The sequence below is a fragment of the Microvirga sp. GN3 genome (genome assembly GCF_055792825.1).
Genome location: NZ_JBVVAK010000066.1, coordinates 1 through 46,105, shown reverse-complemented (window position 1 = coordinate 46,105; position 46,105 = coordinate 1). Strand labels below are relative to the sequence as shown.

Here is a 46,105-nt window from a genome sequence, read left to right as displayed (position 1 = left end):
TCATTGGGGTTCCTTCAGCTGGGGTGCAGTCGAGCAACTCCACCATAGCCGGTCCGCCCAATGACCACCTCATCCCAACACCCGGCGCGTCAGCAAATTTCCACCACTAGCGCGGACTCTACCGACGCCGCGGCTTGGGTTCTGACGCTGACGCCGCAACAGGCGCGTCGCAAGGCCGGCATGGCATCCAAACACTTCTGGCTCAGAATCCTGTTGCAGAACTTTTGGCGACCTACTTAGCACTTTCTGGGTTCCTTGACACACTAGGCCCGCTCCAGCCCCACTCAGCAGACCCTGCTGGGTGGGGTCCATACAACTGCTCTTGGTCCGAAAGGACCAGTCAGGCCGCGAGCGCGATCCAACCGCGCCCAGCTCTGCAGCAGCCTCGAAGCCATTCTCATCCCGTAAGGAGCACTCACCCATGACCATCTTCGATCAGCGGAAGGCCGCTTTCGAGAAAAAGTTCGCGCACGATCAGGAACTCCTGTTCAAGGCCGTTGCTCGCCGCAATAAGCTGCTGGGGCTCTGGGCTGCTCAGAGACTCGGCAAGTCAGGGGCAGAGGCCGATGCCTATGCCGACACGGTCGTGTTTGCAGATCTTGAGGAGGCGGGAGACGGCGACGTGTTCCGCAAAATAACAGCCGACTTCCATGCCGCGGGCATCGCGGCTGACGAGGCGGAGATACATCGTCAACTCGAAGCGTTGATGCCGCGTGCCATCAACGAGATCAAAGCGGGCAGCTAACGCGTCCAACTACTGCCTTCTTATGTGACCCGGTGCTCAGCCGCCATCGCAGAGAGGCGCATCGCAATTACTGGCTTCGTTGCCGGAATTGAACCCAGGCCAGGCGCGAGCCGGGCACCTTCCCACCTGTTTCAATGGCTCCTGCGCCGTCCGTGGCGGGGTTTCCTGCGGTGGCCGAGCCACATCCCGTGAGCGCACTTGCCAATCTCACGGGATAAACAGCTTACACGATCCAACAGATCATAGGTTCGCGCCGGTCTGCCGTTGCCGCCATGGACGATTGGCCTCAAGTGGGCGGCTCCGAAGTGGCTCCAATGTCTTCCCGAGCGGAGAGTTGACATCGTCGGTCTCCGTATCGCTGTTCGTGAAAGCCAGGTGCATTGATCACCGGCCATAGGGTCAATGATCGATCGCGAGCTCTTTCAGCAGAACACGCGAGCACGGGCGGCGGCCGAGGCTTGTGCCAGCTTGGCAACAGTCCCGGCAAAGCCGAAGATCATGGTCCAGACGGGATCACCGGATGAGCATCCCCTGGCAGTGCCGATGAAAGAGCCCGCGTGGGTGAACAGCCGAAGCTGCCTCCTAAGCGATCGACCTTATTTACCAGCCTGTGACTGGACCCTTGACATGAATGGAGCCTCAGGATCCATCGAGGCCCAATGCGCCTCCACACGGCTCACCGTTCCAAAACGTACTGACCCGGTGCGGGATCGAGAACCGGATACCCATTCTCGGGTGCTCCCACGGAAGGCGGCGTGATTGGGGCACCCGACCGGTCCCCCAGCCATGTGACCCACGCCGGCCACCATGATCCCTCCTGTCGCGCTGCCCGCTTAAGCCATGCGTCGGGATCCAGATACGGTTCCAGCGCGGCCTGGGTTCGGATCCGGAAGCTGCGACCAGGTCGCCCCGGTTCCGAGACGATGCCAGCATTGTGCCCGCCGGTCGTGAGCAGGAAGGTCACGTCGGTGTCGGTGAGACGATGGACCTTAAATGCCGAACGCCACGGCGCGACATGATCACGCTCCGTGCCAACCGCAAAGATCGGCGTTCTGATGTCGGTGAGTGCAACGGGTCGCCCGTCGACCCTGTAGCGCCCCTCAGCAAGATCATTGTTCAGGAACAGCTGGCGCAGATACTCCGAGTGCATGCGATACGGCAGGCGTGTCGCATCAGCGTTCCACGCCATGAGATCGATCATCGCTGAGCGCTCGCCCATCAGATACTCGCGAACGATCCGCGACCAGATGAGGTCGTTCGAGCGCAGAAGCTGGAAAGCGCCAGCCATCTGCTTGGCGTCGAGATAGCCTCGAGCCCACATCATGTCCTCGAGGAAGTGGACCTGGCTCTCGTTCATGAACAAGGTCAGTTCGCCGGCCTCGGTGAAGTCCTGTTGCGCGGCGAAGAGAGTGACGGTCTTCAACCGACTGTCACCATCGCGGGCCATTGCAGCCGCCGCAATCGACAGAAGCGTACCCCCGAGGCAGTAGCCAACAGAATGGATCTTTCGTGCAGGGGCAATGCTCTGGACCGCGTTGAGCGCTGCCATGATGCCAAGCTGGCGATAGTCGTCCATGTCCAGATCACGATCATCGGCGTCTGGATTTTTCCAGGAGATCATGAACACGGTAAAACCCTGCTCGGTCAGGTAGCGCACAAGCGAATTCGCCGGAGAGAGGTCGAGAATGTAGTATTTCATGATCCAGGCCGGGACGATCAGGATCGGCTCGGGTCGCACCTGTTCGGTCGTGGGTGCGTACTGGATCAACTCGATCAACCGATTGCGATAGACGACACTGCCCGGTGTGACCGCGACATCGCGCCCGACCCGGAACGCCTCGGTACCCGCGGGTGGCTTGCCACGCGCCATACGTTCCCAGTCTTCGAGGAAGTTTCTGAACCCTCGGACGAGGTTTGCACCGCCCGTTTCGACCGTCCGCTGCAGCACGACAGGATTCGTGGCAAGGAAGTTCGAGGGTGATAACATGTCCAGGATCTGTCGGGAGGCGAACTCCACTACATTCTCATGCTGCTTTGTCACACCACCGATCCTGGTCGTGGCGTTATGCCACCACTGCTGCTGCAGCAGAAAGCCCTGGTAGACAAGATTGTACGGCCAGAGCTGCCATGCCGCGTCGGCGAAACGTTTGTCCTGAGGCAAGGGTTCGATGCACGGCTCGCACCCATCACGCTGCGTCGCAGTCTTCAAGGTGTAGCCGGCCATTCGTGCCCACTTGCTCGCAGCCTTGCTGACGAGATGCGCCTGCTTGCCCGGTGAGAAGGCGAGATGAGCCGCCCAATCAAAATACGCAGTGGCTAGCGCGGCCGGGGATAAGCCTCTATTCAGGTGCGCAATTGCGGCATGGACCACACGGTCAAGGCACTCGGTCGACAGTTGGATTCCGGCTGCCGGTACATCCCTCTGGACAGGGCGCAGGCGCGGGCCGTCGCGCCGGTCGCTATACAAATCGACGGTTGGGACACCATGCTGAGGTGGAGGAATGTGCGCAACATTGGGGAGCAGGTTCGAGGGCATATGGATCTCCAAGTTTAAATGAACCGGCGGAGGATGCTGGAGCCTGAGGCTGATCGCATCCATACCAGAGATATGAGCGGACCCCATTTGATCGAGATAAGGTGCCAATGCACCAAGCTAGTGCGACAGCAATACCGGTTGGGAAAAACCCGACTCAAATACAGAACGGGTTGCACTGCCGAACAGGAATTCACGCTCGCGCGCGTGAGCAAATCCACCCATCACCAGCAGGTCGGCATTGGCGCGTGAAGCCCCGTTGAGCAGCACCCGCCCGACCTCAGCGGCGCCCCCGCGGACCTCCTCGTAGCGCGCGTTAATGCCGCGTCGCTCCAAATAACGGCAAAGCTGGCAACCCGACTGCTCAGGGTCAGTCGACTTGTCGTCGACGACGGTCACGACCACAACATCGCGCGCCACGGACAGAAGGGGCATGGAAGCATGCAACGCCCGCACCGCCGACGCAGTGGCATCCCAGGCCACAACAGCCACATTGAGATCAAACGCGGCGGCCTCTGGCGGAATCAGAATAACTGGTCTCCCGGTACTGAAAAGAACCGCTTCGACGAGTGACTTGCGGGGGTAGTGCAAGGGTCCGTAAACACTGACAGCAACGAGATCGCGAAGGCGCGCGTGGTTTGCCAAACGTGTACCGGCTGACGCGGGATTGCCCTCGTCCGTCAGCGCGTCGCACGACACGCCTGCTTGGCGGGCCGACTCGCAGAGCAAGATGGCCGCACGCTCGAAGTGCTTTGCTTTCGTGATCGGTTCTTCAGACTCCCGCTCGCCCTGCATCGTATCCGGTGGGGAGATAGCGGCTGCGGAGCATGGCTCGACGTCCGAAATGAAGCCGGTGACATGGGCGCCTTGAGAAGCCGCCAGACTAATTGCATAACTTGCGCCGTGTTCCAATCGGCCGATGGCACGAGGTGCCACATGAACCAGCACGTCCTTCATCGGATTTCCTTTCGAGGATGTGACAAGGCGTTGACCTCCGTCAACCCTGGGGATTAAGCCTGTTCAGGCCATGGGCAGCACTCCGCCGGAGAGGTGATCGTTAATCGCCCAGACCCCCGGCGTGTTCTCCGCTGCGACATGAATTGCTCTCCGCTCCTCCTCCGAGCAAACCCGCCCCCAGAGGTTCACCACGCCTTGGTGCACCGTGATATCGATGTGCCCCCTCGTCCGGCCCATTGTCCTGAGGCGGGCGATCAACTCGTCGCGGATCGTGCGATCCCCCGGTAGTTTCGTCGGCGGAACTGCGTCTCCAACGGTTGCCAGCGCCTGTACCAGGTTGGCTCGACTGACAATGCCGACGATCTGGCCGCCGCGAACGACCGGCAATCGTTTAATGTGGTTCTTCTCGAGTAACGTCGCCGCTTCGCTCAACCCCATTTCTTCCGTCGCCGAAATGGGCTCAGGCGTCATGACGTCCTTGGCCTTTCGGCCGTGCGCCTTAACGTACTCGGACGCCGCCACGTTTGGCTCGAGGAAGGTATCGAGCCACCGTGGCTGCCCTTGTTCCGTGCCGATCTCAACGCGCCTCATGAGATCGCCTTCGCTGACAATGCCAACGAGGTGCCCGGCGGCATTGATAACCGGCACGGCACTGATGCGGTTTTTAACCAGCGTTTCTGCAATCTCGTGGACCGACGTCTCTGGCAGGACCGAGATCACATGCGGTGTCATGACGTCAGAAACCTTCATCATTCGCTCCTTCAATCTGCCGCGCCCGAGCGCTCGCTGATTTTTCCAAACCAAGCGCAGCGAACACGCGACGGTTCTGCGAGCTAAGCAGCTAATTCCGACAATCGCGCCAAGAGCCAGAGGCAGAGGATCCGCGGCTCGTCCGCGGTCTAGGTACGTCGCAGTCAAGTTCCTCGTATTGAGGAGACGGCGTGCCGAACCTGACGCTGAAGAGCAAACGCCACAACGCCCCCAGCGGGCTGCCATTGAAAGATACCAATCTATGTCTCCCATTCGCAATGGGAGCCCCATTGATCCAGACGACATCCGGCACCGACAGGCAGGACGTCTTCGCCGTGGAATTGTGAGAGATTGGTCATGACCCCGAATCGTGGGAGCGCGGTGTGCCTTCCACGATCCGAGGCTCAGTGGCCTGCGACGAAGCGGCCTGCCCGACAGATCGGGATATGATGAAAGGTAATCATGATAGTATTAACATACGTCCGTTCAAACTACATTCAAGGGTGTCGGATGCTACAAAAGGTCCGCTTATACATTCCTGCGACGGCACCACATAAGATTTATTTCGGCAAAGTGGCCACTGCTCCTTGAAGAACAGCTTCCGTTTACTGGAGAAAGGAAATGGAGCAGCAACATTCATGGTGTGAGAAGGAGAGGTTAGGATCGCAGATCGCCAATGGGTGTCGGCCGCCTTTAATGGAACCTTTGGAGCCGAATTCTGAAGAGCAGATAAGCACTCCTTGTCCGTCGCCCACTTTGAACAACCACTGGATCTCGTGGCCTCCGAATTCCGGTCATGTCTATTGCAGCAGTGAGTTTCAAAGAGCGGGTCGTAAGACCGAGCCCCGTCCTGATCCGGAGCCCTTCTGACGAATGCGCATGAAGCCCCGTCCAGACACCTCCTCTTGGCACCGCCTCGGAAAGTCCGTCCTCGGTTTGGAGTGCCGTCGAACAGCGGGATAATTCCTCATATGCTCTGGAGATCAAACGACGGATTACTTTGGGAGATAAGGCAAAAGCACGCACGAGAGATCAGGCATCTAAAACAACGGCAAGTAAAACACTATATGGGGTAAGACAAAAGAGACGTATATTGTCGGCCGTTTTCTTGAGTTAAGGAGTGCCATCATGGCTAGCCACGTGCTTATCTCGATCTTGCTGATCGCCGGATGCTTCCTCGTCTACAAGATTGGCACTCGGGAGGAGCAGTAAAATGCAGTGGCGCATCGACATGATGACGAGCATGAGGTTCGAATGATTCCGTCTGCTCTGGATCAATCATCAGCGCAATCAACCGCGGGCCGGGGTTCTGCTTGCCGCATCGATCGCCATGTCCTTCATCATCGTGAATGGCTGGTCATGGTGACAGACGAGCTGGATGTTCTGCCCCGGCCGTCGATGTTGAAGAACCCAGATCCAGCGCTGGCGGCGCACGGGGCAATAGTGCCCGCGGCGTCGTAATGCACCGTGTTGTTGGTTGGCGTCATCATCTTGTCTGCTGGCGCAGTCTCGAGATGCAGCAGAGTGGTCGCTCCTGTGACGCTGCACGGGCAACACGATGCAGGGCCGGAGATGATCGTGTCTGTAGCCGCCGCATGCACCGAGAGGGCTCAGATGAGTGATGCTCTTCCCGAGACTATGGCCTGGTCATTTAGCTGACAAACGATTTTGATTGACAGTTGAATGCAATTTTTATGTTGTATCCGTTATGGACATCGAGCTCGCGCGGACCTTCCTGGAGATCGTTTCGACCGGCAGCTTCGTTCAAGCTTCGGAGCGGCTGAATGTCGCCCAGACGACAGTGAGCGCGCGGATCCGTAACTTGGAGCAGCAGCTTGGGCGGCAGCTCTTCGTTCGCCATAAAGGCGGAGCTTCGCTAACCCCGGCTGGCGAACAGTTCCTGCGCCACGCTCCGATGTTCGTCCAGTTGTGGCAGCGGACGCTTCAGCAGGTCGCGGTACCGCCCGGCCGCCGGGCTGTGCTGACCGTCGGTAGCGAGGTGAGCCTCTGGCAACCGCTGCTGCTCGAGTGGGTCGAATGGATGCGCCACTCGCTTCCTGATATTAGCCTTCGCGTTCACGTTGACGTGCCGCAGGATCTGATCAAGCAGGTCGCATCCGGGCTTGTTGATGTTGCAATCATGTATGCCCCCCAACATCTGCCGGGTCTTAAGATCCACCTCCTTATGGAAGAGAAGCTCGTGCTTGTGACAACAAACCCCCACGCACGCTTTCCGGACGGAGCGGATTATGTGTACATGGATTGGGGGCCGGATTTTGTGCTTCATCACGGCATGACTTTTCCCGATCTCGTGCCTGACCTTTTTATGGATCTCGGGCCACTCGCGCTTAGCTATGTTCTTTCGGCTGGCGGGTCCGGTTACTTCAGGATGAGCGCGGTCCAGCCCCATATCGCGTCCGGACGGCTCCATCTGATCCCCGACATGCCCCAATTTTCCTATCCCATCTACGCGGTGCAGTCCGCCAATGTGGATGAGACTGTCGTGGGCCCTGCGTTGGCCGGACTGCATATTGTGGCAAGTGCGAAGGGCGAATAGTCCGAATTTGCTTGTTGGCCTCAGAAGGCTCGATCTGGCCTGGAACCGGTCTGCGGGATCACAGGAGACGATGGCCTCGTGGTTGGTCTGACTGCCGTCAATCACGATCCGGTCAGAGCGACCATGCCGTCTCCGCGCCCGCATGAGGAAGCGCTTGGCGGCAGCCAATTTGCGCCTGTCGCTGAACCAGAACGCGACAATATCTCCGTTGTTGTCGATGGCACGGACAGTACGTCCACGGGCCGTGAACCCTGATAGGGATACCGTCTGAGCGGTCAAGTTTGATGGGCAACTGAGGGAGTTGCGGGAACCGTCGTCCATGCGGATCGTCAGACGGGCCTTCGTGAACACGCGCGGGGACTTCAGTTTTTCGAGAACGTCCGCGTCGAGGCCGCGGTGCCGGGCTGCGTCGTCGAGGCGTGTCAGGGCCTGGCCCAGCATGGGACTGCATGCAATTGATCTCACTCCTGTGGGTTGATGCGGTTCGCGCAGATTGCCGCTGGGCGCCTTCATGGCGGCTTCCGCTCGGGAGCGCATTGTCCTCGCAGATGCAGCGTCAATCACGACAGGCGCGGCACGGATCACTCCCCGTCACTCAGCTTTTGCTCCCCCTTCCGGGTGCCTCCTCGGGCGTCCGAAAGCTTGCATTCGCGGGCAACAGGGCTATCTTATCAGTGTCATGATCACGCTCGTGAAAAATCTTCGCCTTCTGGCGCACGCGGGCTGCCTGAAAGCAGGCAAGTAAGCCCCAGGAGTCGGCTCGACCCGCGGTGGTCGCCAGCGCTCCGGGGCATGAATTCTCTCTCCCTCAACGTTCGTACCATCGCATGCGCCATCAGGCGCGTGTCGGCCCGTCATGCCTGCTCACCCTGCGGGAATGCGCGCCTATGCATCCGGCAGGATGACTGTTCCTGAGGAGGTTTTCATGAACGCGCACCACATTCTCCCCCCGATCACCCTCGCGGCCAACGACTACAATCGCCTGCTGTTCACGGTGATGATGCAGCAGGTGCAGGGCCGCCGGACAACCGATTTCCTGCTTGCGGAACTGCGCCGCGCCGAGGTTTGCCATCCGGCAAACCTTCCGAAGGATGTCGTCTCCACGAACTGCCGCGTGATCTACCGCGTCGATGACGACCCCAAAACACACGCGCACCTGCTTGTTCATCCCGACGACCTGATCTGGTCCGGCGCCGAGGTCTCGGTTGCGACGCCGCTCGGCACAGCCCTTCTCGGCCTGAGGATCGGCGACCGCATGTCCTTCCAGGAAACCGATGGAACCGTCCATGAGGTGGTCGTCGAGGGCATCGGGCTCCGGTTCCTGGACGGCGGGTCGACCGTGATGCGCATTCGCAGCACCCCGGTCCGGGAGCATCGCGGCGATCATGCCGCCGATCAGCAATCAGAGTCTGACCCGATCCGCTCTTGAAGCACATGGAGGACACCATGATCAAGCAAGAGAGCCTTCCGCCCGTAACGATTTCGGCGAACGATTACGATCGCCTGGCCTGGGTGGCGACGGTCGGCTCGCAAAGCCCGTACGATCATCCCGCCGCGGCGATGCTCGCCAACGAGTTGATACGGGCCACGGTCCTGACGCCACGGGCCATTCCACCATCCGTGGCCACGATGCACTCGCGGCTGGAATTCCGCGACGATATCAGCTGGGAGGTCCGGTGCGCCACGCTCGTCTACCCCAGCGAGACTGATGGCGCGGCGGAGCGGATCTCCGTGTTGTCGCCGGATGGTGCCGCGCTGATCGGCCTCAGCGCGGGGCAGTCGATCACATGGCGGACACCAACGGGATGGCGCAGCCTGACACTGCTGCGCGTCCTCTATCAGCCACATGGACGATTCGTTGAACCGTGAAGGGAAAGATTATGAAGCACGTTCAGACACAGGCGCCGCCGAAGCCGCGCGTCACGCGCAACTCCAGACAAACGACCGCTGGATGGGAGTAGATCGTCCAGCGCAGATGTCGCGCGAGGAGATCCGCAGGATTGTGATTGAGATGATCGGATGACGACGCGTTGCCGTCATCCGCGGGATGGAGCAATCCTTCAGGAGGACCCGGTGAAAAGGTCGGTCGGGGCAGAGCTGCCCAACATGAGCATGATCGGAGCCCAGCGGGAGCCTGTGCCCTGTCGCCTCGGCCCGGAGCCGGTGACGGAATGCCTGATACGTTGGCTGGCCTGGGGACTCCTGCTCCTCGGAACAATGGCTGGCCTTTGGGAACACTGGTCCCACTGATCGGACGCAAAGCTCCGGCGAAGGTGGATCGTAACCATCGGCGCATCATCGCCAACCGCCAACATCAGCTGCATGGGATTAACCGCTGCCGCTGTTGTCAGATCTCCCGGATGTTGGTGGCGCCGGCGCCGTGACCTTCGCATGGCTACGCTGCGTTCGCCACCAGGCGCGGATGGCGGCTCGAAGATCGCGCCAGTTGAGAAAGAGCGGCCAGCGCAGGCGGGGCTCGTCACCGCGGCCGCGATACAGGCCCACGACCTTCGGTAGGCCCGCTCCATCGATCTCGATCTGGTCCGCCAGCTTGCGCCGGATGAATGCACCGACGCTCAGATCCATGTCTGCGGCAGGAGCAGGGGCGCGCCAATCCGGAAGGTGACAAGGCTGGTGATCGCCGCGATCACGATGAGCCCTGCCCCGATCCAGATTGCGAGAAACATCGCATCGAACATCAGGAGCTGGACCTCGCTATCAGCGTCAGGGGAACCCGCCCTCAGGCCAGGCCGCTTCGGCAAAAAGACGGCTCATCAGGTGTCCTCCGCAGGCGCAGAATGGCCTCAAGGACAGCATCCGTGCTCGGGGATGTGGCGACCGCCACCTGACGAAAACCCGCCGGCCGCCGCCACCTGGCGGCTGATCGCGACGGCCACCATGCGGGCGCAGGCATCCACGATGCCGGACGCGATGACCAGACTGCAGAAGATCGCCGCCGTTCGCGCGGACAGAAACACGGCCCCATCAACGCGGTTCCAGGACAGTTCGTGCAGAGTTCGCGCACTCAACCGGTCCACCGTGCAGGCGCGGTAGACAGTCACCCGATCGACCGAGAACCCGGCTGGGGCAAGGCCGGCGGCCAAGTCGAGTGCGATGTCGTGACCACTGAGGTGGAGCAGCCGCCCGGCGCGCGGATCGACCTGCCGGCGAACATGGGCGATGAGGCTCACCGCCGTTCCTCCCGCGGCTTGCACGTTCGAGAAGCCGGCGGCTTGCAGCGCCGCCGCCGTGGCCGGCCCGACCGCGAAGACGGGCAGGTCACGGCGAACCCCCGGGATCTGGAGCAGCTCGCGCGAGGCATTGGCAGAGGTGAGCAGAACCGCCTGCGGCTTGGCCAGCACGTTCGGATCCCAGCGGACCGGAACAATCCTCAGAAGCGGCTCGGCCAGCCACTCGACGCCCTTGGACTTGAGAACGGTTCCGAGCTCCTCGGACTGCGCCTGCGGACGCGTGATCAGGACCCATCGGATCACCTTCGGCACTGGCATCCCGAGCCCCTATTGCATTGGAACCGGCCCGAAGGCGCCGACAACCCTCGGGCCGACGGCCTCGACCTCGACGCACGCGCCGGGCGGGCCGTCTGCGCCGAGCAACGGCATCCGGTCGCCGACGCGCAGCCCGAGAAGGGACAGACCGAGCGGCGTCAGAATGGACACCTCGGCGGGCGGCCAGACGCGGTCGTCCGGGTGGATCAGGGCCCGCTTTTCCAACGGGCCGTTATCGCTGAGCCGATAGGTGACAAACGTGCCCAGCGTGACGATGCCATCCGGGAGTTCGTCCGGCTCGCGCACCGCGGCCCGGCGCAATTCCTGCAGCAGGGGCACCGCGAGCGGATGGGCTTGCGCCGCGAGGTCTTGAGCCGTGCGCATCAGGCGCTGATGGTCATGGGGCGTCACCGTAATGGGTGGCAGATGGGCGGTCATGGCAATCCTCCGTGTTCAGAAAGTCGGCCATCGTGGGCAAGAGGCCGTCTTACGGGATTGGCGGGCTGCCCACGGGCAATGATGGGCACCCAACCGGCAGGATCGCCGTTGCCGCGATCTCGACGACGGCGGCCGGATCAACCAAGCCGGTGACCTCCACCAACGCCATGGCCGGATAGTGGCTCCCCATGATCTCCCGGTACACCACGCCGAGTTCCCGGCGCATGGCCCGGTAGTGATCGATGTCGAGCACGTACCACGTCATCTGCACGATGTGCTCAGGCCTCCCACCCGCCTCGCCGAGGACCGTGCGCACGTTCCGCAGCGCTTGGCGGACTTGGGGAATGAACCCGACGGACGTCACCCTGCCCGCATTGTCGGTGGCGATCTGTCCGCTGATGCAGACAAAGCTGCCGGTGCCGGCCATCGCGTGCGAATAGCCGCGCGGGCTCGGCCATTTCGGCGGGTTGATGCTCCGGAGCGGGGCCGCCAAAGGCGGCGGAACGATGGACATGGTGTCCTCCTGTCGGGCTCCGTGGCGCACAAACGCGGACGCCACGGAGCCATGATGATCCCGTTGCAGCCTGGTGGTGTCCCCGGGGCAGCGCCTGATCGGCCGCCCGCGGGGCTTAGGTTCCTGTTTTCAGGAACCCCACAGGCGTCGGATCCTCGCGCAGCGCGGTCGGCGCGAACGAGGGGGCAAGGGTGAACGCCGCCCGATGCACCGCGGGCGTGTAGTAGCGGGTCCTGCCGTGCAGCGAGGCGAACCGCTGCCGCAGGACCTTGCACGGCGGGCGCAGCGCATCGCGGGTCCCGCCCGCCGCAACGAGCGCGAGCATGCCGCCGGCATAAGTCGGAACCGGCGCAAGGAATGGCCTCACCCCGGCGAAGGATGCGGAGAGGCGCCCGCACACCATCTCCAGCTCCCGGGGCTGGAAGAACGACGCTCCACTCTGGACCGTGATCATCCCTCCGGGGCGAAGGCGGCTTCGGCAGGCCCTGTAGAAGGCCGGCGTGAAGAGTGGCTCCCCTGGTCCCATCGGGTCCGTCGAGTCGATGATGATGACATCGAACTTCTCCCTCGTCTGCCCGATGTATTGCGTGCCATCCATGACTAGGATGTTCGCTCGCGGGTCGACGAAGGCGCCGTCCGAAACGCCGGGGAGGTAACGCCGCGACAGGTCGATCACCTCGCCGTCGAGTTCGACCAGCGTGGCGCGCTCGACCGGATGCTTCAGCACCTCCTTCAGGGTGCCGCCGTCGCCGCCGCCGATGATGAGCACGTGCCGCGCGGAACCATGCGCCATCAACGGCACATGGGCGATCATCTCGTGGTAGATGTGGTTGTCACGCTCGGTCAGTTGAACAATGCCATCGAGCACCAGCACCTTGCCGAAGACCGCGTTCTCGAAGATCATCACCTCCTGGAAGCCGGTCCCGCCCTGGTGCAGGACGGAGCTGATTGAGAGCACCTGCTTATGATGCTCGTAGAGCTTCTCCTGAAACCACCTCATAGGATCACTCCCCGTTTGTGCTCGGCCAGCGTCACCAGCCCTGGCAGGAATGCGCCCTTCAGAACCTCGATGGCCTTGTGCGGTTGCGCGGCGCCGCACATGAAGATGTCGACCGCCGCATAGGAAATCTCAGGCCAGGTGTGGATGGAGATGTGGCTCTCAGCCAGGACCGCCACGCCGGAGATGCCGCCGTTCGGCGAGAAGTGATGGAGGTCGATGTTGAGCAGCGTTGCGCCGGCACGGGCGGCGGCGTCCCGCAGCGCCTGCTCGACCACCGGCAGATCGTCCAGGTTCAACGCATGCCAGAGATCGACGATCAGATGGACGCCGGCGAATAGCATGCCGTCGCGCTTGACGAAGTGGTCGAGGCGGCTGTCGTCAACGCATGCGTTGGCGGCGGGCACAATGGACAGTCTTGTCGTCCGGTCAGCATGATGCACAGGGCTCTCGAAGCCATGCGCCGGCGGGCGCACGCCAGCCTTTGCGATCACGCTGAGGCGGTTGGTTTCGGCCATTCATTTCTCCGTTGGCAGCCATTCTGCCGGTTGCAGCAAAAAGGAGGGCCACGCGGCTGACCAGGGCCGCGTGGCGTCTTATTCGTATGGTGTGCACGAGGCATACGCGCTTACGCGGGCTGGCGCTCCGCGGCAGCTGGCTCGCGCACCTGCAGCACCGTCAGCCGCTTCGACTCCCCGGTGCGCGTGATCCAATCAATCGACTTGCCGACAGAAAGTCCGATCAGGGCGGTGCCGATGGGCGTGAGCACCGAGATACGCCCCTTTGAGATGTCGGCCTCCTGCGGATAGACGAGGGTCACCGTCTGCACCCGCCCCGTCATATCGTCGCGGAAATCGACCTCGCAGCCCATGCAGACGGTGTCGACGGGATGGCGGCCCTTGGCAAGCACATGCGCCCGGTCGATCTCCTCCGAAAGTTCAGCTGCCACATCGGGCATCGTGTTCGCAGCCGCGTTGGCGAGCGCCGATAGCTTGTCGTAGTCGGCGGTGGTCAGGATGATACGGGGCTTGGCGCCGCCCGTGGTTCTCTTCGTCATCTCTGGTCTCCTGTTCTGTTGTGGACGCCTGCACTGGTCATGCGGCGCTTGGTCCGGGATCGTCGTCATCGCCCTGCGGCGGATCGGGGAGCCTCTCCGGCGCGGGTCGGCGCCGCGGCGTCAGCCGGGCCACCTTTCCGCCCGGCAGCTCCTCTCCGTGCAGGTCGGGCTTGGATGGCGGTTCATTGGGGGACTGGTGCATGACACGGCCTCCTTTGCGCCGGATGGGAGTTGGTGCTGAGGTTGGTCGAAGCGTCCGCGCAAGGAACCCGGGCGCAATGGACCCTAGCTCCGGATATGACTCTCCCGCCGGCAGACCGGGCCCTGCGCCTGCCGCCAGGAATCGGTTGTGCTCCGCCCAGCAGAACACCAGACTGAAGTAGTGATAAAGCATACCGCCGCACCGGATGCCTCAGCAGCCGGCCTCACAAGATTTGCAAAGATGTAGGGATCTTGCAGTGCCCCGAACTCGGGGCGCGGATACGCGTCGAGCTCGGGGCTACTGGCCCGCGATGAGGTTGCCTGACCGGTGCAGGCCGCGATGATATTGTGCAAAGCTCAACATAATACGCTGATGCTGGTACACATTGCCCCGTTTGTCAAATCGGCGGCGCGCAGTGTGGCGGTATGTCCTGTCTCAGGTTCATCCTCGGGCTCACGCCAAGCGTCGCTCGTCAGCACGACGTGGATGGCCTCCGCATCCTTCGCGGATCTGAGACGCGCTGCAACATCGCGGTCGCGCAACCGGCGCGCCACGCAGGCCAAGGCCCGCAAATGCGTGGGATCATCACCACCGGGGCTCAGCAGCAGAAACACGAGATCGGCGGGAATGACGTCCGCGGCACCGAAGTCCAGCGCAGGCTCCAGACGCGCGAAGGCGCCGAGGGGACTGTCGAGGCCGGGGATCGCAGCATGCGGGATCGCGACGCCGCGCCCGAAGCCGAAGGTAGACGCCTGGCGGCGCTCCAGAACCGCGTGTCGGACCATGTCATTGTTCAACGTCGATTCCGCCGCCGCAATGCGGGTGAGTTCGTCGACAACATGCCGAATGTCGCGGGCGCGCAGGCGCGGGACCATGCGCGCAGGAGAGATCAAGGATGCCATCATGGGGGGTGCCATCATCAATGCCGGCCGGATCTTGGGCCGCCTCACATGTTCAGAAATAGGACACGGACAACTGCCCCGGGCGGCGCGCTCGCGCCGCCCGGGCTTACGCGCCCGTTTGGAGAGGTCCTGTCCGGAACAGCATGTGCTGCATGAGGAAGCGTGCATTCATGACGTTAAGGCAACGCTTGTCAGCGCGGTAAGTTCAGGCTCACACAGGCGGCTATCCTTAGGGTGCTTCCCACGACACATCGCCATGCAATGACTCTGACGCATAGATGCCATTCGCTTGAACTGGTGCCGATTCAATCTATGTTGAGCACACCATGCCAAGGCTCGTTGCCCCTCATCCCATCGCCATCCACGCGACCCGCCGTGCCTCAGGCTCTTGAGCCGGGCGCAAGACGCCTGTCTTGCCCCGGGAGCTCTTGCCAACCAGCAATCATGCATCAGCCGATCAACAGCTCCCCGAGCCGGCTCTCGGCTGACCCCGGAACGCATCCGGGCACTTGATCCGCCTGGATGCGGTGTCTGCGTCAGGAGTATTGAAGTGTCCGCGTCTCTTGTTACCCCGACTGTTTCTGCAATTGACCATGAGCGGCTTCAGAGGATCGCCTCGGCCGGCATGCGGATCCGCAGGGCTCCACCATCCGCGCAGGTCCTCGCTGCAGAGCTCGAACGAGCACGGGTGGTCAGTCCTTCAAGCCTTCCTCCGAACGTGATCTCCATGCACTCGGTCTTCGATTTCCGCGACGGGGTCATGGACTCCATCCGGCGTGCGATGCTGGTTTATCCGGGCGAGGAGGATGCCGGCGCGGGGCGCATCTCCGTGCTGTCGCCGCTCGGCGCAGCACTGATCGGTCTGGCCGAGGGGCAGTCGTTCCAATGGCGCAGCGCCACGGGTGCACGGCGGACGCTGCAGGTCATCCGCGTGGTGCATCAACCCGAGCGCGCGACCGCGTCCAGAGCGCGTCATGCGAGTGAGGCAAGAGCAGCGATACGAAGCGAGCTGGCGTGGATGGTGCCTTAGCGTCGCACCGGGCCGGAGGCATCCTCCGGCCCGGCAAAGGGCTTAGGCCAGCGCCGGGGCCGACATCTGGCCGCGGGTGGCATCGATCATCCGACGCTTCCTTCGGCGCAGCTGCTTGTCGACCTTCCCAAGTGCCAGGTCAAACGCCTGATGGCAGCCGCCGGCGGACGCAGCGGCAATGATCATCCTAAGATTGCTCACCTGGATGTTGATGGTGCAGCAGTACGAGGGCCCATCGCGCGTGAACCCAACCGTCGCATGGTTCAAGCGCCCGAAGTACGTTCCGGCGACATGCAGGAGCTTTTCCTGAACGTGATGAGGCAGGGCCTCACCAAGGTTGATGTTGGTACCGTTGATCTTAATCGCTCTGCTTGCGTCACTCGGCTTCATGGGTGTGCCTCCTTCATGAGATTGCGCCATGGGAGTTCTCCGGATGAGGCGCGCGCCTCATCGACTGCCGCGGGAGCCTGTCGTCCGGACGTCGTGGAGTGTTGGGACTGGCCGGTTCATCAGTTCCATAGGAACACCAAGGACACCGGGCCGCAGCCCTTGGCAAACTGCGTTTGCAGATACTGCAGACGGCCCGACGTACGCGCCTCAGCATCATCACCCTCCTGTCGCGAGCCTTGGCTCGGCAAAGTTGTTGTTGTCGTGTGCAGGGACCGTGACGGGAAAGCGAACGTTGTCCCGCCATCGTTCATGCACGTCGGTTCCGCGGAAATTGCAGCTACGAGCTCTTGCCCGGACGGAACGTGTGTGTCGCGGCGACATAGGCCGTGAGGATCAACGTGATGGACGCGCAAAGCCCCATGACGCTGATCGACGCCGCGTAGCCGAACGTCTCACCCAGGTTCTCCCAGAAGACGAGTTGCGCGACCGTCAGCGCGATGAAGATTGCAAGGAATATGATGGACATGACCTCACCATTCGGCGGCCTCAGCGAGGCCGCCGTTCCTGACGCTTTGATTGTGTTTGCGATGAAACCCGCACGCGCCGGATCAATCTACGCGATGGATGAGAGTGAGCTTATGGCTGTTCGGGTTTTTGCCGTGTGCCAATCATCCCCGGACCAAGGACGTCCGGGGCTCAGGGTCCCGTCTTGAGACGGCCTGCGCGCAGAGTGGAAAGGGTACGGATCGTGGGCATGACCCCATCAATGTCGGTTGCGCCAACTCCAGTGTCAAGGTTGATGGCCGCGACAGAAGGCAACGTTTGACAAAGCGTCCCACCATCTTAAGCTTGCTTCGTTATGTTGACGTTTCCGAGACATCATCGCGGCCTTTGCCGCGCCGGAACCCTGGTCGCAGGCCAGTAACCCCGCGGCCCGGCGCTTAAGACGCGCGGGCCCGGGGTGATGAAACCTATCCGACATTCAACCAGGCAGGGATCCGGGCGCATCGACGTCCCGTGCAATGCCTTGTTCACCGTGCTTGCACGTTGGCTCAGCCATGGGCCGATCTGCGACGCGTCCGATGCGCCTGTCGCGACCGCGCCGTCGAAACATGGTTTGGCCAGCACATGGTGACGTCGAAGATCGGAACCTGCGGTGCGGCAGAGTGCAATGAGCAAAGCATCGAAGAAGAGATCCTTGAGTTATCGGGTCACGACGCCCGAGGAGCGGGCCAGACGTCAGGATGAGATCGAGAGGCGGACCGAGCGCATCCTAGCGCTCAAGGCGCAGGGCCTGAACTACGCGCCATCGGGATCCGCCTGGGCCTGAGTCCCAGCACCGTGAGCCGCATCGCGCGGGAATACACCCAGCAGGCGCACAATTAGGGCCTGCTGGCTGCAATCATGTGAAGGAGAGCGATATGTCCAGTCATGCACAACGCTTGTCGAGCCAACGCACCACGGCGGGCGCACCGACGGCTGCCGAGGCGCTGGCCCGCGAGCTGTTCGAGCGGGTCTGCCGCGACGACACCTTTGACGACCTCAAGCGGCGCGCTGCGTTCAACCGGCAGGATGCGGGCCGGCTCAGGCACTGGATCAGGGCCGCGCAAGCCGTGTTGGCGAAGGCGCATCCCCATCGTCCCTGACGATCGGCATTCAGCAACTCTCCGCGTGGCAGACGAAGCCGAGGTAAGTATTCGACACGCTGTTCAGCAAGGAACGATTCTAATGATCGCCTGAGGCGTGTCATGCATCCTCTTCGGTCGCCGCGAATTCATCTACTGGTTCCACGGACATTTCGAAGCAGCTTTCAATACTTGATTTTGTCCGGGATGGACTTACATCGAAGACATCATGATTACGCTGCGTCACCTTTCAAACCTTCGCGCGAGTCGCCTCCAAGCAGGCCACTGATCCCCGAAGGCCGGCCTTGCCCATCGCGGCGGCTCGCCATTCGGGGCCATGACGATTCCTGAACAATCCTCGGACCCATGATGCCCCTTTTGAGGGGCTGGCGCGGCATGCCCCCGTCAGGATCGTCCCTACCCTTCTGCATGCTGCGCCGCGCGGAGGAGAAGACATGACTGCAAACTGTCACCGCTCGCCTGAGCCGCTGTCGCCGCACCTGCTGCCATCGCTGGCCCTTGGCCCATCGCCCGTTCCGGACGGTGGCCCCATCACGCTGTTACCGTGGCGCCTGAGACGGGAATCCCTTGGCCGCTCGACGCAGGGCGGGCCCTACGGCCAGGGCTGCAGGTCGCAGCTTCCACCCGTAGGCAAGGCGCCGCCCCCGCTCACCGTCGCGGATGTGATGACGCGCGACGTGGTCTCCGTCTCGGCGGCAACCCCGGTGAGCGAGATCGCCAGCGTGCTGGCCGGCAAGCGGATCAGCGCCGTGCCGGTGGTCGGCGCCGATGGAAGTCTCGTTGGCATCGTCAGCGAGGGCGACCTGATCCGGCGGGCCGAGATCGGGACCCAACGCCGGCGTTCCTGGTTGGCCAAGGTCTTTGCCGACATCAGTGCGGAGGCATCCGCCTACGTCCGGACCCATGGCCGCAAGGCGCGGCATGTCATGACCTCCCGGGTGGTCACGGCCACCGAGGACATGACGCTCGCGGACGTCGCCGACGTAATGGAGAAGCGGCGTCTCAAGCGGCTTCCCGTCGCCTGCGGAGACGTTCTCGTCGGCATCGTCAGCCGCAGCGATCTTGTCAAGGCGGTGGCGCGCCACCGCGCCCCCGTGTTCGCCGATCCTCCCACGGACGACACCGTCCTGCGGGACCTGATGGTCCGTGTGAAGGGACTGACGCCTTCTCACCGGCTCATCCACGTCTCAGTGCATCGCGGCAACGCGGACATTGCCGGGCTTGTGGACTCGGCGGCCGAACGCGAGGCGATCCTGGTTGCCGCCGAGAACACGCCGGGGATCCGGTCGATTCAAGACCGAATGGTCCTGCGACGCCGCTCCATTTCCTGAGCCGGGAGGACAATCCGATGACGCACCTTCGCGCAATTCTCATGGCTGCCATCCTGTTCGGTGGCGTGTGCCTGGTGCTCGGCGCCCTTGGGGCGATGATAATCGAGTCCGGGAGGGTTCTCGGCATCTACGGCATGGCGGTTCTCGGCTTCGCCGCATGGGTGTCCTGGGACACGTTCCAAGGGTGCCGCGTGGGGCAAGGCACCCCGAGGTCCAGGAGATCTTTGCCATGAGGGTCGCAACCCCTTGCGTCTGTATCCGCTCGTGATGGCCGTCTCCGCGGGAGACATCACGCCGGGGATGTCGTGCCTGCCCACAATGCTTGCCCTCCACGGCACAACTGATGGAGAAGACGATGAAACGGACTGAAACGCGGACAGCCCACGGCAATCCCGCATTGAGCACTACGCCAGTTGAGCGCAGGCCAATGCGCGACGACGTGATGGACGCGACCACCAACGACCCAGCGGATCTCGACCGAAGGCTCGACTGGGCGCTGGAAGAGACCTTCCCCGCCAGTGATCCCGTATCGGTCTTGTGTAGTTGACGGCGCGACTTTCATTCGCTCCGCATGCGCTTTTCGGAGCTGCCTGTGCTTGACCGGGGATCATCGATGCAGATGCTGCGCACCGCGAGTCGGCAGGAAATTTGCAGCTAGCAGCTCTTCAGCCGGTCAGCATAAGCAGCTCGGGCCACCGACTCGAGAACCGTTCGATCCTAGCCGCACCGACTGTCGATTCGCTTAGCGGCCCTTGGATGCAATGAGCCTTGAGGGCGAGCGCCCCCAAGGTCGGCACCGATGTCAATTGCACCAACACATTCCCAACCGTTAACGTTTCATTAACTTCTTGACAGCGTTGGGCTTGGTGACAGCAGCGATAGGGACCTCACGACAGACTTCGCTTACTGAGGGCAGGCTCAAAGAATGGCTCTCACTCCCGATAATTTCCGGTTATCGGGAGCGTCACGAAAAGTACCCGATCTGAGAGTTACGGCTTCGGTCTGGCGGGGCTCGCACGACGCCAAGGCTGATTGCGTCTGAGGTTTTGAGCCGACGAGAGGCAGCCGTCGATCGCGCATGTTCGGCAGCCTCGCAGGGCGGCAGTTGATCGTCTCAACTTCTTGCGCAGCGAGGAGAACCGCTTCCGCTAGAGGTCCCTGCTTTGGGAGGCCTATCCCAGAATTGGACGGTATGGAAATCGTTTCCGGCTTTTGCTTAATAAACGCGTCGATACTGATGGAATCACTTTACACACAGATGGAAATCAGGTTTTCCAGGTTAGCCTAAACCATTGCAATTGATAACTTTTGTTTCGCCGTATTTGGTTATAGGTCCACGACCTACCCCATAGGCGCTCTTGGTGCCCGTCCCTGACAGTCGTACCATCAGGTGTCAACGACGCGGATGACGGCCCATGCACCTGCAGCGCATCGTCCTCCCGAGCGGCCACGTCACCTGGACCGCCTATGACGGTGACGCCATCGTCACCGAGATCCGCGAGTTCGTCATCTCCCTGGAGGCGCGCCATCACGCCCCGAGCACCGTCGCGCATTACGCCCGGCACGTGGTCCGGCTCGGCAACTATCTCGCGGCCATGGGCAAGAGCTTCCGCGAGATCACCCCCTTGGACCTCGACCGCTTCATTCCCGCGCTGATCCGCCATGGCCCGATCCTGGATCTGAAGACCGCCCTCAACATCATCCCGCTGCACCCGGAGCCGGTGGACGTTTCCGCCAGCCTGCACAACCAGATCCTGTTTGCGATCAAGGCCTTCTACACCTTTCTGGACATGCGCCACGCCGCGCTGATTTTTGACGCCGGCGAGCGGCCCCGGACGCATCATCCCGACGCTTACAAGCCTTTCCTGGCTCATATCGCGCAGCGCAAGCCACGGCGTCGCACCGAAAGCCGGTCCGACCATCAGGCCAAGACGGCCTCCGCCAAATGGGCCGTCGACCACCGGCTGACGCCCGAGCAGGTCCTGAAGATTATCGAGGCGGCCAGCCTCATGCGCGATGCCTTCCTGGTGGTCCTCCTGTACACGACCGGCATCCGGATCAGCGAGGCCCGGGGCCTGCTGCATGAGGACTTCCGGTTGGAGGAGAACGTCATCTGGGTCACGCCCCGCCTTCACGAGAACAATGCGCGCGTCAAAAACGGCAAGGCACGGCCGATCCCGGTGCTCGACTTCGTGATGACGATGTACGAGGACTATGTCGCCAGCGACGAATACCTTCCGGCCTTCGAGACCGGCACAAACTATGTGTTCTGCAACATCGCCAAAGCGCAAATCGGTCGCGGGCTGACCGAGAGCAACGTCTACGACATTCAAGAGCGACTGGTCCGGAACTCAGGCATTGCGTTCACCTGGCACATGTTCCGTCATACCCATGCCAGCGAGGCGATCGCTCAGGGCTATAGCCTGCTCGATGTCGCTGACCGCCTCGGGCATGCCAGCCCGCAGACGACCAATGCCATCTACAAGCACCTGTTCAATGCCGAGTACAAGAAGCTGCAGCTCAAGAACCACACGGAGGTCGAAGAGCGCCTGAATGACTTGCGGCGTATCGGCCTGGCAGAGGAGAAACTCAAATGGCTCTGACGCTCGCCCGAAGCTGCGACCCGGACGTCGCCTATCTTGGGAGCCTGCGGGCCTTTCTGGCCGCCCTGCACCCTGCCCTGCTCGAACGAGACCTGTGGGGCTTCCATACGCTCCGGGAATGCTTCGGGATCGACGCCGGATCCGCGTTATACGCGCCGGGCGGTTATGGCGAGGCGAGGCACGCTCAAATCCTCCGCGACGCTCAGAAGATTGAGGGACAGAGCAGCCACACGGACAGAGATAACGCTGGAAGATGCGGCCGGAGCCTGGGTCGACCAGCGTCAATCATGCGACAACGCGGTCAACCGCTGTCCGATGAGTTGCTGGGTGGCATCGGCTTCGACTTCGCCGATGTGCCGGAATTCTACAAGACGGAGCTCAAGGCGTTTTTTGCCTGGCGTCTGTCACGCCCATAGAGCCGGCACTACCTCTGGTACACGAGAGCGGTCCAATTGATTCCCTTCTGTGCTGACCTTGCATCCAGTCAAGCACCTCCAGTCCGCCACCTGATCGACTTCGGGCACCCTATCGAGAGCGGTTCAGGGCGCGGCAGCACGCCCCTTCGGAGCCTGTTTGAGGATTGGCTGGCAGGGCAGGAATACTCGGTCCGCTCCACGAAGCGCAAATGGCGTCGGGACGCCGCGATCCACGAGACAGCCTATGGGCCCGTGGCCAGTGCCGTGGCCAATGTCTTGGTGTTCACCCTCATCCTCTTGCGCGAGAAAGCCAAGCCGGTGGAGGCCAGGGACCTGGTTCTCCTGGAGGATGTTTATCCCGCAGATGAAGTTCCGGTGACGCGGTCCAAAGCCCCCTATCTCAGCTTCTTCCGCATTCAACTTCCGTGGCTGCGCAACCTGGCACGGCGCTACGTTCTCAACAAAATCGAGCACAAGGAACTCTCTCCGCGCACGCTTCCATCCTATCTTGGTTCTCTGGGGCAGATCGAAGCATGCCTGTACAGCCTTCATTCCTCTCCTCGCCCCGAACACATCACACAGGAGTTCATCGAGCATACGTTCCTGTCATGGGGCAACGACAAGGGGTTGACCGGGCAGAACTGGTATACGGATCCGCTCAACATGCTTCAGTGGGCATCCGCCTACCTCCCGGAATACCGCTGGCGCCGCCTTGTCTTCGATAAGAGAAACGTTCGCAGGGTTCGCAGCTATCATCCCCGAACGCATGAATATGAGCGTCATCTCGAAGACGCGATGGTGCCCGAGGAGGTCATTGAGCAGATCTTCCTGACGTTCGACTCCCTGCCGGTTGTCTGCAAACGCCTTCTGATCATCGCCCGCTACACGGGCATGCGGTCCAACGACCTGCATGCCCTTGCGTTCGATTGCCTGGGCCCAGATCCAGACGATGCCGACTTCATGCTGCTGACCTTCTACCAGTCCAAGGTCAAGCGCTGGAACACCAAGCCGCTGCACAGGAACGATGCCGCCCATGCTCTGGTCATCCAGGCCATCCAGGAGCAGCAGGACGACGTCCGGAGGGCATGGCGCCGCAAGACACAATACCTGTTCCCGCACCGGCTCGGCGATGCCGAGGTCCATCTCAGCCCTGGACACACCCGGGACATGATCGCGAAGTGGATCATCCGCCAGGGCATTCGTGACAAGGACGGCGGCATCTACAAGTTCGGCTGGCATGATCTGCGCCACTTTTACGGCACCGAGCTGGCGTTGGCTGGTTACGACATCATGATGATCCAGATGGAACTCGGCCATGCCTCGGCCGACATGAGCTTGATCTACGTCAACCAGCGTCTGAAGCTGAAGAAGAAAGCTGTCCTCGAGAAGGGGGGTGGCAAGTTCATCTCCATCAAAGGTGAGGTCGACGACAAGGTTGCCGAACTGGCGCTGCGCAAGGATGCCACTCTGGCGGTTGATGTCCCCGGCGGTCTTTGCTCGCTTCCGGGCCAGATTGGCGAATGGTGCGAGCACAACGGAGCCTGCTTCACGTGCACGTACTTCCGGGCCGATATCGGGCAGTTGCCGTTCTTCGAGAAGGAAATGCGCACCATGGCTGCCAGCCTCACCCGCCTCAAAGGCGAGGTGGAAGGCTTCGAGCAGGACGGACATCGGCGCATGGCCGACATCGGGCGCATGCGGATGGAGCGAACCCAGCAGGGGCTTACGAACGTCAAGACCATCATCAAGACGATCAGGGCGGAGGGGACCTTCAGTGGCCAGGCTCGAAAATACCAGCGGGCTGCTTGCAGCGGCGCCGCAGCGGAGTGTGACCAAGCGGCGTGCGGTCGAGGAGATCCTGGGCGCCATGCGCCGGAACGGTGAGGTCATCTCGTTCAAGACCGTGGCCGAGCGCGCCAACGTCAGCCGCGAGTACCTTTACCGCCAGTTCAAGGAGGTGATCCAGCAACTGCGCACGACAGCGCTTCAGCAGCGTGTGACGGTTGCCGGCGAGGAGGTCCGAGTTCGCTCGGCGGGCCGTGCCGCAACGATCGAGGTGGCGCTGCGCAACAAGATCAAGCGGCTGGAAACGGAACTGGCCGAGGTCCGCCAGCAGAAAATGGAATTGGATCGCCGCTATGAGCGCGCGCTCGGCGAAGCGGAGGAATGGCGCAGCCGGCATCAGCGCGCCGTGACGGAACTTCTGGAGGTGCGCAGCCGGTTGACACGTTATGGATCGTCATGAGGCATGACGGGCGAAGCCGTCAGGGCTTGGACACCCCAAGCCGCCGGCACGCGCAGCGGTCAAGAAGGCCCGCAGGGCCCCGCCGGAGGCGGCAGGCCTGTTCTTGACAGCGAGCATGGCGGTGGCACCTCGATCGCGTTGCCCGTGGATGACATGTCAATTAGGTCTAAACGCCTGGCCTGCCTGAGGATTTACAGAACACCTCCAGGTAAATGCGAAATGTTATCAAGTTATATAGCGTTGATAGCGATGAACTTCCTCACCGTCATTTGCATTATGTCCTGAAGGAGATATAGTCTATATCTAGACACCAAGGCAGCGCCATGACACAGCCTCTCAAGAGCCAGGACACGGCATCGCAGGCTCTCCCCCATCTCGACCAATCACGCTTCGAGCCTGCCAATCGAAGGCGCCTGAGCGCTGCTGGCATGCGCACCTTCCTGGCCATTGCCGACCTATGGGCTCTAACCGAGCAGGAGCGCCTCCGGATCCTCGGGTACCCGGCGCGTTCGACCTATCACAAGTGGGCCAAACAGGCCCGTGAACACGTCGATTTTACCCTAGACGCCGATGTTCTGACCCGGATCTCGACAGTTCTCGGGATCTACCAGGCTCTGCGAATCCTTTTCGAAACCGAACAGGAGGGCTTGTCATGGCTTCGCGGGCCGCATCAGGCCATGGTGTTCGGAGGTCATCCGCCGATCGAGCTCATGATCGATGGCACTCAGGACAGTCTCCTGACAGTGCGGCGCTTCCTCGATGCGGCCCGCGGTGGCCTCTACATGGAGCCCAATGAGGTAGACCGAAACTTTATCCCTTATGACGATACGGATATCCACTTCTCGTGACCAACGTCGCTGAAGCACCTTACCCGACCTACCGTCTGATCCCGTCCCAGTTTCCGCCCATTGGCCTGTTCGACACGGTGGCAACACCTGCCGATCTATGGGCGGTCATGGACTTGGTCGGGTGGACCAATGACCGGCTGGTGGCCAGCCGCATTGCCCGCCTTCCCCAACAGGAATGGGTTTATGGCCGACCAAACGCCAGCATCGTGATGGCGGCGTTCCTGCACGTCAGTCCCGCCGGCATGCGGTTCAACTCGCCCGACCTCGGGGCCTGGTACGCTACCAGCGAAATCGAAACGGCAGCAGCAGAAGTCGGCCATCACCTCCGACGCGAGGCGGTGGCACGAAGCCTTCCGGAATTGACACGGGTCTATCGAAGCTATTCAGCACGACTGCATGGTGTCTACCTGGATATTCGCGGCCAGCAGGCCGAGCGCGCCGATGTTTATGCGCCTGATCGCTACGATGCCTCGCAGCAATTCGGCGAAGCGATCCGTCGTGCAGGTGAGGCTGGCATCATCTACGACAGTTTGCGGCGCCGTGGAGGAACCAACATCGTTGCACATCGGCCCACGAATATTCTCGATGTCACGCAGGCTGATCATTTCGAGATACGCGTTCCGGCTCTCGGACGTCGAATTGACGTGCGGAAACTCACCGCCGCTTAGACGGAAAAATCATCGAGCGAAGTGATCTTTGCTAGTGAGCAGCTTTTCCCATTGCTAGCACTAAACGGCGTAGTCCCTTCATGCCCGAAGGCACCAACGTACCGCTGGGCTTTGTTCGGTTGGCATTTGGCAGAATGGATGCTAATCCGTACCCATCCCTTAACGTTTGTTTCTGTGTGGAGCGATGACGCTGCGTCTCCCCGCCTGAAATTCATTTTCAACGATCAGGATTTGCCAGATGCCCGGCATCGCACGTCAGTTCGAGCCGCAGATCACCCGTACCGGTGGAACTCCCTCCAAGTACCGCTTTACTGCCCGATGCTCGGGATGCCATAAGACCGACACCTACGAGTCCAGCACGTCTGTGGGTGACGCTAGCGTCAAAGGCCACTTCAAGGACCGCGGCTGGCTTCTCGCCCGCGATCGCGCCCATGATCTGTGTTCGGCATGTCTGGCGAGACCCGACGGGGCTCAGCAGCCTCGCCAGCGCGAAGTTCGGCACCACAGGTCACCAGACGCTGTGACCCATCCGGATCGCCCGACACCAAGTACAAACAAGCTGTCTCGAGACACCGCTGATATCCTGGCACGCCACCTGGGCAAGCCCGAAGCCCTCGCCGCGGAGGTCTTTCGCCCCAAGCCGGTGCAGGCCCCTCGCCCACCAGCTGCGGACGTGCCTCTCCCAGTCGCACCGGCCCCTGCCCTGTCACCCGAGGTCGAACAGGCCCTGACGGGAATAGCCGCCGAGCTGAAAAGCCTTCGCTCCACGATGGACCTTATGGCTGAGCAGATGGGCAAGCTGGTCTCTCTCGGCACTCAACAAATCGAGGCCATCTCTCGTCTGGGGCCTCTGATGGTGCAATCGGCAGAGGGGATCTCCGGAAGCCTGCGGGAGGTTGCCAGCGCGGTGCAACTTATCCCAAACGTTTCCATCCCTGCCGGGGAGGCTTTGAGGCCATCAGCCAAAGCGGCAGGGATTGAGGAGCCGCCGGCACTGCAGCTTAATCTTCTGCAAGGATTGGACCAAGCAGTTGGTCCGGAAGCAAAGTCTGCACCGATAGCGGCAGAGAGACCGACGCCATCCAGGCAGAGCCGACGCCCCAAGAGAAACGCAGCACCAGCGCCTCAGGCGGGCTCTGTGCCTGTCGTGGTCAAGTCGATCCCCGATACCAAGCGCTCGGATCGGTTCTACACGATCATTCGGCTGCCACGAGAATTGTGGGACCAGGCCGGCTTTGGTCCGGAAGATCGTCTCCAGCTCGACTGGAGCGGGAAGGCCCTTGCCATCGAACGTGCTACCGAGGGCGGGGCGAAGCCAAAAGCGATTGGGGGGACCTCTGTGGTGCTTCAGTCGTGGAAGCTGGGCAACCTGAACTTCGATCACCCTAAGGTGACAGAAACTGATGGGGGCTTGCGGCTGACGGGAGGACGTAGCCCGGCGTAGGGGCGGTAACTCACCGCGTGGCAAGCACGCTAAGCGAACTGCTTTTCAAAGTTTTGCTTATGCGAATTTGCATACGTTTTACAACATTACCTCTGACTGACGTGGGAATGCTCTTACAGTGATGATCAATCACCAGGTCCTCGGCTTCGATCAGGCCGTTTGGTGGGAAGCCGAGCGATCTCACGTTCTTCTCTGATCACTCTGTTCACTTCACGCAACAGATCCTTGTCAGACTGGAGAAGCTTGAGGAGATCCGCGTCTTTCCTGTCAAGATCAACCTTGAAATAAGTGAGATACACCAAGCGCATTTCTTTTCTGATGGGTGAGAAATCGCGATCAGCGACTGTGATATCTCGAAGCCGCTCGGCGAGATCTTTTGCGAGAGCGATTCCCTCGAGCCAGGGCTTCCGCAGGGCCGGATTTCTCTTGATCGCGGCAATCTCGGCGTCCAGGTCGCGGCCAGCCTTCTGCGGAGACTTGGTAACAGGGATAGCAGGAGTTGGCCTTGAGGGGGGCGGCTGAGGGGCTTTTGCTGCGGCCGCTTGGCGCTCCCTTGCGCCGGCGAGTTCGTGGCGGATCACTGCGACATTGACGCCGGAGCCAGGGTTGACGACCGTCAGGTCTGCGGCAAGGCCAATCAGGACTGCCCGCTGCCGGAACTCCTTGGAACCCCTCAGGTCGATCATGCCCCATTTTTCCTGGGCGACTTTGAGAGCCGTCAACGTCGCCTTGTTGTCACCCTCGGCGGTGATGGTGATGCGGCTTCCCTGGTCGATGAATGCCGTCTTCCCGTCGCGCTGATAATAAATTTCGCGGCCGACTTTGATCGGCGTGAAATCTCGGACCGTCACCGGCTGAGGAGCCTTGTAGGCGCCCTCCAGATAATTCCGGGTGTTCCGATACCGAAAGGCCTCAGCTTGGGCCTCCTTGCCCGTGACGCGCAGATACGCGGCGTAGTCGCGCAAGGCACCGACCCGGCCGCGTCGTGCACGTTCCTTGGCTCTCAGCACCTTAAGAGCCTCCCGCTCGTCACGCTCGATTAGGGCAATGACGCTGAGGAGATCGCGGGCCAGCAGAGGATCGAGTCCCCTCTTCGATTGGGCCGCAACAATTTGCGCGTTTCGGACGGCATCATCTTTGATGTCCCGCGCGGCGGCGGCATGCCGCTCCCGTTCGATTGTTCGGCCTATCTCGCGGGCTTCAACAGTCTGCGTCCGCTTCTCGGCGTAGGCCTTCACGTCCGAAGGTGCTTTCCGATCCAGCAGGATCCCCTCCCTCCCCTTCGGCTCCGGCCCTGGCGGCCGTGCTCGTCGCGGTCGGTGCGAAAGAGGCGGCCCTTCTCGTCAAAGTCGAAGATCGCCTTGGCCTCCTTCTGCCAGCCCTGCGCTCGCTCGATATAAGCTAAGGCGCGATGTGCCCTCTGAACGGAAAACTCGATATCTAAAACTTTGCCGGACTCTGGGTGGGTCCGGTTGACCGCAATGTGCAGATGCCGGTTCTTTGTGTCGTCGTGCATCGCATAGACGATGGCGTATTCTTCGACGCCGAGTTCCCGGCAGAAGATCTTGGCTGCCTCGTCAGCCTGGGCCGCCGTCGGCTTCTCATGTTCGTGCCACGACAGGATGAAATAGAATGCAGCGAAGAAGGCCACAGGAGAGCCGTCCAAGGATCCGGTCAATGTACAGTCGGGCACCCTTCCGCGGGATGCGGCTCCGAAGCCGGCGGCCAGCCCAGAAGTGCAGAAGGCCCACCATTCAGGTGCTGCTAGCAGCGGTCTGCAGGAATTCGATGTTTCGCGCCGGCCTAGAGGATAGACGATGAAAAAGTTCGTAGTTGTTGCATGCCGCAAAGGTGGAGTCGGTAAAACGACCGTTTCACACTCCGTCATCGACTATCTAGATAAAGCGGAGGATAGCCCCATCATTTTTGAGACGGATACGAACAACCCGGACGTTGGATCGGTCTACAAGGGCAAGCGGGATATGAGGTCCTTCTACCTCGTAAAGGAGGATGATTGGGGTAAGGTGATTGATCTCGTCGAGGGCTCGAACAAGTCGATCGTGATTAATACGCCCTTGGGCTCGGACGTCGATAAGAATGCAGGGGCATTGCGCGTCGTTGCAGGGCTTGGGACACATAGGGTCCAGGTCGTGATGCCAATCGATGATCGGCAGGACACGTTCTACTTCGTGGAGGACATGTATGACGCGCTCAAGCCGCAGGACGGGGAACCCGGGGTGCCACTGCTGATTCTTCGCAATCTCCATTACGGCAAGCCTGAGCAGTTCACGATCCTCAATGAGAGCAAGCTCATGCGAGAAATCGAGGCGTCGGACTTTGCCGAAGTCGATGATTTTCCGAAGCTGTCCGACGCAATCAAGAAGCAGCTCGTCGATGAGAAAAAGACCTTCGATGAAATCGCCGGCTCGGTAGGATCGGGATCAAAATGGGTCCTGCAGCAGTTCCAGCGCCGGGTTCGGTCGGTGTTCGAGGATCGGCTTGGATGAAAGGCGAGAAGACTTATCTCGATGCGTTTCGGGTGCTTATGGGACGCGAGCCGAGTGATGCAGAGCGTCAATCGACGTTCCGTCTCGTCAAGGCCATGGGTCTTGACGAGACGGACGACCTTGCCAAGGCGATGATGCTGATGGGATATGTTGAGGCGATGCTTCAGCGGATCCCGAGCCGTGTGGAGGCTGCGGCAACAGTTTCGACGGATAGGGTCAAGGAGGCAGCAGACCGCGTAATCGAGGCGTCGGCGGCCAAGGCTCAGGCGAAGTTGGCCGACTCCGTGGCATCGGTCGCTCAAAAAGTCGCCAACGACGTCGCCGGCAAGGCAAAATGGCAGGCGGCCGCCATGGCGGCGATTGTCATCGCGGCACTGATTGGGGGCTTCAGCTACGCAGCATACGATGTAGGCTTCAAAGCAGGCCATGTAGAAGCACTCACTGAGCTCAAGAACGCTGAAGTTGCCGCCGCGTGGGCGAATACAGAAGAGGGACGCAATGCGCAGCGTCTTGCTGGCGTGACCCGTATTTCGGCTCTCCTCGAATGCACATTAAAGGGCTTCAAGATCGTTGAGGTCGAAAACGGTCGAAAGGGCTGCTTCCCGGATAAGAGCGCACCAGCCTTTCATGGATGGTTTGTTCCGGCGGAATGATGATCTGAGTGGGTCCGGCTGCCCTGACACGAGCACCGGATCAAGGCCTCAGTTGCGGCAGTGGCAGCCCGAGGGAATGTGGCGAATGGAGAGATCCAAGTGTCGTACCCATCATAGACTGTGGGAATTGAAGTGATGTTTAGGTTGTACTGCTCGCTCCAAGTGCTTGATTTAGCACGAGTTTGACGTTGGTCCGCTGCTGCGAATGTTGTTTTAGGGTCTGTTTGAAGATCTGGGAGCCCGCTTTGGGCGTCTGTTCCTAAACCAGCGATCTTAAAGATATCGAATAGGCGCAGCTAATCCTCTCGTACGTCAGTCTTCTGGCGGGACCCCGGCAGACCTATTCGTTGCGGCGCATCATTATTGCGATCTTTTATCGGCAGTGCACCAAGGTATACTGGCGACTACGCACGGGTATCCAACCAGTCTGCTATCTTTACCAATATGCCTAGGATGGCACGTGGAAACATGTGACCTTGGCCCTGCGCGAGAGCTATCGCAGCAGTTACCGCCGAGCGCTGCAACCCACAGCCACGATCATCTAATCGGTCAAGACCATCGAAATTGGCGGACACACGGGCAAAAAGATCAAGGGCCACAAGCGCCATCTGTTCGTCAACACTCAAGGTATGCTGCTGAAGAATAAGGTCCATCTGGCCGACGTTCACAGCTGCTTAGGTGCCGAGCCCCTATTGTCGGGGTTCGAAGCATCTGTTTCCTGCTTTGGAGCTGATGTGGGCCGTCACTGCCAATCGCGGACTGCAGGACTTGCTGCGCAGAACGTTCGGTTGGAGATTATCCATCCCGAAACACTGGTAGGCAGGTGAGGTCTGGATGCGGGTGGGATCAGGGCCATCAGCGCGCCAGAGTGGCCGACCAGCCTCTCAGCCGGATCAGTTATCTTGGTGTTCCAGCTTCGCTGCCAAGTCCCTGCCTCAAATCCAGGCGTCGCGGGCTACCCTCATCCCGTTGGGGGCCGCTCCATCTCGAAAGGGGTAGTCGATATCAAGTTGACTAGCTTGGGCTTGTTTCCTATTTGTTCCAATATGACCCAGGCAGCCGCACATAGCGCCGATATCGGATCGCACCTTCCGCGAAACGGTGACGTGTATGCCGGGGCAGGCCAACAGGAAGAACATCGGATGAGCCGGAGCCTTCACCGGCAAGATCCAACATTCGGCCAACCGAACCCATGTCCCTCTTCCGCTATCTCAGCGACGACGCATTCCTGATCTTCTCGCGCAAGCACCGTTACCTCTATGAGGCGGCGTTGCTTGAAGTGCACGAGCACTTCTTCTCGTCCGGTGCGGTTTTCCCGACCCCGCAGGAAGTCACCCACGCCATCTATGATCTCGTCGCGCGAAGGCCAGAGTTACTTCTCGACGGCGAGGATCCCGGCGAGGGTCTTCCCGAGGTCATCTCGAAGGGCCGCCGCAGACTGAAGTTTGCCGGGACCGGCGGCGAGACGGGCGACAGGGTCCTCAAGGCAGCCAACCAAGTCTACCAGGGGCTGGTGCGGACGGGCTGGCTTGAGGAGGAGGAATACGGCCTCAAAGTCACGGTCGACATGCCGATGGGCGCGCTGCTCGTCGTGCAGCGGCTCTCGAGCCTCAAGTCCGACGTCTCGCAGCGGTTCGGCGGCCTGGTCGTCCACATCAAGACCAGCCTTGACCTCGTGGAGGGGCTGTCCGCAGAGAGGAACCCCGAGAAGGCGAGATCGACGGCCGTCCACGCGCTTCGCGAGGCAAGGGTGCAGGCCGACCAGTTCGTGAAGACCCTGCGCGCAATCCTCTCCGACCTGAAACGCATCCGCAAGTCGCTGATCGAGTCGCAAAACTTGCGTCAGAAAATGGACACCTACTTCGCGGAATTCATCGGTGAGCTGATCCTGAAGGATTTCCAGGCAATCCTCACCTTCAACCATCCCTATCGTTTCCGGGACCAGATCGTCTCGACGGCGCGCCGGATCGCCTACGCCGAAGACCTGTTAGCCATCATCGCGGACGGCTACGTGGAGATCGGGGTCTCGCCCAACGTGCAGGCCGCCCGGGACGAAGCCGTGAGCGATCTTCTCTCGATCGAGGGCACGTTCGAGACCGTTGGCGACATGTTCGAGCGCATTGCGCAGTTTCGCAGGGCCCTCGAGTCGAGGTTGAGGAACACCGTTAAGTATGCCGAGCAGGGTGAACGCGGTCTCGCCTCCCGCGCACGCGACCTCGTTACCCGCATGGAGTCACTGCTGCTTGCCAGCCCTGATCGCTACGCGCGCGCCACCGTGCCTGTCGCGATCGAACCTGTCGCCACGCCGTGGTCGGAACGGCAGCTCGCGCCGCAGCGCCAGGCCCGACAGCCGATCGAGGCCAAGCCGCTCGCGCAGCGCCCCCACGATCCCATCTATGAGTTCCGCAAGCGCATGCGCGCCGACTACCTCGAGCGCATCTCGCCATCCCCGGAGCGCGTGAAGCGCTTCCTCGAGCGGGTCACGCCCCCCTACCACACGACCGAGGCTCGGTTCATCGAGATCCAGACCGTCGACGACTTCCTGGCCTTTGATGCCGCGCGGCGTTACGCGCTGACGAATGAGGTCCCTCCCCTTCTCTCTCGCGAATTCGAGTTCGAGTACCTACCCAGTTCCGAGCCACACGACAGCGAATGGCTCCGGTGCAGCAACTTCGTGATTCGCCGTCGCGGCGACTGCCAGCACAAGAGGACCTGAGATGCTAAGCGAGTTCGAGCAGGTCGAGGCGACCTTCGGCGCTGAGAAGGCCGCCGATCTCCGCAAGGCCTGCCGCTACCTTCTGCGAAATCAGTTCGCGTACTCCGGCGACCGCGGCGCGGCCACGGTCTACAACACGCTCACCGACGCCCGCTTCCGCCGCGTTGCCGACGAGTTGTTCGACAGTCTTGGGTACCGCGTCCACCGCGATCCCGAGGAGCAGTGGGTCGGCATCCTCCTCGATGACGACGATCCCTCGTCGGTACCGAAGCTGAAGCTGGACGAGACCCTGGTGGTGCTGGTCCTCGGCAGCCACTGGCAGGAGGAAGCCGACCTCGGCAACCTCCTCGATCGGGCGACGGCCCTCACCACGGTCAACGTCCTGCACGAACGCTACCGGGACATGGTGCAGGCAGCGGGCAAGCCCGCAATTCCGGCCACGCGGTTCCTCGATCTGTTGCGGGAGGCCGAGGCCCGGAACCTGATCGCGGTCGGGGATCTCGACCGCGACGCCCAGGATCGTGAGGTCGAGATCCGACCGATGATCAAGCTCGTGAGCGGCTCCGACGCTCTGAACCGCCTTGAGAGTTACGTGAAGACTGAGGAGGCTTCGGTGCGCAAGCCATCGGCCGCCACCCTGATGGCTGCCCTTTCCCCTGATACGGATACCCGCCGCGAGGAGAATGCGTGATGGAGCTGCGACGCCTCACGATGGTGAACTGGCACCTCTTCGATGCTGAGGACATCCAGGTTCAGGGCAACTTCGGGATTCTCGGCGAGAACCGCTCGGGAAAGTCAACCATCCTCGACATGGTGCAGGTTGTGCTCTCCGGGGGGAGCCGCACCTACTTGCGTCTGAACGCCGTTGCGGGCGACGGTGGCAGGGGGCGTTCGTCGTCGAAACGCTCAGTGCTCGGCTACTGCCTCGGCACCCTCGGCGACGGTGAGACCCGCCGCCAGGAGGCTCTGACCTACATCGCGCTCGGCTTTGAAGACCCGGATCGGATCAGGCCACCGATCACGATCGGACTGGCCATGGAGGTCCGCAGCACGGACACCTCGGAGACGGTGCTCGGACGCTTCGTCGTGACCGGGAAGCTCCTGACCACGACCGACTTCACGGAGCACCGTCCGGACGGCCATTACACGGCGGCATGGGACGATGTGAAGGCCCGCATCATTGCGGACGTGGGTGCCGGCAGCTTCATCAATCACCGCGAGAAAGCAACTGACTTCGTGCGGGAGTATATGCGGCGGCTTGTGCCCAGCCTCCCAAACGCGGAGCAGAGCGCGGCCGCGCTGCTGAAGGCGGTTGTGAACGCCATGTCGCTGAACCAAGGGTACTCGGCGACTGAGTTCGTCCGGCGATTCATCCTTGAGGACAACCCGATCCGAATTGGCGATCTCCGCAGTTCGATCGAGACCTACCGTGGGGTGAGCGCCACAATCGTCACCATGCGACGGAAGCTCGATGCCCTGAAGGGTCTCCGAGAGCACATCACGACCTTCGCGGAGGCCCTTGACCGGAAGTCTCTTGAGGATTGGCTCGCCCGGAGAGCCCGATGGCTCGCCGCCCTTGCCGCCAACCGGGCCGTCCGCGAGGAGATCGCAGTGGCGAGGCGGCACATCGAGGCCGAGCGGGAGGGCAAGGAATTTGCCCTCGAAGGCATCCGTGAGGCCGACCAGGAGATCCAGTGTCTGATAAGCGCGATCGCGACGCACGCCGCGAAATCGGGCCGGGATCAGTGGGAGCAGAACCTGAAGCATCTCGATGAACAAAGCGCGATGGCGAGTGCAGACATCCGACGACGGCTTCAGTCAGCGGCCGCCCTTTTGCCACTCGCCAACGGAGTCCCCGAGGGCGATATCCTGAGGGCGTTTTGTGATGCGGCAGCCGCAGCGGTCCCGAACACCGACCAAGGCAAGCTCCGCGAGGCCGAACGCGCCTTTCGGGAGGTCGCTCCGGCCACTCTGGGAAGGATCGAAGCGCTCCGCCGGCAAATCTCCGCGGAGATCGTCACGCTGGAAAAGGACGTCGCCGAACTCCGACAGGCACTTGAGCAGGCCCATGAACGGGGTTCTCCCGCCTATCTCGGGAATGAGACCAGGCTCCTGATGCGCAGGCTCGAGAGCACCGGAATGGATGCGCGCCCTCTCTGCGATCTTGTCGAGATCATCGATCTTGAATGGGTAGCCGCCGCCGAGGCCCTGCTCGGACGCGATCGTGAGGCAATGTTCGTCGAGCGCCATCACATCAAGGACGCCACGGCCGTCTTCCGGGAGGGCCGACGCGACTATCGAGGTGCATCCCTGGTCAGCCTGAACAAACTCGAGGAGTTCCGCGAGGCTCCCAAGCCGGGCACGTTCCCGTCGCTGTTCAGGACGCAGGACCCGGATGCCATGGCGTTTCTCCAACGGCGCTACGGCAACGTGCGCCTCGCCAGGACGCTCGACGAGTTCAATCTACCGGGCCGCGCCCTCATGCAGGACGGCCTTTACGACGACGGACTCGTCCGCAGCCACCGGATTATCGATGCGAAGGACCATAAGATCGGGAAGGCGGCGCAGGCGGATCGGCTCCGCCACATGCAGGACGCCTTCACCGAGAAGGCAGAGAGACTGTTGAAGCTCCGGCAGGAGGAGAAAATCCTCGACCGTGCCGTGGGTGCCCTGGCGGAACTAACGCTGCATGAGAACGGGAGTTGGCTCTCGGATATGCTCCTCAGAATCCATGGCTGGACGCAGGAAAGGATCGACGTCGTCGAGAGGATCGATGCCATTAATGCCCAGGGCGATGGCGGCCTGAGGGAGCGCCTGAAGGCGCAGCAGGACTTCCAGAGGCACAAGAAGGCGGAGTTGGAGGCGATCCAGAACCGCACCATGGAATACGAGATTGCACTTCTGAGCAGCGAGCGAACCCTGAAGGCTGCGGAATCCACCGACGGATCCGAGATGAACCTAAAGCTCGCCCAGAAGCTCTACGCAGAGGAGCGCAAGCTGTTCGCCTATCGGCAGGGAGCAGCCGCATACCGCGAGCGGATGGTGGCGGCGCGGAAACGGAATGCACACGCCGTCGTTCTACCCGCCGAGGCCGCCCGCCAAGCAGCGGCGGTTCACCGGAGGGTGGCGCACGAGGCCACCGAGGCATCCGAACGGTCGCGGGATCTCAGTCACAGGGCCGAACTAGCGGCGCGGGGCGCCCTGCGCGACTACTTCAATGAGTTCGGCGTGAGCGGCCAAGTGGGTCCCGAGAGTTCGTTGCTCAACGAGGTGAAGCCTTGGATGGACCTCCTCATTGAGGACATCGAAGGCAACGAACTCCGCCGCTACGAGGACAGAGCCCACGAGGCGGCCGAGCGGGCTTCGTCTCTGTTTCGCGGCGAGTTCGTAAATGCCCTGAACATGCGCGTATCAAAGATGGAAAGGGATCTCGAAGCGCTGAACCGGAGTCTTCGTGACCACCCCTTCCACAACGAGCGCTACTCGTTTCACCGGACCGCCGAAGCCGAGTTCCAGCCCATCCTGAAGATCATCGAGATCAGCCGGATCTCGGACGATGCCATGGACATGCTGTTCAGAGCCGACGTGCCGGACGACTTTCCGCACAAGGATACGCTCAAGGCGGTCGAGCAGTTGCTGGAGGATCCGGACAAGGACTTTTCGGCCTTCGAGGATTACCGGAACTTCTACGCCTTCGAGATCCACATGGAGGATATCCACACAAAGGCCCGGACGCGCTGGGAGACGCGCCGGGGAACAGGCTCGGGTGCGGAGCAACAGGTTCCCCTCTATGTGGCTATCGGGGCATCCCTCGCCGCCGTCTACGGTAGCGGAGGGAATGCCAGAGGTCGCCCGAAGGGGATGTCCCCGGCATTGTTCGACGAGGCGTTCTCGAAGATGGATGGCAAGAACCAGCGAGCAATGATGGCCTTCTACGAGGATCTCGGGCTTCAGGTGGGTGTCGCCGCCCCGCTCGAGAAGAAGGCCGCGATCATGGGCTACATGGAAACCCTCGTAGAGGTGGACCGTATCGGGAAGCAGTCGACCACGGACGTCATCCACATTGGCCGGCGGGCCCGCGAGGAGATCCTTGCCCTAAATCCCGAGCACCTGACCGATGAGCAGATCGCCGGCCGAATGGCGGCGGAATAGGCCATGGCCCGCAAGTTTACCGACGCGGCGGCGCTACTCCATGATCTGCTCGACCGCCGGGAGGGCGGAACCGAGGCCCCGTTCGCCTATCCGGACCATGCGGCGTTCCCGACCGTGATCGCCGCAGACGCGTTCATGAAGGTCATTGCCGCTGCCGAGCGTGCGGGCTGTGTGACCCTCGCTTATGGGACCGGGCGGAGGCGTGACGAGCTCAAGCTGGTCAGGCTGACCGATGCAGATGCCCTGTATGCACACCTCGGACGCGAACCGTCCCGCGAGATGGCGGACCGTGCGCGGTCCGAAATGCTCGAAGATCTCGATGTTCATCCGTCGGTCCGCGACGCGGCCCTTGCAGCGCCGGATGCTTGGTCTCGCAAGCGGACCTGGTGCAATCTAGGGCCTGATGACGTGCGGGCTATGCGGACGGCCATCGTGCTCGCGCAGGCGATTGTGGACGGACGCCATCTCGGGCTCGACTACCGGACTTTCTCGCGCAAGGCGACGGGGAACAGCAAGGCGCTCGAGAGGTTGGAAGCCGCGGTCCTTAGACTTGTCGGGGCGGCAATCAACCTTCCTCAGGCAGCGGGCCCAAGAGCCGCGCTGGCTACCCTGGGGCTCGAACGGTTTGGCCCACCATTACTCCTCGCCGGTGCGCTCACTCTGGATGGCACCGCACTCCCGCTGTCGCTGCCATATCTCGGTCTGCCGCCAGGAGAAATCGGGCGGGTCGATTTCCACCGAGCACCAGCCTATGTCCTCACGATCGAGAACTTCGCGAGCTTCAACCGACACGTCCTTGAGGCCGACCATAACCGGACGGGACTGACCATCTATGTCGGAGGCTACCCCTCCCTCGCGACCCAGCGCGCACTCAGCGCCGTCGCAGCGGCACTTCCCGCGGAGATCCCGTTCTTCCATTGGTCCGATATCGATCCCGACGGCACCTGGATCTTCAGGACCGTCGAGCGCGCCATTGGGCGGCCACTTCGGCCGCACCTCATGTGCCGAGAGCTGGCTGATGCCTACGGCGAGAGGCCATCCCGCGCCTCACAGTTGCGTGCCGGTGAGGCTGTGGGATCGATGATCTCCGATCTGGTGGACTATCTGGCCGGGCCGGACGCCAAGGTCATGGAACAGGAGGAAGTCGATCCAAAGCTTCCCAATCCAATCGAGTCGCTTGCGGGTTAGGAGGGCCTGAATGCCTTCATTTCCTTGGAGAGAAACCAAGAGCCTTGTTGGCACCATTCAGCGCGAGACTGCATTTGAAGTTTAATAACACGAGGCCGGACGAGGCAACCTCACGCTCTGGGTTTAGGAGGAACCCACCGTCCTTTCGCAGGGCGACGGGCCCAAGCTGACCCGATTGTCAGCGAAATCGCTTACCCGTCAGATCTGTCCTGCCCTGCGGTCACCCCTCCGGCGTCTTCCAGGGCACATAGGAAATGTAGGCCAAGCGGATGAACAGCAGCGTAAGTGTCCGCTGAACGGAAATCTCTATCGCCCTTGGCTCGCCTGCGTCGGCATCATAGAGCAACTGGCAGCTCTGCCCGGACGCATCCTCCCGGGTCGCGATCCACAGCAAGTCGATCCCAACCTGGCCTGGCGTATGAGTAACCAGGTAGCCGCCGATCCGGTGAACCGGTGGAGCGTTCCAGGTCACCCGCTTCTCCCTACCCTCGCCGTCCAGTTCCACGTCACCGACCCCAGCCGCTCGCCCGCGAAAGCCGGGCCCGCGGCCCTGGAACAGGCCCGTGAACGAGAACCGCCGCCGCCGCGAGACCGGAATCAGGGCGATCAGACGCGTCGCTTCCTCGCGGGCAAAGGTCTGCCCATCCCTCGTGAGGCGATCGAGCAACGCATGCGCCTCGAGCCGCGCCTCTATCGGAAGGTCTTGATCGCTCATGCCCTTACTCATCGGTGGCCTCCCCGTCGGCGGAGCGATCCCGATCGGCGGCGGCGAACGCGTCTATCACCCACTGCGGCGTTCCCCTTTCGATCGGCAGGATGCGGATCACATCATCGTCCAGGATGAGCCTGACCGTACCAGCGCCGGCGGCTTTCATCTGCGCCAGGCGATCAGAGAGGGTATCCCACGGCAACATGAGATCGGGGACGGTGGGCTCAGCCGTCGGGTCTATGGCATGGAGAAGAATGCGCGCGTCGAGCCCGCCTTCCTCCAGAACCAGCCCATGCGAAGCCACCAGAGCGGCAAGGCGCTCATAGTAGGCACGCATCAGTTCGCCGGCCGTGAGACGCTTCAGGCCGAAGGCGAAGTCGACGTGCCTGAGGAGCGAGGCTGGAAAGCCGGCATCGACGAGAGCCTTGAGGCACTCGACATGCAAGCGGGCTGGATCCAGGTCGGTGCGGGCAATCTCTCCGATTGCGTCCTGAGCCAGCTCGGTGGTGAGGATGAACATAGCATCAGCCAGTGAACGCAGCTTGCCGGCATCGTCGATGATGTAACCATGACCCCAGATCCGCTCGAGGCGCGTGACGAGGTTCGGGTGGGCCTGATCGATATCCTGGAGCACGAACACGCCGTCAGGATTGTTCTTCAGGGCCTGCAGCAACGAGGCCCCTTCCGTTGCGGCGGGGGCCGATGAGAAGATATGGTCGATATCCTCCCCTGGAGTGCCGGCGAGCTTGTACAGGCCGCCCATGCTCTTCAGGGATCGAACGAGGCCACCGATCAGATCGAGATGGTCTTCTTCGACATTCGGGCCGGCAATGAGGAAGACGCCGGGCCGGCGCTGCAGGGGGCCGAGCGCGATGTGGCGGTAAGCCTCCACGGCGAAGACCTCGACAGCGGCATCCTGGCCGATGATTTGTCTCTTGGTGAGTGCGACGAGGCCGCGCATGACTTGTGCAGGATCTTCTTGAGGTGTGGACATGGAATAAGTCTCGATAAGGGTTGAGGATGAGTGCGGGCTGACCCACGTTGTGCGGGCCGCCCGCCGAAGGATCGACGATCTCACTCTCGTCTCAGGCGCTGCGCCGCTTCGGGCCGGCCCTGAGCGAGGCGTGAGATGTCCTTTTGGGATTTGTCTCGTCTTTCCTTCACCCGTCCGATGATCTTCCCGTCATTCTCTCCTGGGATTGTTTCACCTCTCGCGGTGTCTCACCCGGCACATGAATTGACCCCGCCGAAGGCGAGCAGCCGGTCCGATGATTGTCGGGGACATTTGGTAGTGCCTTGCTCGTTGAGATCGCCGCGATCTGTTGAGGAACGCCGCGCCGCAGACTCTCAGGGTTACAATGACCGCAGCGGCGCAATCGGTACCACCGACCTGGTGCCCGCCGGCGACATATCCAGATAAGCTCACGAAGCGCCCGAACTTCTACCATCACCAGTCGTTCTCGGTTTAGGGCCAGAGGGTTTCGGAGAACGGTCATGGGCGCTGATGACAACCCACCAAAGCGCGGCTTTGCCTCAATGAGCGAGGAAAGGCGTCGCGAGATCGCCAGCAAAGGCGGTAAAAGCGTCCCGGCTGAAAAGCGCCATTTCGCCCAGAACACGGCATCCGCCTCCCAAGCTGGCCGCAAGGGAGGCCAGAATTCACTTGGCCGCAGGAAGGATCGTCAAGGATAGGGCTACAGTCCAAGCTAACTGGACCTACCGATTGCCCGTCCCGTTAGGGCAGCATACTTACGCGAGTGGCCATGTTGTGAGAATGGAGAGCCTTGTAATGGCGCTAGAAGCTGCTCCGAGGCGGCTCCTCTCGGCACGGTGAAACCCCGCTTTACCGATTCAGAAAATGGCGGGGAAGTCGGCCAGCGTCACACAGGGTAAGGCACCTGACAGCAAGCGGACCACGCTCAATGCCGCCATATCCGACGGCTTTGCCACCGCTGCTTGAAAGCACCGTCGGAACACGCCCATCCTCATGCAAAGCGTTGATGAGCCTGCTCATTTCGCGGAGGTTTGCGCGGAAGCCTCCTCAGCACCGCCTTCACATGGTCCTTAACAGACTGTTGGCTGGGTTCAGGAGCGCTTTGCGTCGGCTGAGTCATCGCACACTCCTGCATCATGCTGTGCGTGCACGGTCAGGCAGGAATGACAATCGCTTATTCGAGAAGCATCCTCTGTGACCTAAGTCACACAATCCGCAGCTTGGGGTATTCACATCAGTCGTCATAAGGCTCAATTCATAGATGGTCGATGGAAGACGAGCCGCTCTTTCAACAGCGATTGTTCGGGCTCGTGCGATGAGGTCGGACTATCGCATGCTGCACCGGTTGACGGCGCCGCACCCTGGATCGTCCTTTCGGGATTTTACTTGCTCCGCCCTCACCCATCTGACGTCTCAGGTACCTCTGCCTACGAACGGCGAGGAAGGCGTCAGCGGGCGGAATGACGCCACTCGGCGCGGTTGAGGAAAGTGGGCCGACGAACGATGTGAACGTCCGTCAAGGGGATCGGCCACCCCGTTTGTCCATGGGTGTGTCCGCGCCCGAAGAGCGTCGATTTTTTCCCGGTTATCTTCGTGACACGGACTTGGCGGATGACCAGCGGCGTCACGAAAGTTCGGAACGAGATTTGTATCTCCAGGGCTCGTGCGTTTACGGTTATCGAAGCAAGTAAGGCTTGCCAGACACGACATCACGCACCCGGGATTGTCACGGTGCGATCGCGGACGCCGATTCTGTCACTTACCTGCCGTCTCGCCGTCAGGAGAGGATGCCGGCTGAGTATCGGCAGGTGGGTTCGTTGCGTCCTGCGCCAATGGCTCGCCAACGGGGACGACGTTGATGATCCCCTCGCCCAGCACCAGCCGCACCGTGTGAATGCCGTCGGCCTTCGCCTGCGCCAACCGGGCATCGAGCTCATCACGCGGCAACCACACATCCCCGATATCGGGCTCGATCGATGAGTCGATGGAATGAGCCAGGATCCGGCCATCGATCCCGCCTTCCTCCAGAGCAAGGCCGTGGGAGGCAATCTGTTCGGCAAAGCTGCGATGGTGCTCCAGAACGGCCTCGCCCGGCGTCATGCTCTTCAGGGCAACCACGATATCGATGCTTTTGAGGAGCGAGGCGGGGAGACCGGCATCAAGCAGTGCCTTGAGGCACTGCACATGCAGCCGGTCGGGATCCGCCTCGCTGCGAGCGATCTGTCCAATCTGCTCCTGCGCCGCCTCGGTGGTCAGGACGAAGATCGCGTCGGCCAGGGAAATCCTTTCGCCACCTTCACCGTCAATGAAGCCCTGGCTCCAGGCGGTCATAATGGTCTTGACGAGGTTGGGATGGGCCTTGTCGATATCCTGAAGGACGAACACGGTGTGAGGGTTATCCTTTACCGTGCGCAGCAGAGAGCGTACTTCTGTTCCGCCGGCGATGGGTGCAAAAATATGGGCCAGATCTTCTCCTTGGGTAGAGGCCAGTTCATACAGTCCACCACCACTCTTGAAAGAGGCGGCAAGGCCCGACGGCAGGCCTAGATGGTCGCCGTCGCTATTCGGGCCAGCAACAAGAAAGATACCGGGCCTGCGTTGCAGCGGGCTGAGGGCGAGGTGCCGGCAGATCTCTGTCGCAAAGGCCGTGACGGTGGCATCCTGGCCGATGAGGCGCTTACGGGTCTGGGTGACGAGCTCGCGCATGGCCTCGTCCTGAGTGAGGGAGCGTATCGACATGAAGTGTGTCTTTCGGAGGAAGGGTTGATAGGAGTGTGGCTGGCACTGCTGACTTGAGGGCCAGCCCTTAGTAGAAGGCGACGATGTCAAGCTTGCCCGGAGCCGAAACGCTCTGTTTCGGCGTTGAGCGAAGCATGAGTTGTCCTTTTTGGGATTTGCCTCGTCTTGTCCTTCAGCAGTCTGACCCTCTTCCCATCCTTATTCCTTGGGATTGTAACTTCTGGGGTCTTCTCCCACTCTCCACGGAAGACATCAGCGCCAGGATTGATGATGGCGCGTCGCGGCCTTCAATGAAGGCGTTGGACAAATACTGATTGTTTACCTTGACCGGGCATCATGTGGTTCATCGGGCGCGTGGCGTACCAGCCCGTGTCAACGCGGTGTTGCAACCGGCATCGCATGTGCCCCGGCTGAGACGTCTCTTGGCCGGGGCACGCTATTCAATCGGTGATTGGACGATAGCCCTCGCCTGCCCGATACGGTCACCGAACATAATAAGCCTGTAAATGGCCCGCAATTGGCGCTCTGGACTCGGCAACCACGACGCTGCTGGCGGGAAGTCAGCCGTCCAGGGCCTAAATTGCCGTGTTTGCTGCGGCTTGGATCTTAACTCTCGTTGGCCCTTGCTGCAACACGTCACCAAGTCCAAGGAGACGTCGCAATCTTCAGGTAGAGCGATCCATTAATAGAGTTCGAACTTCAAAGAATATATCAAGCCTAACGGAGAAAATTTCGTGTAACGACCCTTTTGACAAGACATCTGCTGCTGGCCCGAAGTGTGGCAGTATGGATCCGCGTCATCTGCAAACTCCTCGGCTCCCCGCTGACCGGCGTCCGACGCGTTGCGTTCAAGGTTGTTGAGGCCTTTAGGACAAGACTTGAAATTGAACTCCCTTCACTCGCCTCCAGCTCGCCTGTGGATGACAGGCGGTGTACCTCTCGCACGGCAGAGGGAAAGCGACCTACCGATCCGGCATGATCGCATGTGAGCCCGCCTGCCTCAAGGTATGGGTAAGCGCGTCGGTCATCTGTTCCAGCACCTCGCGGTTGACGTTCTCCGCCGTGTCGCAGGCCTTGTGATAGCAGGGGTCGAAGGGCTGGCCGGCGCTTCCACCGAACCGGACGGCGTGGTCTTCGCTCTTGGTGCTGCCGGCGCCGGTGAAGAGGCCGAGCGTCGGGATGCCCCTCGCCGCGAAGGCAGCATCGTCCGAGCCGTAGCCGCGTTCGTTCCGGGTCCGCTCGTCCATGGGCAGATTTCGGGCGGCGAAGTATTCCGCGAAGGATTGAGCGAGACCGGCTGTGGCGCTCGTGCGGCCCTCCGGCTGGGTCATCTGGATGAAGCGCCCGAAATTGGGCGAGCCCACCATGTCCAGGTTGATGTAGAGACCGATGCGGCGGCGCTCGTTCTCGGACAACGCATTCAGGTGATGCCGCGAGCCGACGAGGCCGCGCTCCTCCGCACCCCAGAAGGCGAAGTGGATGGGCGTGTCAGGCTCAGGCTCCTTTGCGAGGCGCAGGGCCGTTTCCAGTACGGCCGCCGCGCCGCTGGCATTGTCGTTCATGCCGGGCCCTTCGGACACGCCGTCGAGATGGGCGCCGACAACGATGGCAGCGCCGTTCGCCTCGGCACGCTCGGTGATGACATTGCGGGTCGAGCGGGTGCCCGTCTCGACCTCGACCGCCAGGCGCACCCGGTTGCGTGCGGGATCGCGGGAGGCCTCCGCAAGCCGTCGGCCCACCTCTGTGGTCACACCGAGGACCGGGATTGTGGCCTGCGTCTCCAAGCGGCCACCGAAGATCCCGGTCTGGTCGCCTGTTCCCTGGTTCATGATGATGAGGCCTGCGGCGCCGGCGGCTTTCGCCTGCTCGGCCTTGCTCTGGAACGGGCAGGTCCCACGCCGCACGAGAGCAATGTTGCCCGGCGTGAACCCGGCAAAGTCCTCGCGCTCGCAGCCGCTCGTGGAGGCCTGAAGGGGCTCATTCTCCAGGCCAAGATCGACGCCTTGGACCGGCGCCGTCACGGCGCCGGAGCCCGAGTTCACCAGCGTGCGCAGAGCTTCCCGGGGCAGCGCGACGGGATCCGGTCCCTCCGCTCCGGCGATGAGGGCCAGCGGATGGCGCTCCTCGAAAAACGGGAAGGTGAACTCCTCAAACCGCACCGTATAGCCGGCGGCGCGAAGCTGGTCAGCCACATACTCGGCGGATCGATCATAGCCCGCGCCGCCGGCGGCGCGATTTCCTTGGTTGGCCGTCGCGATGCTCTGCAGCGCCTGGACGTGGCGAAACGGATTGCTCTGAGTGTCAGTTGCGGGTAAGCCGACGTCGGCGCGCGAGACGACAGTTCCGGTCAGCAGGACAGCAGTGGCGAAGACCGCTCGACAGGTATTCGGGAGCAAACGGGGCACGCGGTTCTCATGTTCTGGCCGCACGGATTGGTGCGTCCAAGGGAGATCGGCCTTTCATGGCCGGCAACAAGTGCGGCAGGCTGTACACTCACACAGACGTGAGAGATGATCGGTGGCTACACGAGTAGATCCAGGGAGAAGCTAATGGGATGGACCGGCCGTGCTTACCGGCGCACCCTTCATCAGGGGCGCCCAGCACGAGGATTTGAGCCATGCCCAAAGCTCCGCTTCAGCAAGTTGCCACCCTTGGCATCGACATCGGC

General features: G+C 61.6%; 45 protein-coding genes and 1 pseudogene. 24 read left to right on the top strand and 22 right to left on the bottom strand.

The features are described from left to right. Positions 1-421: 421 nt before the first annotated feature. A complete protein-coding gene (locus ACS5Q1_RS26785) occupies positions 422-745 on the top strand; it encodes a DUF1476 domain-containing protein (protein WP_473101033.1) in 324 nt (107 codons plus the stop codon). Positions 746-1,421: 676 nt separating this feature from the next. On the opposite strand, the gene ACS5Q1_RS26780 is transcribed toward ACS5Q1_RS26785, so the two are convergent. The 3 genes from ACS5Q1_RS26780 to ACS5Q1_RS26770 form a co-directional block, all read right to left on the bottom strand. Continuing rightward, positions 1,422-3,281: a PHA/PHB synthase family protein gene (locus tag ACS5Q1_RS26780; protein ID WP_473101032.1), complete on the bottom strand. Its 1,860-nt coding sequence runs from the start codon at positions 3,279-3,281 to the stop codon at positions 1,422-1,424. A gap of 117 nt (positions 3,282-3,398) precedes the next feature. Beyond that, positions 3,399-4,235, bottom strand: a complete 837-nt coding sequence (locus tag ACS5Q1_RS26775; RefSeq protein WP_473101031.1) for a hypothetical protein — start codon at positions 4,233-4,235, stop codon at positions 3,399-3,401. A 63-nt stretch (positions 4,236-4,298) separates the two neighbouring features. After that, positions 4,299-4,988 (bottom strand): CBS domain-containing protein, encoded by a 690-nt coding sequence (locus ACS5Q1_RS26770; RefSeq protein WP_473101030.1) that lies wholly within the window; start codon positions 4,986-4,988, stop codon positions 4,299-4,301. A gap of 1,705 nt (positions 4,989-6,693) precedes the next feature. Between ACS5Q1_RS26770 and ACS5Q1_RS26765 the strand changes: the two genes are divergently transcribed. Then, complete coding sequence (locus ACS5Q1_RS26765; RefSeq protein ID WP_473101029.1) at positions 6,694-7,542, top strand: LysR family transcriptional regulator; 849 nt, start codon at positions 6,694-6,696, stop codon at positions 7,540-7,542. A 30-nt stretch (positions 7,543-7,572) separates the two neighbouring features. Here the strand turns inward: ACS5Q1_RS26765 and ACS5Q1_RS26760 are convergent. Further along, positions 7,573-7,798: pseudogene (locus ACS5Q1_RS26760) on the bottom strand (DDE-type integrase/transposase/recombinase); the annotation flags it as partial. A gap of 669 nt (positions 7,799-8,467) precedes the next feature. Here ACS5Q1_RS26760 and ACS5Q1_RS26755 point away from each other — a divergent pair. Further along, positions 8,468-8,971, top strand: a complete 504-nt coding sequence (locus ACS5Q1_RS26755; RefSeq protein WP_473101027.1) for a GreA/GreB family elongation factor — start codon at positions 8,468-8,470, stop codon at positions 8,969-8,971. Between the two features lie 17 nt (positions 8,972-8,988). Beyond that, positions 8,989-9,411 carry a nucleoside diphosphate kinase regulator gene (rnk, locus tag ACS5Q1_RS26750; protein ID WP_473101026.1) on the top strand — a complete coding sequence of 141 codons (423 nt, stop codon included), beginning with the start codon at positions 8,989-8,991 and terminating at the stop codon, positions 9,409-9,411. Positions 9,412-9,870: 459 nt separating this feature from the next. On the opposite strand, the gene ACS5Q1_RS26745 is transcribed toward rnk (ACS5Q1_RS26750), so the two are convergent. The 10 genes from ACS5Q1_RS26745 to ACS5Q1_RS26700 all read right to left on the bottom strand — a co-directional run bounded on the left by ACS5Q1_RS26745 (position 9,871) and on the right by ACS5Q1_RS26700 (position 15,161). Next, positions 9,871-10,128 (bottom strand): hypothetical protein, encoded by a 258-nt coding sequence (locus ACS5Q1_RS26745; RefSeq protein ID WP_473101025.1) that lies wholly within the window; start codon positions 10,126-10,128, stop codon positions 9,871-9,873. Continuing rightward, entirely contained in the window at positions 10,119-10,304 is a 186-nt protein-coding gene (locus ACS5Q1_RS26740) for a hypothetical protein (protein ID WP_473101024.1), read from the bottom strand. The genes ACS5Q1_RS26745 and ACS5Q1_RS26740 overlap by 10 nt, the downstream gene beginning before the upstream one ends. Before the next feature lie 42 nt (positions 10,305-10,346). Then, positions 10,347-11,051: a uroporphyrinogen-III synthase gene (locus ACS5Q1_RS26735; protein WP_473101023.1), complete on the bottom strand. Its 705-nt coding sequence runs from the start codon at positions 11,049-11,051 to the stop codon at positions 10,347-10,349. Between the two features lie 9 nt (positions 11,052-11,060). Then, positions 11,061-11,486 carry a GreA/GreB family elongation factor gene (locus tag ACS5Q1_RS26730; protein ID WP_473101022.1) on the bottom strand — a complete coding sequence of 142 codons (426 nt, stop codon included), beginning with the start codon at positions 11,484-11,486 and terminating at the stop codon, positions 11,061-11,063. Between the two features lie 49 nt (positions 11,487-11,535). Continuing rightward, the gene (locus ACS5Q1_RS26725; protein ID WP_473101021.1) at positions 11,536-12,000 is read right to left on the bottom strand and encodes a RidA family protein; all 465 of its coding nucleotides are present in this window, start codon (positions 11,998-12,000) and stop codon (positions 11,536-11,538) included. Between the two features lie 115 nt (positions 12,001-12,115). Beyond that, positions 12,116-13,000: a polyamine aminopropyltransferase gene (gene speE, locus ACS5Q1_RS26720; RefSeq protein ID WP_473101020.1), complete on the bottom strand. Its 885-nt coding sequence runs from the start codon at positions 12,998-13,000 to the stop codon at positions 12,116-12,118. After that, positions 12,997-13,515 carry an adenosylmethionine decarboxylase gene (gene speD / locus ACS5Q1_RS26715; RefSeq protein WP_473101019.1) on the bottom strand — a complete coding sequence of 173 codons (519 nt, stop codon included), beginning with the start codon at positions 13,513-13,515 and terminating at the stop codon, positions 12,997-12,999. The genes speE and speD overlap by 4 nt, the downstream gene beginning before the upstream one ends. Positions 13,516-13,625: 110 nt before the next feature. Then, entirely contained in the window at positions 13,626-14,054 is a 429-nt protein-coding gene (rnk, locus tag ACS5Q1_RS26710) for a nucleoside diphosphate kinase regulator (protein ID WP_473101018.1), read from the bottom strand. A 37-nt stretch (positions 14,055-14,091) separates the two neighbouring features. After that, on the bottom strand, positions 14,092-14,256 hold the full coding sequence (locus ACS5Q1_RS26705) for a hypothetical protein (RefSeq protein WP_473101017.1): 165 nt from the start codon (positions 14,254-14,256) through the stop codon (positions 14,092-14,094). Between the two features lie 356 nt (positions 14,257-14,612). Next, complete coding sequence (locus ACS5Q1_RS26700; protein WP_473101016.1) at positions 14,613-15,161, bottom strand: PTS sugar transporter subunit IIA; 549 nt, start codon at positions 15,159-15,161, stop codon at positions 14,613-14,615. A gap of 547 nt (positions 15,162-15,708) precedes the next feature. On the opposite strand from ACS5Q1_RS26700, the gene rnk (ACS5Q1_RS26695) reads away from it, so the two are divergent. Further along, positions 15,709-16,188, top strand: a complete 480-nt coding sequence (gene rnk, locus ACS5Q1_RS26695; RefSeq protein WP_473101015.1) for a nucleoside diphosphate kinase regulator — start codon at positions 15,709-15,711, stop codon at positions 16,186-16,188. Between the two features lie 42 nt (positions 16,189-16,230). On the opposite strand, the gene hpf is transcribed toward rnk (ACS5Q1_RS26695), so the two are convergent. Together hpf and ACS5Q1_RS26685 are read right to left on the bottom strand one after the other, a co-directional pair. Continuing rightward, complete coding sequence (gene hpf / locus ACS5Q1_RS26690) at positions 16,231-16,578, bottom strand: ribosome hibernation-promoting factor, HPF/YfiA family (protein ID WP_473101014.1); 348 nt, start codon at positions 16,576-16,578, stop codon at positions 16,231-16,233. Positions 16,579-16,915: 337 nt separating this feature from the next. Next, positions 16,916-17,104, bottom strand: a complete 189-nt coding sequence (locus tag ACS5Q1_RS26685) for a hypothetical protein (protein ID WP_473101013.1) — start codon at positions 17,102-17,104, stop codon at positions 16,916-16,918. 645 nt (positions 17,105-17,749) lie between these two features. Between ACS5Q1_RS26685 and ACS5Q1_RS26680 the strand changes: the two genes are divergently transcribed. The 12 genes from ACS5Q1_RS26680 to ACS5Q1_RS26625 all read left to right on the top strand — a co-directional run bounded on the left by ACS5Q1_RS26680 (position 17,750) and on the right by ACS5Q1_RS26625 (position 27,779). Continuing rightward, positions 17,750-17,908, top strand: coding sequence for a hypothetical protein (locus tag ACS5Q1_RS26680; protein ID WP_473101012.1), 159 nt, complete (start codon positions 17,750-17,752; stop codon positions 17,906-17,908). A gap of 91 nt (positions 17,909-17,999) precedes the next feature. Next, positions 18,000-18,224 carry a hypothetical protein gene (locus ACS5Q1_RS26675; protein WP_473101011.1) on the top strand — a complete coding sequence of 75 codons (225 nt, stop codon included), beginning with the start codon at positions 18,000-18,002 and terminating at the stop codon, positions 18,222-18,224. 434 nt (positions 18,225-18,658) lie between these two features. Continuing rightward, the gene (locus tag ACS5Q1_RS26670) at positions 18,659-19,555 is read left to right on the top strand and encodes a CBS domain-containing protein (RefSeq protein ID WP_473101010.1); all 897 of its coding nucleotides are present in this window, start codon (positions 18,659-18,661) and stop codon (positions 19,553-19,555) included. Positions 19,556-19,572: 17 nt separating this feature from the next. Next, complete coding sequence (locus ACS5Q1_RS26665; RefSeq protein ID WP_473101009.1) at positions 19,573-19,788, top strand: hypothetical protein; 216 nt, start codon at positions 19,573-19,575, stop codon at positions 19,786-19,788. Between the two features lie 122 nt (positions 19,789-19,910). Further along, positions 19,911-20,102, top strand: a complete 192-nt coding sequence (locus ACS5Q1_RS26660) for a hypothetical protein (RefSeq protein WP_473101008.1) — start codon at positions 19,911-19,913, stop codon at positions 20,100-20,102. Positions 20,103-20,970: 868 nt separating this feature from the next. After that, entirely contained in the window at positions 20,971-22,158 is a 1,188-nt protein-coding gene (locus ACS5Q1_RS26655; RefSeq protein ID WP_473101007.1) for a tyrosine-type recombinase/integrase, read from the top strand. Then, positions 22,149-22,574, top strand: a complete 426-nt coding sequence (locus ACS5Q1_RS26650; protein WP_473101006.1) for a hypothetical protein — start codon at positions 22,149-22,151, stop codon at positions 22,572-22,574. The genes ACS5Q1_RS26655 and ACS5Q1_RS26650 overlap by 10 nt, the downstream gene beginning before the upstream one ends. Before the next feature lie 36 nt (positions 22,575-22,610). Beyond that, complete coding sequence (locus tag ACS5Q1_RS26645) at positions 22,611-24,458, top strand: tyrosine-type recombinase/integrase (protein WP_473101005.1); 1,848 nt, start codon at positions 22,611-22,613, stop codon at positions 24,456-24,458. After that, complete coding sequence (locus ACS5Q1_RS26640) at positions 24,403-24,819, top strand: DUF6262 family protein (RefSeq protein ID WP_473101004.1); 417 nt, start codon at positions 24,403-24,405, stop codon at positions 24,817-24,819. The genes ACS5Q1_RS26645 and ACS5Q1_RS26640 overlap by 56 nt, the downstream gene beginning before the upstream one ends. A 323-nt stretch (positions 24,820-25,142) precedes the next feature. Then, positions 25,143-25,667: an antitoxin Xre/MbcA/ParS toxin-binding domain-containing protein gene (locus ACS5Q1_RS26635; RefSeq protein ID WP_473101002.1), complete on the top strand. Its 525-nt coding sequence runs from the start codon at positions 25,143-25,145 to the stop codon at positions 25,665-25,667. Beyond that, positions 25,664-26,335: an RES family NAD+ phosphorylase gene (locus ACS5Q1_RS26630; RefSeq protein WP_473101001.1), complete on the top strand. Its 672-nt coding sequence runs from the start codon at positions 25,664-25,666 to the stop codon at positions 26,333-26,335. The genes ACS5Q1_RS26635 and ACS5Q1_RS26630 overlap by 4 nt, the downstream gene beginning before the upstream one ends. Positions 26,336-26,573: 238 nt before the next feature. Beyond that, a complete protein-coding gene (locus ACS5Q1_RS26625) occupies positions 26,574-27,779 on the top strand; it encodes a hypothetical protein (RefSeq protein WP_473101000.1) in 1,206 nt (401 codons plus the stop codon). Between the two features lie 125 nt (positions 27,780-27,904). Here ACS5Q1_RS26625 and ACS5Q1_RS26620 read toward each other — a convergent pair whose 3' ends face one another. Together ACS5Q1_RS26620 and ACS5Q1_RS26615 are read right to left on the bottom strand one after the other, a co-directional pair. Continuing rightward, positions 27,905-29,017: an LPD7 domain-containing protein gene (locus ACS5Q1_RS26620; RefSeq protein WP_473100999.1), complete on the bottom strand. Its 1,113-nt coding sequence runs from the start codon at positions 29,015-29,017 to the stop codon at positions 27,905-27,907. Continuing rightward, positions 29,014-29,445 carry a relaxase/mobilization nuclease domain-containing protein gene (locus tag ACS5Q1_RS26615; RefSeq protein WP_473100998.1) on the bottom strand — a complete coding sequence of 144 codons (432 nt, stop codon included), beginning with the start codon at positions 29,443-29,445 and terminating at the stop codon, positions 29,014-29,016. The genes ACS5Q1_RS26620 and ACS5Q1_RS26615 overlap by 4 nt, the downstream gene beginning before the upstream one ends. 151 nt (positions 29,446-29,596) lie before the next feature. On the opposite strand from ACS5Q1_RS26615, the gene ACS5Q1_RS26610 reads away from it, so the two are divergent. The 6 genes from ACS5Q1_RS26610 (at position 29,597) to ACS5Q1_RS26585 (ending at position 38,995) form a co-directional block, all read left to right on the top strand. Beyond that, positions 29,597-30,286 carry a hypothetical protein gene (locus tag ACS5Q1_RS26610; RefSeq protein WP_473100997.1) on the top strand — a complete coding sequence of 230 codons (690 nt, stop codon included), beginning with the start codon at positions 29,597-29,599 and terminating at the stop codon, positions 30,284-30,286. After that, on the top strand, positions 30,283-30,939 hold the full coding sequence (locus ACS5Q1_RS26605) for a DUF6753 family protein (protein ID WP_473100996.1): 657 nt from the start codon (positions 30,283-30,285) through the stop codon (positions 30,937-30,939). The genes ACS5Q1_RS26610 and ACS5Q1_RS26605 overlap by 4 nt, the downstream gene beginning before the upstream one ends. A 1,192-nt stretch (positions 30,940-32,131) precedes the next feature. Continuing rightward, entirely contained in the window at positions 32,132-33,655 is a 1,524-nt protein-coding gene (locus ACS5Q1_RS26600) for a Wadjet anti-phage system protein JetA family protein (RefSeq protein WP_473100995.1), read from the top strand. Between the two features lies 1 nt (position 33,656). Continuing rightward, positions 33,657-34,346: a DUF4194 domain-containing protein gene (locus ACS5Q1_RS26595; RefSeq protein WP_473100994.1), complete on the top strand. Its 690-nt coding sequence runs from the start codon at positions 33,657-33,659 to the stop codon at positions 34,344-34,346. After that, entirely contained in the window at positions 34,346-37,807 is a 3,462-nt protein-coding gene (locus tag ACS5Q1_RS26590) for an SbcC/MukB-like Walker B domain-containing protein (protein WP_473100993.1), read from the top strand. The genes ACS5Q1_RS26595 and ACS5Q1_RS26590 overlap by 1 nt, the downstream gene beginning before the upstream one ends. Before the next feature lie 3 nt (positions 37,808-37,810). After that, a complete protein-coding gene (locus tag ACS5Q1_RS26585; protein ID WP_473100992.1) occupies positions 37,811-38,995 on the top strand; it encodes a Wadjet anti-phage system protein JetD domain-containing protein in 1,185 nt (394 codons plus the stop codon). A 220-nt stretch (positions 38,996-39,215) separates the two neighbouring features. On the opposite strand, the gene ACS5Q1_RS26580 is transcribed toward ACS5Q1_RS26585, so the two are convergent. Then, positions 39,216-39,710, bottom strand: coding sequence for a hypothetical protein (locus tag ACS5Q1_RS26580; protein ID WP_473100990.1), 495 nt, complete (start codon positions 39,708-39,710; stop codon positions 39,216-39,218). A 4-nt stretch (positions 39,711-39,714) separates the two neighbouring features. Then, complete coding sequence (locus ACS5Q1_RS26575; RefSeq protein WP_473100989.1) at positions 39,715-40,698, bottom strand: P-loop NTPase family protein; 984 nt, start codon at positions 40,696-40,698, stop codon at positions 39,715-39,717. A 500-nt stretch (positions 40,699-41,198) separates the two neighbouring features. On the opposite strand from ACS5Q1_RS26575, the gene ACS5Q1_RS26570 reads away from it, so the two are divergent. After that, the gene (locus ACS5Q1_RS26570) at positions 41,199-41,396 is read left to right on the top strand and encodes a KGG domain-containing protein (RefSeq protein ID WP_473100988.1); all 198 of its coding nucleotides are present in this window, start codon (positions 41,199-41,201) and stop codon (positions 41,394-41,396) included. 1,057 nt (positions 41,397-42,453) lie between these two features. Here the strand turns inward: ACS5Q1_RS26570 and ACS5Q1_RS26565 are convergent. Together ACS5Q1_RS26565 and ACS5Q1_RS26560 are read right to left on the bottom strand one after the other, a co-directional pair. Further along, the gene (locus ACS5Q1_RS26565; protein ID WP_473100987.1) at positions 42,454-43,437 is read right to left on the bottom strand and encodes a P-loop NTPase family protein; all 984 of its coding nucleotides are present in this window, start codon (positions 43,435-43,437) and stop codon (positions 42,454-42,456) included. Positions 43,438-44,399: 962 nt separating this feature from the next. Next, complete coding sequence (locus ACS5Q1_RS26560; protein WP_473100986.1) at positions 44,400-45,842, bottom strand: M20/M25/M40 family metallo-hydrolase; 1,443 nt, start codon at positions 45,840-45,842, stop codon at positions 44,400-44,402. Positions 45,843-46,105: the final 263 nt, after the last annotated feature.

Bases quoted from the DNA above. Each gene is read 5' to 3' on its own strand.
- ACS5Q1_RS26785 (WP_473101033.1), top strand. From the start codon at position 422: ATGACCATCTTCGATCAGCGGAAGGCCGCTTTCGAGAAAAAGTTCGCG.
- ACS5Q1_RS26780 (WP_473101032.1), bottom strand. From the start codon at position 3,281: ATGCCCTCGAACCTGCTCCCCAATGTTGCGCACATTCCTCCACCTCAG.
- ACS5Q1_RS26775 (WP_473101031.1), bottom strand. From the start codon at position 4,235: ATGAAGGACGTGCTGGTTCATGTGGCACCTCGTGCCATCGGCCGATTG.
- ACS5Q1_RS26770 (WP_473101030.1), bottom strand. From the start codon at position 4,988: ATGATGAAGGTTTCTGACGTCATGACACCGCATGTGATCTCGGTCCTG.
- ACS5Q1_RS26765 (WP_473101029.1), top strand. From the start codon at position 6,694: ATGGACATCGAGCTCGCGCGGACCTTCCTGGAGATCGTTTCGACCGGC.
- ACS5Q1_RS26755 (WP_473101027.1), top strand. From the start codon at position 8,468: ATGAACGCGCACCACATTCTCCCCCCGATCACCCTCGCGGCCAACGAC.
- rnk (WP_473101026.1), top strand. From the start codon at position 8,989: ATGATCAAGCAAGAGAGCCTTCCGCCCGTAACGATTTCGGCGAACGAT.
- ACS5Q1_RS26745 (WP_473101025.1), bottom strand. From the start codon at position 10,128: ATGGATCTGAGCGTCGGTGCATTCATCCGGCGCAAGCTGGCGGACCAG.
- ACS5Q1_RS26735 (WP_473101023.1), bottom strand. From the start codon at position 11,051: ATGCCAGTGCCGAAGGTGATCCGATGGGTCCTGATCACGCGTCCGCAG.
- ACS5Q1_RS26730 (WP_473101022.1), bottom strand. From the start codon at position 11,486: ATGACCGCCCATCTGCCACCCATTACGGTGACGCCCCATGACCATCAG.
- ACS5Q1_RS26725 (WP_473101021.1), bottom strand. From the start codon at position 12,000: ATGTCCATCGTTCCGCCGCCTTTGGCGGCCCCGCTCCGGAGCATCAAC.
- speE (WP_473101020.1), bottom strand. From the start codon at position 13,000: ATGAGGTGGTTTCAGGAGAAGCTCTACGAGCATCATAAGCAGGTGCTC.
- speD (WP_473101019.1), bottom strand. From the start codon at position 13,515: ATGGCCGAAACCAACCGCCTCAGCGTGATCGCAAAGGCTGGCGTGCGC.
- rnk (WP_473101018.1), bottom strand. From the start codon at position 14,054: ATGACGAAGAGAACCACGGGCGGCGCCAAGCCCCGTATCATCCTGACC.
- ACS5Q1_RS26705 (WP_473101017.1), bottom strand. From the start codon at position 14,256: ATGCACCAGTCCCCCAATGAACCGCCATCCAAGCCCGACCTGCACGGA.
- ACS5Q1_RS26700 (WP_473101016.1), bottom strand. From the start codon at position 15,161: ATGATGGCATCCTTGATCTCTCCTGCGCGCATGGTCCCGCGCCTGCGC.
- hpf (WP_473101014.1), bottom strand. From the start codon at position 16,578: ATGAAGCCGAGTGACGCAAGCAGAGCGATTAAGATCAACGGTACCAAC.
- ACS5Q1_RS26685 (WP_473101013.1), bottom strand. From the start codon at position 17,104: ATGTCCATCATATTCCTTGCAATCTTCATCGCGCTGACGGTCGCGCAA.
- ACS5Q1_RS26680 (WP_473101012.1), top strand. From the start codon at position 17,750: ATGAGCAAAGCATCGAAGAAGAGATCCTTGAGTTATCGGGTCACGACG.
- ACS5Q1_RS26675 (WP_473101011.1), top strand. From the start codon at position 18,000: ATGTCCAGTCATGCACAACGCTTGTCGAGCCAACGCACCACGGCGGGC.
- ACS5Q1_RS26670 (WP_473101010.1), top strand. From the start codon at position 18,659: ATGACTGCAAACTGTCACCGCTCGCCTGAGCCGCTGTCGCCGCACCTG.
- ACS5Q1_RS26665 (WP_473101009.1), top strand. From the start codon at position 19,573: ATGACGCACCTTCGCGCAATTCTCATGGCTGCCATCCTGTTCGGTGGC.
- ACS5Q1_RS26660 (WP_473101008.1), top strand. From the start codon at position 19,911: ATGAAACGGACTGAAACGCGGACAGCCCACGGCAATCCCGCATTGAGC.
- ACS5Q1_RS26655 (WP_473101007.1), top strand. From the start codon at position 20,971: ATGCACCTGCAGCGCATCGTCCTCCCGAGCGGCCACGTCACCTGGACC.
- ACS5Q1_RS26650 (WP_473101006.1), top strand. From the start codon at position 22,149: ATGGCTCTGACGCTCGCCCGAAGCTGCGACCCGGACGTCGCCTATCTT.
- ACS5Q1_RS26635 (WP_473101002.1), top strand. From the start codon at position 25,143: ATGACACAGCCTCTCAAGAGCCAGGACACGGCATCGCAGGCTCTCCCC.
- ACS5Q1_RS26625 (WP_473101000.1), top strand. From the start codon at position 26,574: ATGCCCGGCATCGCACGTCAGTTCGAGCCGCAGATCACCCGTACCGGT.
- ACS5Q1_RS26610 (WP_473100997.1), top strand. From the start codon at position 29,597: ATGAAAAAGTTCGTAGTTGTTGCATGCCGCAAAGGTGGAGTCGGTAAA.
- ACS5Q1_RS26605 (WP_473100996.1), top strand. From the start codon at position 30,283: ATGAAAGGCGAGAAGACTTATCTCGATGCGTTTCGGGTGCTTATGGGA.
- ACS5Q1_RS26600 (WP_473100995.1), top strand. From the start codon at position 32,132: ATGTCCCTCTTCCGCTATCTCAGCGACGACGCATTCCTGATCTTCTCG.
- ACS5Q1_RS26595 (WP_473100994.1), top strand. From the start codon at position 33,657: ATGCTAAGCGAGTTCGAGCAGGTCGAGGCGACCTTCGGCGCTGAGAAG.
- ACS5Q1_RS26590 (WP_473100993.1), top strand. From the start codon at position 34,346: ATGGAGCTGCGACGCCTCACGATGGTGAACTGGCACCTCTTCGATGCT.
- ACS5Q1_RS26585 (WP_473100992.1), top strand. From the start codon at position 37,811: ATGGCCCGCAAGTTTACCGACGCGGCGGCGCTACTCCATGATCTGCTC.
- ACS5Q1_RS26580 (WP_473100990.1), bottom strand. From the start codon at position 39,710: ATGAGCGATCAAGACCTTCCGATAGAGGCGCGGCTCGAGGCGCATGCG.
- ACS5Q1_RS26575 (WP_473100989.1), bottom strand. From the start codon at position 40,698: ATGTCCACACCTCAAGAAGATCCTGCACAAGTCATGCGCGGCCTCGTC.
- ACS5Q1_RS26570 (WP_473100988.1), top strand. From the start codon at position 41,199: ATGGGCGCTGATGACAACCCACCAAAGCGCGGCTTTGCCTCAATGAGC.
- ACS5Q1_RS26565 (WP_473100987.1), bottom strand. From the start codon at position 43,437: ATGTCGATACGCTCCCTCACTCAGGACGAGGCCATGCGCGAGCTCGTC.